This is a genomic window from Pseudomonas sp. TH39(2020), assembly GCF_016650715.1.
GTDB lineage: Bacteria > Pseudomonadota > Gammaproteobacteria > Pseudomonadales > Pseudomonadaceae > Aquipseudomonas > Aquipseudomonas mandelii_C.
Genome location: NZ_JAEKFF010000005.1, coordinates 1 through 57,671, shown reverse-complemented (window position 1 = coordinate 57,671; position 57,671 = coordinate 1). Strand labels below are relative to the sequence as shown.

Annotated in this window: 42 protein-coding genes and 8 pseudogenes (1 of these 50 running past the window's edge); 21 read left to right on the top strand and 29 right to left on the bottom strand. The window is 58.1% G+C overall.

The features are described from left to right. The 6 genes and pseudogenes from JFU47_RS05295 to JFU47_RS05270 all read right to left on the bottom strand — a co-directional run. Positions 1–6,639 carry the 5' portion of a GH36-type glycosyl hydrolase domain-containing protein gene (locus JFU47_RS05295; RefSeq protein ID WP_201181616.1) on the bottom strand. The gene continues 2,010 nt to the left of window position 1, outside the view, so the window shows 6,639 of its 8,649 coding nt (coding positions 1–6,639); its start codon is at positions 6,637–6,639; its stop codon lies beyond the left edge, outside the window. Between the two features lie 464 nt (positions 6,640–7,103). Further along, a pseudogene (locus JFU47_RS05290) lies at positions 7,104–8,135 on the bottom strand (IS110 family transposase). A gap of 255 nt (positions 8,136–8,390) precedes the next feature. Beyond that, positions 8,391–9,750: pseudogene (locus tag JFU47_RS05285) on the bottom strand (transposase). Positions 9,751–9,939: 189 nt separating this feature from the next. Further along, positions 9,940–10,545 carry a hypothetical protein gene (locus JFU47_RS05280; protein ID WP_201181614.1) on the bottom strand — a complete coding sequence of 202 codons (606 nt, stop codon included), beginning with the start codon at positions 10,543–10,545 and terminating at the stop codon, positions 9,940–9,942. Between the two features lie 744 nt (positions 10,546–11,289). Beyond that, the gene (locus JFU47_RS05275; protein WP_201181613.1) at positions 11,290–12,096 is read right to left on the bottom strand and encodes a lytic transglycosylase domain-containing protein; all 807 of its coding nucleotides are present in this window, start codon (positions 12,094–12,096) and stop codon (positions 11,290–11,292) included. 317 nt (positions 12,097–12,413) lie between these two features. Next, complete coding sequence (locus tag JFU47_RS05270) at positions 12,414–12,617, bottom strand: cupin domain-containing protein (protein ID WP_201181611.1); 204 nt, start codon at positions 12,615–12,617, stop codon at positions 12,414–12,416. Here JFU47_RS05270 and JFU47_RS33035 point away from each other — a divergent pair. Further along, positions 12,590–12,682, top strand: a pseudogene (locus tag JFU47_RS33035) (LysR family transcriptional regulator); the annotation flags it as partial. The gene JFU47_RS05270 and the pseudogene JFU47_RS33035 sit on opposite strands and share 28 nt — an antisense overlap. Before the next feature lie 353 nt (positions 12,683–13,035). On the opposite strand, the gene JFU47_RS05265 reads toward JFU47_RS33035, so the two are convergent. Further along, positions 13,036–14,198, bottom strand: a protein-coding gene (locus tag JFU47_RS05265) for an IS3 family transposase (protein ID WP_201181195.1) whose coding sequence is annotated in 2 segments (ribosomal slippage) — positions 13,036–13,943 and positions 13,943–14,198 — 1,164 coding nt in all. Because the reading frame shifts where the segments join, the coding sequence is not laid out codon by codon here. Positions 14,199–14,399: 201 nt separating this feature from the next. On the opposite strand from JFU47_RS05265, the pseudogene JFU47_RS05260 reads away from it, so the two are divergent. After that, positions 14,400–14,895: pseudogene (locus JFU47_RS05260) on the top strand (DUF1810 domain-containing protein). Between the two features lie 100 nt (positions 14,896–14,995). Here JFU47_RS05260 and JFU47_RS05255 read toward each other — a convergent pair. The 4 genes from JFU47_RS05255 to JFU47_RS05240 all read right to left on the bottom strand — a co-directional run bounded on the left by JFU47_RS05255 (position 14,996) and on the right by JFU47_RS05240 (position 18,866). Next, entirely contained in the window at positions 14,996–15,190 is a 195-nt protein-coding gene (locus JFU47_RS05255) for a hypothetical protein (RefSeq protein WP_201181609.1), read from the bottom strand. 431 nt (positions 15,191–15,621) lie between these two features. Next, the gene (locus JFU47_RS33495; RefSeq protein WP_446739629.1) at positions 15,622–15,963 is read right to left on the bottom strand and encodes a GlcG/HbpS family heme-binding protein; all 342 of its coding nucleotides are present in this window, start codon (positions 15,961–15,963) and stop codon (positions 15,622–15,624) included. Between the two features lie 180 nt (positions 15,964–16,143). Further along, complete coding sequence (locus tag JFU47_RS05245) at positions 16,144–16,824, bottom strand: type 1 glutamine amidotransferase domain-containing protein (protein WP_201181605.1); 681 nt, start codon at positions 16,822–16,824, stop codon at positions 16,144–16,146. Between the two features lie 1,088 nt (positions 16,825–17,912). After that, positions 17,913–18,866: an enoyl-CoA hydratase/isomerase family protein gene (locus JFU47_RS05240; RefSeq protein WP_201181603.1), complete on the bottom strand. Its 954-nt coding sequence runs from the start codon at positions 18,864–18,866 to the stop codon at positions 17,913–17,915. 758 nt (positions 18,867–19,624) lie between these two features. Here JFU47_RS05240 and JFU47_RS05235 point away from each other — a divergent pair. From JFU47_RS05235 to JFU47_RS05225, 3 genes are read left to right on the top strand one after another with little or no spacing between them, the layout of a single operon-like run. Beyond that, positions 19,625–19,840 (top strand): tautomerase family protein, encoded by a 216-nt coding sequence (locus tag JFU47_RS05235; protein ID WP_201181601.1) that lies wholly within the window; start codon positions 19,625–19,627, stop codon positions 19,838–19,840. Then, entirely contained in the window at positions 19,837–20,493 is a 657-nt protein-coding gene (locus JFU47_RS05230) for a DsbA family protein (protein WP_201181599.1), read from the top strand. Before JFU47_RS05235 ends, JFU47_RS05230 begins: the two co-directional genes overlap by 4 nt. A gap of 51 nt (positions 20,494–20,544) precedes the next feature. Beyond that, entirely contained in the window at positions 20,545–21,258 is a 714-nt protein-coding gene (locus JFU47_RS05225) for an SDR family NAD(P)-dependent oxidoreductase (protein ID WP_201181596.1), read from the top strand. Between the two features lie 131 nt (positions 21,259–21,389). On the opposite strand, the gene JFU47_RS05220 is transcribed toward JFU47_RS05225, so the two are convergent. The 4 genes from JFU47_RS05220 to mqo all read right to left on the bottom strand — a co-directional run bounded on the left by JFU47_RS05220 (position 21,390) and on the right by mqo (position 26,652). Then, positions 21,390–22,265 (bottom strand): alpha/beta fold hydrolase, encoded by an 876-nt coding sequence (locus JFU47_RS05220; protein ID WP_242485074.1) that lies wholly within the window; start codon positions 22,263–22,265, stop codon positions 21,390–21,392. 343 nt (positions 22,266–22,608) lie between these two features. Next, positions 22,609–24,093 carry a CoA-acylating methylmalonate-semialdehyde dehydrogenase gene (locus tag JFU47_RS05215; protein ID WP_207202868.1) on the bottom strand — a complete coding sequence of 495 codons (1,485 nt, stop codon included), beginning with the start codon at positions 24,091–24,093 and terminating at the stop codon, positions 22,609–22,611. 293 nt (positions 24,094–24,386) lie between these two features. After that, on the bottom strand, positions 24,387–24,977 hold the full coding sequence (locus JFU47_RS05210; protein ID WP_201181592.1) for a helix-turn-helix domain-containing protein: 591 nt from the start codon (positions 24,975–24,977) through the stop codon (positions 24,387–24,389). 31 nt (positions 24,978–25,008) lie between these two features. Then, positions 25,009–26,652, bottom strand: coding sequence for a malate dehydrogenase (quinone) (mqo, locus tag JFU47_RS05205; protein WP_201181590.1), 1,644 nt, complete (start codon positions 26,650–26,652; stop codon positions 25,009–25,011). Positions 26,653–26,857: 205 nt separating this feature from the next. Here mqo and JFU47_RS05200 point away from each other — a divergent pair, with 205 nt between their 5' ends. Together JFU47_RS05200 and JFU47_RS05195 are read left to right on the top strand one after the other, a co-directional pair. Beyond that, the gene (locus tag JFU47_RS05200) at positions 26,858–27,820 is read left to right on the top strand and encodes a mandelate racemase/muconate lactonizing enzyme family protein (protein ID WP_242485073.1); all 963 of its coding nucleotides are present in this window, start codon (positions 26,858–26,860) and stop codon (positions 27,818–27,820) included. A 74-nt stretch (positions 27,821–27,894) separates the two neighbouring features. Then, complete coding sequence (locus tag JFU47_RS05195; RefSeq protein ID WP_242485072.1) at positions 27,895–28,866, top strand: AEC family transporter; 972 nt, start codon at positions 27,895–27,897, stop codon at positions 28,864–28,866. 123 nt (positions 28,867–28,989) lie between these two features. Here the strand turns inward: JFU47_RS05195 and JFU47_RS05190 are convergent, their stop codons facing one another. Then, positions 28,990–29,400, bottom strand: coding sequence for a (R)-mandelonitrile lyase (locus JFU47_RS05190; RefSeq protein ID WP_201181588.1), 411 nt, complete (start codon positions 29,398–29,400; stop codon positions 28,990–28,992). Positions 29,401–29,610: 210 nt separating this feature from the next. Here JFU47_RS05190 and JFU47_RS05185 point away from each other — a divergent pair, with 210 nt between their 5' ends. The 3 genes from JFU47_RS05185 to JFU47_RS05175 all read left to right on the top strand — a co-directional run bounded on the left by JFU47_RS05185 (position 29,611) and on the right by JFU47_RS05175 (position 32,763). Then, positions 29,611–30,522 carry a LysR family transcriptional regulator gene (locus JFU47_RS05185; RefSeq protein WP_201181586.1) on the top strand — a complete coding sequence of 304 codons (912 nt, stop codon included), beginning with the start codon at positions 29,611–29,613 and terminating at the stop codon, positions 30,520–30,522. Positions 30,523–30,594: 72 nt separating this feature from the next. Next, positions 30,595–31,650 (top strand): LLM class oxidoreductase, encoded by a 1,056-nt coding sequence (locus JFU47_RS05180; RefSeq protein ID WP_201181584.1) that lies wholly within the window; start codon positions 30,595–30,597, stop codon positions 31,648–31,650. 21 nt (positions 31,651–31,671) lie between these two features. Continuing rightward, positions 31,672–32,763 carry an alkene reductase gene (locus tag JFU47_RS05175; RefSeq protein ID WP_201181582.1) on the top strand — a complete coding sequence of 364 codons (1,092 nt, stop codon included), beginning with the start codon at positions 31,672–31,674 and terminating at the stop codon, positions 32,761–32,763. Positions 32,764–32,785: 22 nt separating this feature from the next. Here JFU47_RS05175 and JFU47_RS05170 read toward each other — a convergent pair whose 3' ends face one another. The 3 genes from JFU47_RS05170 to JFU47_RS05160 form a co-directional block, all read right to left on the bottom strand. Then, complete coding sequence (locus JFU47_RS05170) at positions 32,786–33,280, bottom strand: cupin domain-containing protein (protein WP_201181574.1); 495 nt, start codon at positions 33,278–33,280, stop codon at positions 32,786–32,788. Positions 33,281–33,689: 409 nt separating this feature from the next. Further along, entirely contained in the window at positions 33,690–34,004 is a 315-nt protein-coding gene (locus JFU47_RS05165; protein WP_201181572.1) for an MFS transporter, read from the bottom strand. A gap of 259 nt (positions 34,005–34,263) precedes the next feature. Next, a complete protein-coding gene (locus tag JFU47_RS05160) occupies positions 34,264–35,370 on the bottom strand; it encodes an alkene reductase (protein ID WP_201181570.1) in 1,107 nt (368 codons plus the stop codon). 324 nt (positions 35,371–35,694) lie between these two features. Here JFU47_RS05160 and JFU47_RS05155 point away from each other — a divergent pair, with 324 nt between their 5' ends. Further along, positions 35,695–36,582, top strand: a complete 888-nt coding sequence (locus JFU47_RS05155; RefSeq protein WP_201182261.1) for a LysR family transcriptional regulator — start codon at positions 35,695–35,697, stop codon at positions 36,580–36,582. Position 36,583: 1 nt separating this feature from the next. On the opposite strand, the gene JFU47_RS05150 is transcribed toward JFU47_RS05155, so the two are convergent. Continuing rightward, positions 36,584–37,804, bottom strand: coding sequence for an MFS transporter (locus JFU47_RS05150; RefSeq protein WP_201181568.1), 1,221 nt, complete (start codon positions 37,802–37,804; stop codon positions 36,584–36,586). Positions 37,805–38,030: 226 nt separating this feature from the next. On the opposite strand from JFU47_RS05150, the gene JFU47_RS05145 reads away from it, so the two are divergent. Continuing rightward, complete coding sequence (locus tag JFU47_RS05145) at positions 38,031–39,125, top strand: Gfo/Idh/MocA family protein (RefSeq protein ID WP_201181567.1); 1,095 nt, start codon at positions 38,031–38,033, stop codon at positions 39,123–39,125. Between the two features lie 103 nt (positions 39,126–39,228). Here JFU47_RS05145 and JFU47_RS33490 read toward each other — a convergent pair whose 3' ends face one another. From JFU47_RS33490 to JFU47_RS05120, 5 genes are all read right to left on the bottom strand, one after another. After that, positions 39,229–39,561, bottom strand: coding sequence for a LysR family transcriptional regulator (locus JFU47_RS33490; protein WP_201181566.1), 333 nt, complete (start codon positions 39,559–39,561; stop codon positions 39,229–39,231). 154 nt (positions 39,562–39,715) lie between these two features. Further along, complete coding sequence (locus tag JFU47_RS05135) at positions 39,716–41,050, bottom strand: MFS transporter (protein ID WP_201181565.1); 1,335 nt, start codon at positions 41,048–41,050, stop codon at positions 39,716–39,718. A gap of 152 nt (positions 41,051–41,202) precedes the next feature. Beyond that, entirely contained in the window at positions 41,203–42,543 is a 1,341-nt protein-coding gene (locus JFU47_RS05130) for an amidase (RefSeq protein ID WP_201181563.1), read from the bottom strand. 7 nt (positions 42,544–42,550) lie between these two features. After that, on the bottom strand, positions 42,551–43,228 hold the full coding sequence (locus JFU47_RS05125; protein WP_201181562.1) for a DUF2848 domain-containing protein: 678 nt from the start codon (positions 43,226–43,228) through the stop codon (positions 42,551–42,553). A gap of 22 nt (positions 43,229–43,250) precedes the next feature. Further along, complete coding sequence (locus tag JFU47_RS05120) at positions 43,251–43,940, bottom strand: GntR family transcriptional regulator (protein ID WP_201181560.1); 690 nt, start codon at positions 43,938–43,940, stop codon at positions 43,251–43,253. 483 nt (positions 43,941–44,423) lie between these two features. Here JFU47_RS05120 and JFU47_RS05115 point away from each other — a divergent pair. From JFU47_RS05115 to JFU47_RS05085, 7 genes and pseudogenes are all read left to right on the top strand, one after another. Continuing rightward, a pseudogene (locus JFU47_RS05115) lies at positions 44,424–44,615 on the top strand (EAL domain-containing protein); the annotation flags it as partial. 163 nt (positions 44,616–44,778) lie between these two features. Next, positions 44,779–47,778: a xanthine dehydrogenase family protein molybdopterin-binding subunit gene (locus JFU47_RS05110; RefSeq protein WP_201181558.1), complete on the top strand. Its 3,000-nt coding sequence runs from the start codon at positions 44,779–44,781 to the stop codon at positions 47,776–47,778. Further along, positions 47,775–48,580 (top strand): annotated as a pseudogene (locus JFU47_RS05105) (FAD binding domain-containing protein). Before JFU47_RS05110 ends, JFU47_RS05105 begins: the two are co-directional and overlap by 4 nt. 2 nt (positions 48,581–48,582) lie before the next feature. After that, the gene (locus JFU47_RS05100) at positions 48,583–49,083 is read left to right on the top strand and encodes a (2Fe-2S)-binding protein (RefSeq protein WP_201181551.1); all 501 of its coding nucleotides are present in this window, start codon (positions 48,583–48,585) and stop codon (positions 49,081–49,083) included. A 5-nt stretch (positions 49,084–49,088) separates the two neighbouring features. Then, positions 49,089–50,627: an AMP-binding protein gene (locus JFU47_RS05095; protein ID WP_201181549.1), complete on the top strand. Its 1,539-nt coding sequence runs from the start codon at positions 49,089–49,091 to the stop codon at positions 50,625–50,627. A 19-nt stretch (positions 50,628–50,646) separates the two neighbouring features. Next, on the top strand, positions 50,647–51,450 hold the full coding sequence (locus JFU47_RS05090; RefSeq protein WP_201181548.1) for an enoyl-CoA hydratase/isomerase family protein: 804 nt from the start codon (positions 50,647–50,649) through the stop codon (positions 51,448–51,450). Positions 51,451–51,635: 185 nt separating this feature from the next. After that, positions 51,636–52,989: pseudogene (locus tag JFU47_RS05085) on the top strand (MFS transporter). Here the strand turns inward: JFU47_RS05085 and JFU47_RS05080 are convergent. Beyond that, positions 52,982–53,767: an alpha/beta fold hydrolase gene (locus JFU47_RS05080; RefSeq protein ID WP_201181547.1), complete on the bottom strand. Its 786-nt coding sequence runs from the start codon at positions 53,765–53,767 to the stop codon at positions 52,982–52,984. The pseudogene JFU47_RS05085 and the gene JFU47_RS05080 sit on opposite strands and share 8 nt — an antisense overlap. A gap of 90 nt (positions 53,768–53,857) precedes the next feature. Between JFU47_RS05080 and JFU47_RS05075 the strand changes: the two genes are divergently transcribed. Both JFU47_RS05075 and JFU47_RS05070 read left to right on the top strand, forming a co-directional pair. After that, positions 53,858–54,829 carry an XdhC family protein gene (locus tag JFU47_RS05075; RefSeq protein WP_201181546.1) on the top strand — a complete coding sequence of 324 codons (972 nt, stop codon included), beginning with the start codon at positions 53,858–53,860 and terminating at the stop codon, positions 54,827–54,829. A gap of 189 nt (positions 54,830–55,018) precedes the next feature. Further along, positions 55,019–55,873: a helix-turn-helix transcriptional regulator gene (locus tag JFU47_RS05070; RefSeq protein ID WP_201181545.1), complete on the top strand. Its 855-nt coding sequence runs from the start codon at positions 55,019–55,021 to the stop codon at positions 55,871–55,873. Positions 55,874–55,976: 103 nt separating this feature from the next. Here the strand turns inward: JFU47_RS05070 and JFU47_RS05065 are convergent, their stop codons facing one another. From JFU47_RS05065 to JFU47_RS05055, 3 genes and pseudogenes are all read right to left on the bottom strand, one after another. Next, on the bottom strand, positions 55,977–56,267 hold the full coding sequence (locus JFU47_RS05065) for a DUF6388 family protein (protein WP_201181544.1): 291 nt from the start codon (positions 56,265–56,267) through the stop codon (positions 55,977–55,979). Positions 56,268–56,336: 69 nt separating this feature from the next. Then, positions 56,337–57,236 carry an SPOR domain-containing protein gene (locus JFU47_RS05060; RefSeq protein ID WP_242485070.1) on the bottom strand — a complete coding sequence of 300 codons (900 nt, stop codon included), beginning with the start codon at positions 57,234–57,236 and terminating at the stop codon, positions 56,337–56,339. Positions 57,237–57,486: 250 nt separating this feature from the next. After that, positions 57,487–57,671: pseudogene (locus tag JFU47_RS05055) on the bottom strand (alginate export family protein); the annotation flags it as partial.

Below are 57,671 nucleotides of genomic sequence, written 5' to 3'. Positions count from 1 at the left end.
GTTGCTCAACACTAGCCTCGAGAATTTGATCGGCGCATCCAGTGCCACGTAGATCCACAGCTCGCTGTAAATGCCGTCTTCTTCATGTTCGAACACGCTGTAACCGAAACCGTGACGGGTCTGGTACGGGCCTTGTCCAGGGCAGGGTTGAGGCGCTGCAGACCAGAAGTGCCCGGTCTCTTCATCACGCAGGTAAATGGCTTCGCCGCTGCGATCGGTGACCGGATCGTTGTGCCAGGGCGTCAGGCGAAATTCATGGGCGTTTTCGGCCCAAGTATAGGCACTGCCGGCTTCCGAGACCACCGTGCCGAGATGTGCATTGGCGATCACGTTGACCCAGGGCGCGGGTGTCGGATCGGGCGCGAGCCCGGTGATGATGTACTCACCGCCATCGGCGCTGAAGCCGCCATATTCGTTGCTCAACAGCAGGAAGGGACGGTTCGGTCGTACCGATGCCGGCCGAGCCTGAAAATGCCGGGTCGCCACGAACGGCGCGTGCACCGGTGATACTTTGCGCCGATGAATCTGTTCGGCCAGGCTGCCCAGATCTTCGCTCAGCACCAGCCTGGCAACCGAGAGGAACAGCACGCGATCTTCATTCGACATCTGCTGCGCGGGGCGCACAAAAATCCCGCCCGGACGATCCAGCAGAGTGGCTTCACTGCCTGAGGTGATAAGGCCCAGGATCGCGTCGTGCAGTTGCTGGCGATAACCCGCCTGATCTTCGTTCCAGATCAACAAATCGACCACCAACCCTTTTTGCCGCCAGTAGGCGTGAGCCTGAATCAATTGCTGCACCAGGGCGATATTGTCCAGACTTTGGATTTGCAGCAAAACGATGGGCAGGTCGCCGGAGATGGCCTGACCCCAGAGTCCCGGCTGATTGCGGCGATTGGCGATCAGCACCGTATGGTTGGCGCGCATCGAGGCGTTCGCATAAAGCAGCGACGAGGCCATCTGCTCGAACAGACGGGCATCGGACAACGAGGCGTTGAGCTGACGCAGAAGCACCTGGCTATGGGTCCAGGACAGGTCGAACACGCGGTCGGCGAGGTGGCGGTCGCGGTATTTGTTGATGAGATAAAGGCAGTTATCACGGCTGTCGGCGACACCGGTGACCAGGTCGATGGTGGCCTGTTGGCCGGGTTGCAGGGTAATCCTGCAGCGAATCGCGATCACCGGATCGAGCACCGGGCCTGCACTGCCTGACAAGCGCTGGCAATCGGCATCAAGGGCGGCAGGTGACACAAGGCTGCGTCCTCGGCCGATGAACCGGGCGCGATCGGTTTCGTACGAGATCGCATCGATGTCCACCCCGTGTGCCGCCAGCAAATGGCACATCCACGGCGTCGATTCATCGCTGGCCCGGGGGCGGCGGCTACAGATAATGGCCTGAAGCGCAGGCAGTAATTCGGTCTGCACGAACAGCTTGCTGAACGCCGGGTGCATCGCGTCGTTGACCGGGGTTGTCAGCACGACTTCGGCGTAGGTGGTGATCTCCAGTGTCTTGGCCGAAGACGCTCGGTTGGTGACATGCAGGCGGCGCAGTTCGATGTCGTCCTCAGGCGAGACAACAATCTCCAGGTGCGTGTCGAAATCCAGGTTGCGCGCACGGAACTCTGCACGGGAATCGCAGAAGATCGCCTCGTGGCTCTCGGGTTGATGCATCGTCGGTTGATGCGCAGCCGACCAGACCGTGTTGCTCTGGACATCGCGCAGGTAGCAGAACATCCCCCAATTGTCCTGTGAGGTGTCCTCCTGCCAACGGGTGATCGCCATTTCATTACGACGGCTGTAACCACCGCCGCCGCTGGTCAGCATGACGTGGTAGCGACCGTTGGAAAGCAACTGCACGGCCGGACGCTTGCGTCCCGGATCGGAGAACACCCGAAGCCCCGTATCCTGGCCTTGACCGACATCGCCGAGTACCGGCGACTGTGCGGTTTGCAGGTACGGCGCGGCGGATTTCGGCACCCGCTCCTGTAGCAGCAGCAGGGCTGATCGCAGCGCCGGGTCGGCCTCGAAACGCTGTTGCATGGGTTGATCGAGCAGTCGGCTGGTCAAGGCCAGCAAGCTCATGCCCTGGTGGTGAGCCATGAACGACCGGACCACGACGAAGTGTTGGCCTCGGGGTAAGCGGGCCTCGGTGTAATCCACGGCCTCATACAGACCGAAACGTCCAGCGGAGCCTTGCAGGGCGAGGCGTTGCAGGTTCTTGCAGGCCGCATCGGCATCGACCATCAACGCCAGGGCGCTCGCGTAGGGCGTTATCACGACGTCATTGCTCAGCCCGCGCTGGAGCCCCAGGGCCTGAACGCCGAAGGCGCGGTATTGATAATTGAAGTGCGCGTCGACGGTGGAGTAACCCGACTCCGAAACGCCCCACGGAATGCCCAGCCTGTTGCCCTGTTCGATCTGCACTGACACGGCGGCGCGGCAAGTCTGGTCCAGCAGGCTGCCCTCGAAGTTGGGCATCACCAGCATGGGCATCAGGTATTCGAACATCGAGCCCGACCAGGACAGCAACGTCGGTACGCCCGCGTTTTCACTCAGCAGCCTTCCCAGGGTGAACCAGGCGCGTTGGGGGATTTGTCCCTGAGCGATGGCCACGTAATTGGTCAGCCGCACCTCGGACGCCAGCAGGTCGTAGTAACCCGTGTCGAGCCTGCGCTCCTCGGCGTTGTAACCGATGACAAACAGGTCACGCTGGTGGTCGTAAAGCAACGAGAAATCCATCTGCGCCAGAGACGTGGCCAATAACGCCAGACGCTTCAGGTTTTCCAGACGCTGCGCGGCGTCACTGCGGACCCGCTCGATTTCAGGGTGATGCTCGGCGGCCCAGTCGGCGGGGTTCAGGCCGGCCAGTTGACGCAAGGTGCGAGGCGATTCAATCGTGACCGAGGGGGCAGGGAGGCGATAACGCTGCAGTTCTTCTGTCCAGTCGATGCATTGACGGGTAAAGGCTTCCCGCCAGTAGAGGCTTTCCTCGTCGGTGTCCGCTGGCTGGCTGGTGACCATGATATGAGCCGTGTGCAGCAGGTCTGCCAGCGCCTCAGGGGTCGCAATTTGCGAGACCGGTTCAAGGCCTTTTCTTAGTGTCAGGGCGTATTCATCCGCCCCCGAAGCGCGTTGGGAATCTGCAAGGATATCCAGGGTATCGCGCAGACCCTTGATCACGGCGGGGCCGAACATCGGGGCGTCTGCCAGCTGCGCAATGCCGGTGCTCAAGGTCAACAGCAGACCCGCCAGGTTGCCGCTGTCGACGGTGGAGACGTAATGCGGACGCAGCGGCTCGAGGGTCTGCGTGTCGTACCAGTTATAGAAATGCTGCCGATAACGCTCCAGGCCGTCCATGCTGTCCAGCGACGCCGCAAGCCGGGACAGCAGCCGTTCAGTGCTCAAGTAAGCGAAATCGTGAGCGGCCAGGTGGGCGAGCAGCGACATGCCCATATTGGTCGGCGAGGTGCGATGGGCAATGGCATGCCTGGGGTCTTCCTGCACGTTGTCCGGTGGCAGCCAGTGATCCTCGGGCCCGACGTATTGATCGAAGAACGCCCAGGTCTTGCGCGCCAGCAACCGCAAGAAGCGCAAATCATCCGGCGACGGTGCGAACACCGACTGCTTGGGTGCCGAACTGAGCCACCAAGCGATCCAGGGGCCCACTAACCACGACAACAGCAGCGGACTGGCGATGGCCAGCGTCTGCGGATCCTTCACCAGCAGGGCCAGTGAGATCAGGGCCGACACCGGCTCGATCCACATCTGGCGATAGAGGCCGGGCAGCCGGTTTTCGGTGGTTCGCTCCACCTCGCGCGAGGGCTGCCATTGCAACAGCCGGCGTCTGCTGAAGCCGATTCGCCAGAGCGAGCGCAGGATGGCGTCGGCGCTGTAGAACATCTCGAAGGGCAGCCAGGCGAGCGTCAGACCAGCCCGGGCGAGGTCTTGTGCCAGATCACCCAGCAGCGCCCTGAGGTATTGCCCATAGGGCACATTAGCGGGGGGCTGCATCAGATCGGTCACCGCTCGCAGCAACGGTTGAATCGCCATCAACCCGATGACTGTCAGGGTCCAGTTCATTGGCTGACTGCTAGCAAACCAACCCCATGCGAACATCAGCAATAGCGCCAGCGGTTCCAGGCTGCGTCGTAGATTGTCCAGAATCTTCCAGCGTGCCATGACGCTCAGCCTGTTGCGCACCCACTTGCCGTCGGCGTTGCGCGCCCAAGGCAATGTCCATGGCAGCAGTTGCCAGTCGCCGCGAACCCAGCGATGCCGTCGTTTGACATCGGCACCGTAGCGCGAGGGGTATTGCTCGTAGACTTGCACGTCGCTGAGCAGGCCGGATCGTGCATAACAGCCTTCGATCAGGTCGTGGCTGAGAATCTGGTTATCCGGCAAGCAACCTTCCAGGGCGCAGGTGAACGCGTCCACGTCGTAGATGCCCTTGCCGATGAAGGAGCCTTGCTGGAACAGGTCCTGGTAAACGTCCGATACCGACCGAGTGTAGGGATCGACGCCTGCATCACTGCCAAACAGCCGGGCGTAGACTGAGCGCGAGGCGCTGGTCAGGCTGATGCCCACTCGCGGTTGCAACACCGCGTAGCCGGAAATGATCCGCTCGCCGTCACTGTCGAACAACGGACGATTCAACGGGTGCATCATGGCCGCCACGCATTGGCGAGCGACATCGCGCGGCAGCAGGGTGTCGGTGTCCAGCGTGATCACGTAACGCACCCCGCGCAATGGCGTGATGTCGCCGACGATAGCGTTGAAGCGTTCCTCTCCATGGCCACGCAACAGGGCGTTGAGTTCAATCAGCTTGCCGCGTTTGCGCTCGTGGCCCATCCACACGCGTTCGCTCGCGTTCCAGCGACGCGGCCGATGCAGCAGAAAGAATCGGTCGCTGAGTCCGTCCGCGTATTTTCGGTTGAGCAGGGTGATTGCACGGGAAGCCTGTGTGAGCAGCTCGGCGTCTTGCGGCTGAGCCTCTTCAGGCGCATCCAGAAAATCGCTGAGCAACGCGAAATACAGGTTGTTGTCGCGGTTGGCGAGAAACCGCACTTCAAGACCTTCCACCAGTTCGTCCACATCGGCCAGGCTGGCGATTAGCGTCGGGATCACCACCAGGCTTCGCGCGCAATCGGGAATACCGTTGGCGTAATCCATTTTAGGCAGCGTCGTCGGCAACAGACTGAACGTCACCAACCAGTTGATCAGGCTGATCGCCAGTCGGCTGGTCATGATCAGGCAGGGAATCGCCATCATCAGAAGCGCCGCATCGGGCATCCCGTCGCGCTGCGCGGAGGCCAGTAAAGGCCAGGCAAAGATGAGCGTCAGAAAAGCCACCGGCGCCAGATAAAACATCAGCGGCGACTGCTGCAACAACCGTTTCCAGCGCTCATGAAGCGGCACCCTGGCATTGAGTCGTCGCTCCAGCGTCGGCAGCCCTGCGCTGATCAGGTAATACCCGACATGGCGGGCCAGCAGTTCGCAGGGGACTGAGGCGGTTCCGGCTGCGGCGAGATTGATCGCGGCGCGGGCGATCTGAATTTCCGAGTGCTGGGGGCTTCTGCGGGCAAGGCGTTCTATGACATGCCGATAGCTGTCGCGGGTGCTGAAATCCATCGCCCGGTAAATTTCAGCCGGGTCTTCATTGAGAATCTGCTCGACATGACTCATCGACTCGACGAACTCGCGCCAGTCCGTAGCGGACAGGAGGCGCAAGCTGCCGATGCTGTTGCCAATCGACACCTGATCCGCTGCCTGTTGTTGCGCATCGAGCTGCACCTGGCGTTCGATACTGGAGCCTGTCTCACTCAGCGTCTGTTCCATCCAGTTCAGCGCCAGGGCCAGCGCTGCGCTCTGGCCCTGCAGGCTGCGGGTGAATTCGGCGACAAAAGCGGCGGTCATCGGCGGTGCGGAGCGGGCCATGTCGGCAACCGTCAGTACCACGCTTTTGATGTCTCGTTCCGAGGTTTCGATCAGGTGTTCGGCCCAGTCATCGGCCAGATTGCGCTCGTCGGCGTTGGCCATGACCCTGGAGGCCACTCGCCGCAGGTTTTCGATCAGCGCCAGACGCAGCATGATCGGTATCGCCCACAGTTCGCCCAGCGCAAGCGGCATCACGGTCTGATAGGAAAAAATGAAGCGGCTCAGGCTTTCCTCATCGACTCGACCGTCGCCATGGGAGATGGTCTCCAGCGCGATGTCATAGACGCGAGGCAGCCCCGCCGACGGGCCGTTGATCAGGCGTGGCAACTCACGGCTATAGCCTTTGGGCAGGTGCGTTCTGGCGGTGCGAATGTTTTCTTCGATCAGATAGTAATTGTCCAGCAGCCATTCCGCTGCCGGCGTCACTCGTCGGCTGGACCCTTGCGCGTTGGTCAGCGCCGCGCAGCTGCGTTTGAGCAACTCCTCGTTGTCATGGAGCCTGTGCAGCATCGAGTTCCGTGCGGACAGCGTGGTCAGGCGATGCTGCCCGGCTAGGGCGATGCCGTGGCTGGCCATCTGATCGGCGCTGAAAAGTTCCGAGCGCAAAATGGGCTCGTATTTGAATCGGGGTGGGGGAAACAGACGGATTCGCCATAAGGCGGACGAGCGGGAAAATACCTTCTGTAGGCGTGTCCATATGCTGTTCATAAGGTCCTGAGCCTGAAACGCATCATATAATTACGTACATTTTTATAGATGCGCCAACGCAGTGCGCCCGCACCGAGCAACGCTTGGTTGACGTAGTTTTACGCTTGATTGTGGTGACTTGGAGGGTTGCTCGTCTGTTCGCTGGCGAACATAGCCCGCGTTCTTTGGATGTTCGTAGCAATGTCAGGAATGACTGTATATGGACTCCTCCTCATTGCAAGCCCCTTTGCTTTGGCTCCCGCGCCGACTGCACACGTATATTCGGCCTCTAAATACAGCATCGTTTCGATGCAGGGCCATGATGGGCTATTCGCGCGCCGGCTCCCGATCGCTTTTTCGTGCTTTTCGCACTTGGACATTCGAGGGTTTTGCCGACGCCGGTTCGACCGGTTTGCCATCGTTCAGGTTGCTTCGCAATCGTGGTTAAGAGTTATTTCTCTCGTAGAACACGTCGGGTAAATAGATCAGGCCGCTGCCTGATTCGGTTGGTAATCAGTGCCGTGACGCAGCATCGCCCAAGCCATGCGTGCGGTTTTGTTGGCCAGCGCAATAGCGGCCACATTGGGATGCGATCGCTCGGCTAAACGAACGGCCCACTGGCTGAGTCGATCCTCTTTGGATTTGGCTGTGCGTAGCGCCGAGCGTGCGCCATGCACCATCAATGTTCGCAGATACGCATCACCGCGCTTGCTGATACCGAGCAGTCGATCCTTACCACCAGAACTGTGTTGCCTCGGTGTCAGTCCCAGCGAGGCGGCAAACTGTCGGCCATTGGCAAACTGACGGGCATCACCGAGAGCGACGACGAGCGCTGTGGCGATCATTGGGCCGACACCGCGCAGCTGTTGAAGGCGAACGGCGGACGGCTCGTTTGTCGCGATCGCAGTGATCTCGCCGTCGAGCTTGCATACGCGCCCATCCAGCGCACGAAGGTCGTCCCACAAACCATCCAGCAGACGACGAAAGCGTGCCGTCAAACCGTTATCCGCATCTTCTAGCCAGCACGGTATTGCGCGACGCAGCATCAGCAATTCCTTCGGTGCGATGAGACCGTACTCGGCGACCAGCCCACGGATCTGATTGGCTTTGGCCGTCCGCTGTTCGATTAAGCCGGCCCGGATGCGATGCGTCGCCTGGATATCCTGTTGTTCGATCGTCTTGATGGCGACGAATCGCATGGTGGGACGGCTCATCGCCTCACAGATCGCCTCGGCATCGTTCACGTCGTTCTTGTTGCTTTTGACATAAGGTTTAACGAACTGGGGTGCGATCAGCTTGACTCGAAATCCGCGAGCTTCGAGTTACCGCGCCCAATGATGGGCGCCACCGCAACTCTCCATGCCGATCTCGCAACCAGGTTCGATCTTCTCCAGCACTGTTTGAAGCCATTGATCACGAGGCAGACGCTGCCGCCAGACCGGCTTCTCATGGCGATCCACACCGTGGATCTGAAATACGTTCTTGGCCAGGTCGACCCCAATGCGCATAAGCTTCATGTGCGGACTCCTTCTCACTGTTGACTGTGGTTCGCACCTTCAGTCTGGCACTCAAGATGCCGAAGTGAGGAGGAGTCCATCCCATTGCTTTTGGCCGATTCTGTTGAAAAAGTCGGATTTTCAGCTCGCCTGAACTCAGGCGCGACCACCACCGGAGAACCTACTCACCACATTGAGTGGTTTCTCGGCCCTTCGTTGACCGTTGCTGCTCTGTTATTGGGTTAATTTGAGGTTTTTGGCTTCGTGCAGGCGCACCTATCCCGTAGAAGGTGGCCCTTGAAATGCAAGTTTGGCCAGACGTCGCAGGTTCTGCACCGCAGCGGCCAGCGTGAATTCATCGGTCGCGCCACTCATGCCACGTAGTCGCAGGCGATCCAATTTCAGGATGCGTTTGAGGTGGGCAAACAACATTTCGACCTTTTTACGTTCGTGACGGGAGCGCACGTACGCAGGTGTCGCTGCGATGCGTCGAGCCAAATCACGAGCGGCTTCATGGACGCTGCGGGCGATCTTGCGAATCGCAGTGTTCGGGCAGCACCTGGCTTTCATCGGACATGTCGCGCAGTCGGTCTGTCTGGATCGGAAGATGATGGTGTTGGCTTTTGTGACGTGCGAACGCTCGCCATTCGCTGCGTAATACGTTGCCGGCTGGGCAGCGGTATTCCTCAGCCTCTTCATTCCAGTGGAAATCGTTACTCGAAAAGCTGTCGTTCTTGCGCTCAGTTTTGTCCCACACCGGCACATGCGGTTCGATGTCTTTTTCCTCCACCATCCAGGCCAGCATCGGCGCTGTGCCGTAAGCGGTGTCGCCAATGAGGCGCTCTGGCTTGATGTCGAACTGCGCTTCGACCCGATTGATCATCGTCTTGGTGCTCTCGACTTCTGCGGTTCGATGAGCCTGGGTGGGTTCCACATCCATGATCACGCTGTGCTCGGTATCGATCAGATAATTCGTGGAGTAAGCGTAAAAAGCTGGGCCGCCTGGAGCAGCGGTCCAGCGGGCCTGAGGATCCGTCAGCGACAGGCGCTTCGGTAGCGTTTCGGCCAGAGCCTCTTCATCGAGTCCCTCAAGGTACTCACGCACGGCGCGGGTGCTCAGGGATGGATCGCTCCAGTTGACCGGTTCATCTCCCGGTACGCCGCGCTGCCGACTCGCATCCGCTTTGATGATGCTGGCGTCCACGGCAAAGCCTTCGCCCTTGACCAGACCGGCGTCCATGCAGCGACGCAGCACTTCATTGAACAACCAGCGAAACAGATCACTGTGCCGAAAACGGCCGTGTCGATTTTTGGAAAAGGTCGAGTGGTTGGGGATTTCGTCTTCAAGGCTCAACCGGCAGAACCAGCGATACGCCAGGTTCAAATGGGCCTCTTCGCACAACCGCCGCTCTGAGCGAATGCCGTAGCAATAGCCGACGATCAGCATGCGGATCATCAGTTCGGGATCAATCGACGGACGCCCAATCGGGCTATAGAAATCGGCGAGGTAATGGCGCAGGTCGCTCAGATCGAGACACCGATCAATGCTGCGCAGAAGGTGAGTGGCTGGAATGTGATCTTCAAGGTTGAACGAGTAAAACAACCGCTCCTGCCCACTCGATAACTGTCCCATCATGCTGCGTGCTTCCCTGCTGGCCAATGCAGATATTTTGCCGCAGGCCAGACAGGGGAGCTACTTTTTCAACAGAATCGGTCGGTTGCCGTCCTTCGCGACAGACAAAAAACGGCCAGAAGGGGACGGTTGGAGAAATAAATCTGTCCCCTTTTCGCCTTTTCGTTGTCCCCTTTTCGTTGAGGTCAGGACTTAGGATGCGGCTGAGCGATTTTTTCCCTGCGTACACGGATTAAAAATCTGGGGAATACTCTCGCTGGTTCCTACATAGGTTTTGGTACCTGGTACCGCGACAGCCGAGTAGTTCTTGCGATCGGTGAACTGAATAAAATTTCCTTGCGCAGCCGTGAAGCTCTCAGTGTTTGGAGGCACTAGCACGCTCAGGAACTGGGCTTTCTTATCGAGGGCCAAGGCACCTCCCACGGTAATTGGCGCCAGCATGGCGACCCAACGTTCATTGAATAGGTAGAAGGTATCGGCTGCGGCTCTGCCACTTTGCAGGTGGGCACACTGCACATCGCTGGCGTTGATGACTTCAGCTTGCTGGTAGATGCCGCCCTTATAGAAGGCCAGCACTAGCTTGCTCTTGGTCAGCACACCCAGGCCTTGCTTGGGTCTGCACACTTGCAAATCACCATAGGGAGATAAGCACCAGTTGGTTTCGGTGATAGTGACGATTTCGTCTGCGCTGAGCTTCAGATCGCGTTCAATATTGGCGCGGGCTTCCGGGGTTTCGTAAGGGATGGCGCATGCGCTCAATAGAGCTGCGAGGGTTAGGGCGAGTAGCGGGGTTCTCATCAAGCGTCCTTTGCTGCTGGAAGGTACATGTAAATGACGAATATTTTTTTGCAAATCTCTTTCTTCAAAACTCTACGAGTCAAGTATTCGCGAGAGCAGGAGAAAATAGCCGTCGTTGAGATTGGGTTCTGAGATAAGAACATCAAAGCGGACGATGAGATCGACAAACTCTGGCCGCTGATGACGGCTGAGCAAATCCTCCGCCGGTCTACGCACCGGGAAAATTACACAGATCGCGCTGAGTTTAAAGAGCTGTTGGAGAATCTGATAGAACTCGTCGTTTGAATTTCTCGACAGCTAGAGCGCGACTGAGATTCATTGGGTCAGACGCCGCATTGTGCGCTGGCGTCCAAAAAGCAGCTATCGTGAGAGCCCGCTTTTGGCCGTTTTCTGCCCCTCACGGAGGGCCGCTATGGGTCCAGGCTGTGTAAAAACGCAGGCACCGTTTTGAAGTCTGCGTTGCTACGTAAAATCTGCCAGTGCTTGGTTAATCAGCAGACCTGAAATTTGCGTAGGAACGCGATTTTCGTTCTTGTTTTGACCGTAAAACCTGCTCTAAAACATTTTCACACAGCCTGGGTCGATAGCTACCGGTGAGCGTGGAAGTTCGGTTGAGCCATTCCCCGCCCGGCGTATTGATCGAGCGCGGAACCTGATTGCTTTCGTAGGGCAGATAACGCGCCAGCGTTATCTGCCGTGGAGGGGCCGGCGTATTACCTATTCCGGGTTATGCGCCCTATGGTACTAGCGATGGTTGCGATAGCGTTCGGTCAAGGACTGCACGAGGGTGACGTAGGATTGCGTCTCGGCGTAGGGAGGCACCCCGTTGTACTCGACCACAGACGCTTCGCCGGCGTTGTAACCTGCCAACGCCAGCACCTGGTTGCCGTTGAAGCGCTTGAGCAGCCAGGCCAGGTAGCGCACACCGCCACGAATGTTCTGTCGTGCGTCGAACGGATCGTCCACGGCGAAGCGCTCGGCGGTGGCGGGCATCAACTGCATCAGCCCCTGGGCGCCGGCTTCGGAAATGGCGTTGGGGCGAAACGCCGATTCGGCATGTATCACTGCGCGGACCAGCGCCCTGTCGACACCATAATGACCCGAAGCGGCTTCGATCTCCCGCCGATAGGAATGGGTGTCCAGGCGCAGTGAGGCGACCTTGAAATCCTTCGGCGCCATGCACAGATAGCAGCCCTTGATGTAATAGAGCTCAAGGACATCGACCCGTGCGGAGATCCCGACGGGGCGCCGGCTCACATATTGACGAATACCCTTGTGGATGAAGGTGTACACCCGAATCCGCACCGCGCCTGAGTTGTCGTCCCGCACAAGCCGTGGCAGGGCCATTGCCTTGGCGCCGACACCGGCGCCCGCCATGTCATTCAGGCGAGTGCAGTGGGCGCTGGCGATGGCTTGGCTGGTGTAGCTGATGGCTCCGTCCCTGGTTTGGCACTTGAACATGGCGCTGGCGCACAGTGGAGCGACCAGCAAGGCCAGCTCGATGCAGCCATGAAGGCTCTTGCGAACCCATCGCCATGCTCTGGAATTCATCACATCGCTCCGCGCCGCAGGCGCCGATCAGGTCTGGGGCGCCTGGCCCGGGCTCTGCCTTTGGAGGGCCTATTCTGGGTGACCCGCCTTTTGTTCTAATAGTTATACCCCTTGTAACCGGCCTTGGAACTTGCGTTGACGTACGGGCTGCCGGCGTTCCTAGGCGAGGCGCAGGCCTGATTGCTCGCACGACGCGTCGTCCCGGTTTGCCAGGGCCGGGCGCAAGTCCGATCCGCGGGTGACGGACCCCGAGCCGGGGTGGGACAGGCCAAGGTAGGCGACGGCAAAGTTGTCATCGTTATCCGCCCGGGCCGAACTCATCCGAGAATGAAATACACCTTGCGCACCGGCGTGATGTTTTCCCAGGTTCCCTTGAACTCCGCCGCCACCACGAACGAATCCCCCGGCCCGAAGGTCTTCGCCACGCCGTCCGCATCGGTCAGGCGCACGGTGCCTTCGAGGATGTGGCACATCTCGTCGTAGTCGCACTCGCATCTCGGTCTATTCACTGACCGAAACACGGCTGCTTCCTGCGAAGACCCAGCGGTTCATCGAGTTCATACGCGACCATCTCAACAGTGCTTAATGCCTGACGACTGGATAGGGGGCATCCCGACGCAAACGAATCTCTCCTTCTGGCCCAGGCTGTGTAAAAACGCAGGCACCGTTTTAAAGTCTGCGCTGCTACGTAAAATCTGCCAGTCCTTGGTTAATCGGCAGACCTGAAATTTGCGTAGGAACGCGATTTTTGTTCTGGTTCTGCACGTCAACCCCTGCGCAAAAACGTTTTTACACAGCCTCGGCCGATAGCTGCCTGTCGCAGAGGGCTGCAATCGACCCGACGCAGACAGCCGAGGCTGCTTGGTCGTCTGATCCGCTTGGCCAGGTAGCACGCGCTTTACTGACTTCCTACTTCGGAAGAGTGTCGCAATGTAGTGGTCAACTAATCCCGGACACGACGTTAAGTTTTTCCTCGGCCCGAGCTGGCGCCAGCCCACCGTTGAATTGGTGAGGCCGAATCCGGTTGTACCGATGCATCAAAAAATGGCTGATGTCGCGCTGTGCTTCCTGCGCAGTTCTGTAGCCTAAGGTCGGTATCCATTCAGTTTTCAAACTCCGGAACACTCGCTCCATCGGTGCATTGTCCCAGCAATTTCCCCGGCGACTCATGCTCTGGCGTATGCGGTATCGCCACAACCGCTGGCGAAACAACCGGCTTGCATATTGGGACCCTTGATCCGAGTGGAACAGCAGATCCGAAGGCCTGCCACGCTGCTCGTAGGCCATATCCAGGGCTCGGATCACGAGTTCGGCGTCCGGTTTTTCCGACAGTGCCCAGCCCACTATCCGGCGCGTGCAGAGATCCAGAACGACAGCCAAGTAATGCCACTTTCCTTGTGCCCAAATATAGGTGATGTCACCGCACCAGACCTGATTGGGGGCTGGCACATCAAACTCACGGTTCAAGGTATTCGGGATATCAAGTCTTTCTACTGTCGCTCGTTTATAGGCATGTGAGCCGGGTTGTTTACTGACTAAATCAAGCTCACGCATCAAACTGCGCACTTTGAATCGACCGAGTTGCTCACCATCTTCACGCATCAGTGACAGGATGCTGCGACTGCCCGCAGCGCTGCGACTTTGCGAGAACAGCTCACTGACCCGGCTACGCAACCGAAGCCGTTCAACATCGGGAGTGCGGCGCCGCAGGCGCTGGGCGTAGTAGCACGAGCGGGTGACTTCAAACACCTTACACAGCCAATCAACCGGCTCATGGGCACTCAACTGATCAATCAGCGCAAACGCTCGTGATCTTCCGACATCAAGAGCGCGGTAGCCTTTTTTAGTATGGATTTTTCTCGCTCAAGCCGAGCGATCCGGGCTTCCAGTTCCTGAATTTTCTGCTGCTCTGGGGTCAGCGCCTTGCTCTGCGGAGTGACGCCTTGGTGCTCTTTCTGAACCTGGTCAACCCAGCGGCGCAGCGCTGACTCACCAATGCCGAGTGAGCGGCTGGCTTCGATGTAGCTGTAGTTTTGCTTGAGCACGAGGTCAGCAGCCTCGCGTTTGAATTCAGCAGTAAAGGAGCGGCGTTGTTTGGTCATCTGACACCTCGATCTGGCGAGTATTCTCGCCTAAATGGGTGTCCGGTTTCATTAGACCACTACACAATGCCCCTTCGGATACAGTGATGGGGGGAGGGCAAGACGCTGTATAGGGGTGCTGAATCCATAACGTCCGAGGTACATGACTGTCGAATGCTGTAATAGAGCACCTAGCCGCCTGCTAGTTGAGGAGAGCGAGTCGTGAGCGACATTTTTGATCTGGCCCGTTTCGTCGAAGCACAAAATCCGGTTTTCAGCCGAGTCTTGGATGAGTTGCGAGTTGGGCGCAAAACGAGTCACCATATGTGGTTCGGTTTCCGCAGTTGCACGGTCTCGGTCGCAGCGAAACGGCCGAGCGCTTCGCCATATCGGGTATGGCCGAGGCTCAAGCGTATCTTCAGCACCGTTTGCTTGGGCCACGGCTTGAGGATTGTGTCAAAACCCTTTGAGTCATTCTGGAAGGAGCGCTGAAAAGATCCTCGGTTCGCCCGATGATATGAAGCTCTGCTCCTGCCTAACGCTGTTCATCGCTGTCGGCCCCAAATCCACAGTGTTCCAGCAGGCGCTTGATCAATTTTATTCGGGAGAGGCAGATCGCAGAACACTGGCGCTACTTCAAGGTGATCCTGGTAAATTCATGCCGCCTTGCGCATGTCATGTCAGGCCTCACCACTCAGAAGTTCTCGTAATCTGGTGAGACGAGGTCCATAGGATCCTATCGATTGGTGCATGTGCCAATTATCAGCTGTAACCCTCCGTTTTCGATCCGTTGGCCGCCTCAGGACATTCCGGAGCTGTCAACGCTCTCGTTCAGGTAAGTCGTGCAGCTGCACCCGCGGATGCTCGTCCGCTTCACAGCCAGGCGCATGAGAAAACTGCTCTTCTGCTTCAGCAAGAGGCTGACGCTGCCTGCATTTGGCACAACAGATTTGTCCATCGACTAACACCCATGCTGCTGCGCAAGCGCTCAAAAGCTTCGCATCAGTGCCCATGGAAGATCCTCCTTGGATCCAGATCCTTTGCCTGAAAACTAGAGCATCTCAGACAAATTTCAAGCATGCCCTGCGGAATTCGGCGAGCGGTAAATACCTGTCGATGCGTATACAGGGAGATACCGGACGAGGCGCGGTCGGTACCTGTAAGGGCAGCGCGGACATTGCTCGCGATTCGGCTGAACCACCCTGTTCACCCATGTTTTAAACTTTCAAAACTGGGTGAGCAGGGTCAGGTCATTTTCAGTGATTTCGGAGAGCAGACAGGCGAGTAATTTTGCATCCAAAGTCGCGACCTCCCCCGAGAAAAGGCCAGCGTAGCCCGTGCATCAAGGTATTCGTAAGTCGCAACAGCGCTCGTGGTCAAAGTCGATGACGATTGCTTTTTTGTTGCTCAAGCGGACATGGGGCTTAATCAACACGGTGGACGTTTATAGGGGTAAGGCGACGGACGCGGTTTGCGCAATGTCCAAGTCTTGGGCAGGGTCGCCCCCAGATACGCCAAGTGCTCCGATGACCGTCCCCTTGCCAGCAAAAATAGGAACCCCGCCGGTAAATATTACGAGTCCGCCGTTCGTCAGATCCAGACCGGGAAATGTGCCGCCGGGTTTGCAGAACTCTCCTAGGACTTCGGTGTTCTTGCCAAACAGGGCCGCTGTCTTGGCCTTTCGGACTGCGATGTTTATCGTACCAAGTATGGCGCCGTCCATTCTGGAAAACGCCTTTAGATGGGCACCCGCGTCCATGATCGCGATGTTTGCTGCGACGCCCAGTTACCTGGAGCGCGCTTCTGCCGCATCCAAAATCGCGTATGCCTGACTTGACGAGATTTTCATAATTACACCTCCGCGCCGCGGTTTGATTCAATTTTTTAAGGACGTCAATCTCCGACCTATATGGCGTTTCGCGCGCGTGTCGCGTAAGCCCCTTGGTGAGGATCAAGGGGCTTTTTGTTACTTCCGCAACACCTCCAGTAATTTCTGCGCGCCTGCTGTAGACGATGCCGGGTTTTGCCCGGTGACGAGGTTGCCGTCAGCCAGCACATAGGACTGCCAGTCCGGGCCCTTGGAGTAAATACCGCCGTTCTCTTTCAGGGAGTCTTCAACCAGGAAGGGCACTATTTTGGTTAGCTGCACCGCCTCTTCCTCGGTGTTGGTGAAGCCCGTAACTTTCTTGCCTTTCACGAGAGGCTCGCCATCAGGACCTTTCACGTAGCGCAGTGCGCCGGGCGCATGGCAAACCATAGCGACGGGCTTGCCCGCCGCATACGTTCGTTCGATAAGACCAATGGAGTCCTTGTCGTTGGTCAGGTCCCACATGGGACCGTGCCCGCCCGGATAGAAAACCCCATCGAAATCCTTTTCGGACATTTCAGACAAGAGCCTGCTATTGGCAAGCACCTTTTGAGCAGCGGAATCGCTTTTGAAGCGATCACCGGGCGCAGTCTGAAATTCCGGTTGATCGCTTTTCGGATCGAGGGGCGGTTGGCCGCCTTTCGGCGATGCCACCGTAATATCCACACCTGCATCCTTGAACACGTAGTAAGGAGCGGCGAATTCCTCAAGCCAAAAGCCTGTTTTTTCGCCCGTGTTTCCCAGCTGATCATGGGAGGTCAGTACCATGAGTATTTTCATGACATCTCCTCTTGGTTGGCTTCGTCGGCGACGAAGTTTATTCAGGTTAGCATTTCGAAATGGGTTGGCAAGTTGCCCGGATCGAAAGCCATTGCATCAGACAAAGGTGAAATCATCGGGCTGGGTTCAGGTCGAGCATCAGGCAGCCGGGCTAACGAAAAAATGGCATTCGTCAGGGCCGGGACAGGTTCTCGGCCGGATGGATTGGGCAATAAAATGAGCCGAAAATTATGATGACCTCACTGAGTGCGAGATGACGAAGATCGGGTGAGATGAACACATCTTGCACGGTGAATACCCTCCCGCATGCCTGTATGCGGTGGGGCCTTACGACAGCTTCACCGTACCGTTTCTACGAGTGATTGTCCGACGCTTCATATTCTCTGACCTGGCCTATTGTGTACCGGCGTGTACGTTTCGGACTTTGCGCAACTAACAGATAGGGACCACGGTGTGAGCGAGTTCGAGTTCGATGCCGCACTTGAGTTGCGAATTCAAGACACCGCCGTCTGTTTGGTTGCTGCTCTGAGACGAATTGGTATGCCAACGCGGATCAATCCTTAGGCCGCTCGATAGAACGCATTTTCTGATTTCATCCTTGATCGGTCTGCAAGCGACGTTGCCGCAATGAAGGGCTAGGTGTCCGAAGGGCGGACCGCGCTGGATGAGTGGGCGGGAGATCACACAACCGCGAGTAGGTGGGTATTGACATCCACACCACCAATTGCATGTGTGGACATAAGATGAATGAGGGACGGTATTGGCGGTTTGGGTCGTTATTTAGGATTCGGGGCAGAGAGGTTGAATCAAAATGATCCCGTAGATTTCGAATTCAGCAAGGCTGAAATTTTCACTTCTTTTTTAATCAAATGGCCTTTGGAAGAGAACTGCTCTGAAGTCCTAGGTAAACTTGCCCCGATAGGAAAGAGGAGGGGCTTCATTGCCGCACGGTACTAATCGTACACAGAATTATTCACAACTTTGAGGCAAACCAAAATTTCGTCTGTCATAACAGATATCTTGCTGGAGTAAAGGGCTAAGCTTGGCCCAGCCCCGGTAAAATCCGCACTGTTGCAGTTTTCCGCGCCTCAGTTTTTCTCCGCACTGACCTGGCCGGTGTACTTGGGCAGGTTAATTTCCACATCGGCTTTTTGTTGCAGGCCTAGTTCCATGAGGCGGCCGATATGGTGTTGGGCGGCGGGGCGTCGAACCGAGTTGAGAAAACCTGTCCATTCCTTACCGATATCTTCGTTTGAGGGCAGGGAGGCTATGTTCACCAGCTCCTTGATCTCGCCTATAGACTGCTTGTCGAAGGTGGCGATGCGGCGGGCCAGAGCGTCGACGAAGCTGTTCAGCTCGTTTTCGGGGAAGCTGCGGTTAACGTAACCATAACGCTCGGCCAGCTTGCCGTCGATGTCGTTACCGCTCAGCAAGATCTCTAATGCACGGCCGCGGCCGATAAGGCGTGGCAGGCGCGCCATTGGGCCTCCGCCTGGGATAAAGCCGGCTCCAATTTCAAATTGGGACAGCACTGCCTTGTCGCTGGCAAAACGCATATCGCTGGCCAGGGCCAGTTCGCTGCCGACGCCGGAGGCGCGGCCGTTGATCATCGCGATGGAAACCACTGGGGACTTACTCAGGCGTACCAACATGTCCGGAAGGGGGGGCAAGCCGGTCTTCCCGTTGGACATTTCTAGGGTCCGCTCCAGAGGCTCCGCGAAGTCGTAGTGGGTTAGGAAAAAACCAGGCACCTTGCTTTCAAAGACCACCACCTTGAGTTTGGTGTCGCTTTCGATCGCGCTAATCACCTTCTCGAACTGGAAGGTAGAATCCGGGCCATATATGTTGAAAGGCGGGTTGTTGATCTGCACTCGCCAGTATTCGGGGCTGATCTTCTCAATGAGAAACTGGTTGGGGGAGGAGGTGGCGGATTTGGGGGGGCTGGCAGCAGTGTCGGCGGCAAGGGCTTGACCAGCCATGGTGGTGCCGCCCAGCAGCATGCTAAAGGCGAGAATGGCGCTTACGAAACGTCGTAGTTTCATGAGAGTGAACTCCAACTTAATGGAATTAACAGCGATGAATTGACCTGGATCCTGTTCAGGATCACAAGCACCTGTTGATGCACGAATTATTAGTATGATCGGCAGCAGCGTTTTGGCAAATTTAGGCGCGATTATTGTTGGGTGGGTCAGTTTTCAATCAGCGCCAACAGCTTCGATTCACCTCCAGCGAGATACGCACTGAATGCTGCTAGATCCCAAACGTTTGGGCGATCACCTGCCTTTGCCGCAGGGGCCTGGGATGAAGGAATGTCGGCGTTTACGGGATATCTTCCTTGCAACGGAAGGAAACTGTCACTCAATGCGAGCGATAGGTACGGGTCGAGGGGCTGTGGTCGCAGAAATTTGACATGCACGACGTAGCTCGACTGAATCGCGTCTCCATCCGGCCAATGGTGCCGGACGTTCGTGGTGAAGGGGCTGCAGTTGAACGAACAGACATTGTCTCAGCGCCTGGTCGCCCGGCAGGCTGGGTGCATCACAGAGCTGCTGGCTTGAGCCGGGTCTAGAGTTGGTGGGAAAGTCGCCGAGCGCCGATGAGGCCAGGCGAAGACGGGCGAGGAAGGTCCTAGGTTGCGCTCGACTTTGCGGGTGTTTATGCGTTATCCCCCGATGCAATTTATTACGCCGCATCACAAATGATGTTCCCGTCCCTGTATTTATTCATTCAAGACAACATTCTAAAGTCCACTCCACTTGCCGCCTATCACTTCGATGGGGGACGAACTGGAGACTTTTGCATGCCTTTCATCAGCGTTCGTATCACCCGCGATGGCGTTACCAAGGAACAGAAAGCTCAGGTAATCGCCGAAATCACCCAGACCATGCAGACCGTCCTCAACAAGGACCCGCATCTCACTCATATCGTGATCGAGGAGGTGGATACCGATAACTGGGGCTATGCTGGCATCACCACCACCGAGTACCGCAAAAATCTGGCGGAATCTAAATCGTGACTCAGCCCGTCAGAATCGACTTTGTGTCGGATGTCGTGTGCCCGTGGTGTGCGCTTGGCGCCACAGCGCTGGAGCAGGCCATAGCGAATCTCGCTGGCGAAGTCGCCGTCGAGCTGACGTTCAAACCCTTCGAATTGAACCCGGATATGTCGGTCGAGGGCGAGCACGCAGTCAAGCACATGATGCGCAAATATGGTCGCAGTGCTGAAGAGGTAGCCTCTCGCAATGAAATGGTGATCGCCCGTGGCGAAGCCATCGGCTTTCATTTCGATCTGGAAAAACGCAGTCATTTCTACAACACCTTCGACGCCCATCGCCTTCTGCTTTGGGCGGTAAAGGAAGGTCGCCAGATCGAGCTGAAGAAAATCCTGCTCAAGGCGTATTTCACCAACGGCCACAACCCCAGCAACCACGAAACCCTGGTACGTCTGGCCGGTGAAGCAGGACTTTCCACCACCCGCGCTCGCGAGGTGTTGGCAACCGGGATGTTCGCCATCGAAGTCCGTGAGCTCGAGAGCTTCTATCGCGAGGGCGGGATCAATTCGATCCCGGCCATGGTGCTGAACGGTCGTCAGTTGGTGGCTGGATCACAGTCAGTTGAACAATACGAAGCAGCCCTACGGCAGATGGCGCGAGAGCCGGCTACTGCCTGATGGCTTAGCTTATTCACTTAATTCGCATTCATTAATTATCAGGAAATTATCATGAGCAATTCAAAAAAAGTCGTTGTGGTGACTGGCGCATCCCAAGGTCTGGGCGCAGGCATCGTCGCGGGTTTCCGCAAACTGGGTTACCAGGTCATCGCGACGTCGCGCTCGATCAAGCCATCCACCGATCCGGACATCCTGACGGTAGTCGGTGACATTGCTGATCCCGCCACTGCCGAGCGCATCATCCGGGAAGGCGTGGCTCGCTTCGGCCGCATCGACACCTTGGTGAACAACGCCGGGATCTTCCTGGCTAAGCCTTTCACCCAATTCACCGGTGAAGATTATGCAAACAACGTTGCCACTAACATGGGCAGCTTCTTCTACATGTCGCAGCAGGCCATCGCCCAGATGGAAAAACAAGGCCAAGGTGGTCATGTGGTCAGCATCACCACCACGCTGGCCGACCACGCCATCGATGGCGTGCCTTCAGTACTGGCATCGCTGACCAAGGGCGGCATGAACGCAGCCACCAAATCCCTGGCAATCGAGTATGCCAAGCGCGGCATCCGCGTCAACGCCGTATCCCCAGGCATCATCAAGACCCCGATGCACGGTGAAGAAACCCACGCAGCGCTGGGCAGCCTGCACCCAGTCGGCCACATGGGCGAAATCGCCGACATCGTCGGGGCCGTTCTGTACCTGGACAGCGCCGCATTCGTGACCGGGGAAATCCTGCACGTCGACGGCGGCCAAAGCGCCGGTCACTGATAACGGAAGTTCGCTAGACCGCACAAAGCGGGCGACGGTTGGAAGCGATTCATTTGAACCGGATCCCCCGATGTCGCTTGCACATCAAGCCCACTGCCCGATGACTCGGGCAGTGGGCTTTCACATGGTGATTACTGAGACTTCAGCGTCTTGTTCAAAAACGTATCGATCAGGCTCGCGATTTCCTCGGGCTTCTCATCAAGGGCGAAGTGCCCGGCTTCCAGCACGTGAATCTCAGCTTTTGGCAGATCCCGGCGATACGCCTCGGCTTCGGCGACATCAAATGACGGATCGTACTTACCCCACACCACCAGAGTCGACGGCTGATGCTCGCGCATCCATGCCTGCCACTTCGGATAGCTGGCGACGTTGGTGCGATAGTCATAGAACAGATCGCTCTGGATATCGGCCTGGCCCGGCTGATTCAGGAAACCAAATTCATCGGTCCAGAGATCCGGATTGAAATTCTCGACGTTGGGGCTTGAGCCAACGTGCCGCTGCCTGGTTGTCGCCAGCGAGAAGAAGCTGGCACGCAAGCCCGCTTCATTGGCGGCGCGATTGGCCCAGAACTCGCGCCGTTTTTGCCACAACGGTCCCAAACCATCTTCGTGGGACACCGCATTCTGAACGATCAACGCCTGAAGTCGTTCAGGGTGAGCTAAAGCCATTCGAAAACCCACCGGCCCGCCATAGTCCTGCACCAACAGCGAATAGTGGTTCAGACCCAACGTCTGAGTGAAATCCTGCATCACACCGGCCAGGCGGTCGAAGGTGTAGGTGAAGGTTTTCGCGTCCGGCGCATCGCTATGACCAAAACCCGGATAATCCGGTGCCACCAGATGGTAATGCTGAGCCAGCCGCGCTAACAGCGGATCGTACATACGTGACGAACTTGGGAAACCGTGCAGCATCAGCAAGGTCGGCGCGTCTGCCGGTCCGGCTTCGCGATAGAAAATATTCAGCCCGTCGACCTTGATGCTGCGGTAGGCAATAGATGACTGTTCCATCGAATAGCCTCCCGAAGCGGCAGTTTGAGCAGCCCCCCACGCAGGCACACTCAGCGCGCACATCAGCGTAACAGTGGAAAACACTTTGAGCATAGACAGCCTCCAGCTCCAAGACAAAATCTGCATGCTCCATGGCGGCGGCAAAACGGACTTGCCGCTGTGAGTCAACCGGTAAGGCTCAAGTACGGTACAACTTATAGGCGCCATGATCGAAATGAAGTATTAAACATGGGCTGTACTGTCTGAATTTCGTCGGATGGCTGTGTATGCTGGGCTTGGGATACAGTCCTATACAAAATTGACGTTACCCTCGGCGTAGGTAAGCAATCGTGACAGCCTTTATTTATTGCAGACAGTCGGGCCAGTGCTCTATGACGCTCTTGTAGTTGGTGTAAAAGCGCACGGCTTCCTCGCCGTAGGTGTGATGATCACCGAACATCGATCGCTTCCAGCCCCCGAACGAATGCCACGCCGACGGCACCGGGCTGGGAATGTTGATGCCCACCATACCGACCTGAATCTGACGGGTGAATGCGCGCGCCGCGCCGCCGTCGGATGTGTAAAGCGATACGCAGTTCCCCAGTTCGTGGGCGTTGACGAGTGCAATGGCGCTCGCGAGATCGGGCACCCGGACAACCGACAGAACCGGGCCGAATATCTCTTTTCGATAGATGCTCATCTCCGGTGTCACTTGGTCAAACAGCGAGCCACCGAGAAAGAAACCCTTTTCGCGTCCTGCCACGGTATGGTCGCGACCGTCGACGACGAGCTTGGCGCCCGCCGTGATGCCCTCATCGATATATCTCAACACCCGGGTGCGATGCGCGGCGTTGATGAGTGGTCCCATGTCCAGGCCGGGCTCCATGCCGCCGCCCATCTTCAGCGAGCGCACGCGTGGCACGAGGTATTCGAGCAGCTCATCTCCAATCGTCCCTACCGCCACCACGACTGACGTCGCCATACAGCGCTCGCCGGCCGAGCCGTATGACGAGTTGATGATCGCATCGACCGTTTTATTGAGATTGGCATCGGGCAAAACCACGAGATGGTTCTTTGCACTGCCCAACGCTTGGACGCGCTTGCCGTATTTCGCGCTTTCTTTGTAAATGTATTCGGCAACCTTCGTCGAGGCGACGGCAGATACCGCGGCCACATCGGGATGCTGCATCAGTGCATCGACGACAGCCTTGCTGCCATGCACGACGTTGAACACTCCTTTAGGAAAGCCCGCTTCCATGAATAACTCGGCAAGCCGAATCGATGGCGACGCAGTACGCTCCGAAGGCTTGAGGATGAACGTGTTGCCGGTCGCGGCCGCCATCACAAACATCCAGCACGGCACCACCATCGGGAAATTGAATGGCGTGACGCCTACGGCTACGCCGACGGGTTGACGCAGGTTCCACGCGTCGATGCCGGGGGCGCTCTGATCAGTGAAATCGGTCTTGAGCAGGTTTGGAATGCCGCACGCAAATTCGACGATTTCGATCCCGCGTATCACCTCGCCCTTTGCATCCTCAAACAGCTTACCGTGGTCGCGGGTAATGAGCTCTGCGAGTTCGTCGCTATGCGTCTCGAGCAATTCCTTGAACTTGAACATCAAACGCGCACGCTTCAGTGGCGCGGTTTCGCTCCAGGCCGGGAACGCGGCTTTCGCAGCGGCGACGGCGGCGTCGACTTCAGCTGCGTTTGCGACCGGCAAGCGGGCCGTCACTCGACCTAGCGCTGGGTCCAACACGTCGGCGAACTGACCGCTCGTGCCTGCAGCGTGTTGACCGTCGATGAAATGACTCAGTTGGCGCACAGAGTCTTGATTTGCTTCGCTCATACGTTTCTCCTAAAAGTCAGGGTCCTGTACTAAGCAGCAACGTGCTGTGATCCATAATTCCACGCTCGACACTATGCGCTCGCCCCGGCGTTTATCAAGGTGGTTGTCGCGTCAACCGTCGAATTATGCCGCGTTTTTCTCGACCTGTTGTTCTCAATCCGGGTACAACAGCACTATGCCGATTGGCTCCCAATAACATGTTCCACCCGGTGTCTGACCAGTGCGATGTTTTTTCATTTGCAGACTGCGACGCAGTCGAAAAAAATTTGGCTATTTTCCACCAACGCACCTTCCTATTTTCCTTCCTGCCCCATCAACGTCTTGCGCAGCCTGCCTGGTGACATACCGAACGATGTTTGGAACTGCCATATGAAATGCGGCGCGTCTGCAAAGCCGCACTCAAAAGCGATTTCACCGATCTGTCGATCGGAGCTAATCAATAACCAGCGCCCAAACCTGAGTCGTACCTGTCGATAGAATTGCGTCGGGCTGGTGTCAGTCTCGGCGACGAACAGCTGCTCCTGCTGACGTTTGCTTGTGCCGACCAAATGGGCGATTGCGTCGATCTCCAGCGGTTCGGCCAGATGTGTCTCCATCAGCATCACTGCTTCGTGCAAACGTCGGTTGGAAGAGCTGGCATAGCCCAGCGCTTTACGACGATCTACGAAGCTGCCAGTGCTGCTCTTGGCCACGGTCATTTGATGCACGACTTTACCAGCGCGGTCTGGTCCGCAGTGCATACCAATCAAATGGATCGCTAGCTCGATGACTGAAACTCCTCCCGCACAAGTGATCCGGTCCTTGTCGACCAGGAAGTCGGTATTGGTGACTAAGCGCAATGTGGGAAATAGGCGTTTCCAATCGTTGGCATGATAGGCGTGCACGCAAGCTGTCCGGCTGTTCAGTACATCCCGATTACAGCGCCATGTCGGCAGCAGCCTTCTCTTTCACCGGCTTCTGCTCCTCGACAGCGGGCGCAGTCATTTGACCGATCGCGGGGGGAGCCAGTGTCAACTCTAGGATCTTGGCTGTATAAGCCCACTCCTCAGCCACCTTTGCCGGATTGTCGTTCAGCTGGGTTCCGTAGCTCGGCAGGATCTGGTGCAGCTTTTCCTGCCACGCTGGTGTCGCGACTTTGTCTTTGAAGACTTTCTGCAACAAGCTGACCATGATCGGCACCGCGGTCGACGCACCCGGCGAGGCGCCCAGCAGGCCGGCGATGGTGCCGTCTTTGGAGGTGACGATTTCGGTACCCAGCTTCAGCACGCCGCCAGCGGCCTCGTCACGCTTGATGATTTGCACACGCTGGCCCGCCTGAACCAGTCGCCAGTCCTCGGCCTTGGCGTTCGGGAAGTACTCCTTCAAGGCGGCGAGGCGATCGTTATCCGACAACATCAACTGGCCCGCGAGGTACTCGACCAGGGGGTATTCCTTGATACCGACCCGTGTCATTGGCCACACGTTAGCCGTGGTGGTGGTGCTCAACAGGTCCAGATAAGAACCCTCTTTGAGAAACTTGGTGCTGAACGTTGCGAATGGACCGAACAGGATCAGGCGCTTGCCGTCCAGCACACGGGTATCCAGATGCGGAACCGACATGGGTGGCGCCCCCACCGAAGCCTGGCCATAGGCCTTGGCCAGGTGCCGCTCGGTGATGGCCGGATTTTCGGTCACCAGGAATGAACCGCCCACCGGGAACCCTGCGTACTCCCTGGCCTCGGGAATGCCCGATTTCTGCAGCAGCTTCAGTGCGCCGCCACCGGCACCTATGAACAGGAATTTGGTGTCGGTGGCGGATTCGCTACCGTCTTTGAGGTTTTTGTAGCTGACACGCCAGCTGCCATTCCCATTTCGGGTGATGTCCTGCACTTCACTGGACAACTTCAGTTCGAATTTTGGCGTGGTTTGCAGGTATCCGACCAGTTGGCGAGTGACTTCCCCAAAATTCACATCGGTGCCGTTCGGGTTCCACGTAGCCGCGATTTTTTGATTCGGATCCCGTCCTTCCATCATAAGGGGAACCCACTTCTTGATCACGGCCGGGTCTTCGGAATACTGCATACCGGCAAACAGTGGGCTCGCCAACAAGGCTTCGTGGCGCTTCTTCAGGAATTTGATGTTGTCATCGCCCCACACGAAGCTCATGTGCGGTGTGGAGTTGATGAATGAATGGGGATTCTTCAGTACGCCTTGTCTGACTTGCCATGCCCAGAACTGCCGAGTGAGCTGGAACCCCTCGTTGACTTCAACGGCCTTCGAGATGGTGACTTTGCCGTACTCGTCCTGAGGCGTGTAATTCAACTCAGCCAGCGCGGAGTGACCGGTGCCGGCGTTGTTCCAGCCATTGGAGCTTTCCTCGGCAACGCCATCGAGACGCTCCACCATCTGCATCGACAGGCCCGGTTCAAGCTCATTGAGCCAGACACCCAGGGTTGCACTCATGATGCCGCCACCAATCAGCAGCACATCCACTTTCTTGATGTCTTCAGCCTGCACCTGCGAAACGCTGGATGACAGCGTTAACGCTGCAATGGCCCATTTCAATAACTTGGTATTCATCATATTTCGCTCCGGCGTATGTTAACGGCCGTTACAGCTACCGTGACCAGAATCTGAAAGTTCAGCTTTCCGAGTACCAGCACCACAACAATACCGCCGATTCAGGCAGCTATAAAGGAGTCTCGAATTACGGCTGGCAGGATGACGGTCAACGTCCAATATGGCCGTTGCTGCACTTCGTTGTTCAGAGGAGCACAGCGTAGCGATGTATGCGTCCGCCCAACTCACCTTGCGTAAGTTAGGCAGGCACCCACTGATGCGGCAGAACTGCTCGATCTCACTCGCGCGTTGCGTCGGCACCCGACGGGAGAAGTTACAGGGCGATCTGCAGAGGAAATTTCACGTTTTCGGTCGCAGCGGTGCGTTTATCTATGGCCTCTCGGCGATAGACATCGCGCTGTGGGATATCGCCGGCAAAGCCGCCGCAAAACCGATCTACCAGTTGCTGGGTGGCAGTGAGGCCACGTCTCTTGCGGCCTATGCAAGCCTGATCCGTTATGCCGACCCCGAACTCATCCGCGTCAATGTGCAGCGCGCGGTCAACAGTGGTTTCCGCCACCTCAAACTGCACGAGGTGGATGTCGAAGTCATCCGCGCTGCGTGCGAGGCCGCCGGCCCCGGCGTGGAAATCACCCTCGACGTCAACGCTCCGTGGACGGTGCGCGAAGCGCTGGACATGACCGAGAAACTTCGCCCGTTGAATCTGCGCTGGATCGAAGAACCAGTGTGGCCACCAGAAGATTATTCGGGGCTGGCAAGGGTGCGCGCGCAAGGCGGCATACCGGTTGCGGCCGGCGAGAATGCCTCGACGCTCATGGACTTCCAGCACCTGCTTGAGGCCGGCGCGGTGGATTTCGTGCAGCCGAGCCCCGCCAAAATGGGCGGTATCACCGAACTGCAAAAAGTGTATGCGCTGGCCAACGCCCATGGCGTCACCGTGATGGTCCACGCCTTTTATGACGGCCCCGGCCTGCTGGCGGCGGTGCATGGAAGTGCGGCTCTGGGTGGTGCGAAATCACTGGTCGAATGGCGCTATTTCGATCTCGAAGCACAACTCTATGGCGACGCCATCATTCCGCGTAACGGACGCATCGACGTACCGCAAGGACCGGGGCTCGGGATCGAGCCGGACCAGGACGTCATTCGGGACTACCGCTTCAAACCTTGACCCCATAAGCCGTTTGTTCATTGCAGCGTTGATCGAAGCCGAAGTGCCGGCCTCGATCAGCCACGACGACATTCTTGATAAAAACAAATACGAGGATTGATGAAATGTTAGACAGGATCGTAGGGCCGATTTTACCCGTCGCCTTTGTGATCGCGCTTGGCTACATCGCCGGCAAGCGCGGACGGCTTACCCATTCGGACAGCCTGCTGATCAGCCGGCTGGTGCTCGGCTGGATATTTCCGGCGTTGCTTTTTGTCGGGATGGCGAGCACGCCCCGTGAACAGCTCTTCGACTTCAAGTTCATCGTGGCGACTTTCATCGGCATCATGGGCATGTACACGATAGCGCTGGTGATCGGCTGGTTCAGCTCTCGCGATCTCAAGGTTGCAACGCTCAAGGGTTTCGTTAACGGTTATCCAGACGCCGCCTTCATGGGCATCCCTATCTTGGGCGCAATGTTTGGCGCGGGCAGCATCTACTCGGTGCTGGTGCTGAACCTGGTCGCGAGCCTGGTGATGATCCCGCTGACAACCATGTTGCTCACCATCGCCGATGGAAAGGCCAGTGGCGGCCAGGCGTTCGTGTCGAGCCTTTCAGGGGCGGTACGTCGTCCGCTGATGTGGGCGCCGGCCTTGGGTATTCTGCTCTCCGTGCTGCAGGTCAAGTTGCCTCCGCTCGCTGCGGAGTCTCTCACTCTTCTCGGCAAGGCTACACCCGGCGTATCCCTGCTGTGCCTGGGATTGATCATGTCGTCGGAGAAACTGAAAATGTCCGGTGAAGTCTTGGGCAATCTTGGGCTCAAGCTGTTCATTCACCCTGTGTTGATGTTCGGTGCCACGGTACTGCTGGGCACTCATGGGCTGTACGCACAACAGATGATCCTGCTTTGCGCGCTGCCGTCGGCGACGATCCCGGCGATGTTTGCGAACCAGACCGGCGCCTATCAAAGTGAAGCCGCGACCTCCATTCTGGTCAGCACCGTGCTGTCGATCGTGACGTTTTCTGCGGCCATCTACCTGATTGATGGAGGCCTTGCCGCAGCTTGACTGCTGGTTCCCGCACTGTAGGGATGGGATGGCGTGGAATGAGGCAAATGTGCCGAAATACCGCGCCTCGCTTATCCCAAAATCCATTCAGTTTCAATTTGCAGGTTCACTGGACGGGTCAAATCATTCGTCAGGCGGGCCGACGTTATATTCCTCGTCGGTAACCTTTTCCAACCAGACGACACTCACACCGTCCAGCGCTTCCTGGACCCCAATGTGGGTCATGGAGGTGGTGGCGCTTGCACCGTGCCAGTGTTTGTGGCCCGGTGGGCACCAGATGACATCTCCGGCACGAATTTCTACGATCGGTTCGCCTTCACACTGCGTCCAACCGCAGCCAGCGGTGACTATCAGCGTCTGACCCAGCGGATGGGTATGCCAGGCGCTACGAGCGCCGGGTTCAAAAGTGACGCTGACGATGGACGCTCGGGCCGGTTCAGGAGGGGAGTTGAGTGGGTCCATACGGACGGTGCCCGTGAAGTACGCTTCAGGGCCTTTTATCGATGGTTGCGAGCCTACGCGCTTGAGGATCATGGTCCAGTCCTATTGATAAATGAACAGGGATAGGGGGGCGCAAGTTAGTGCAAGGCAATACACCCAGGAGCAGCTTCCAGGCGCTTGCGTTTCTGTGACGCGACCTGCTGGACAGTCGATAATCTTTGCCCCAGGTTAACGGCAACTTCTAAACTCTGGGGGCTTCATGCTCCGCATACACTCTATGCATGCCCTGGAGTAAAGCTACCCATGGAAGCCAACCGATTTGGTGATATCGCTGCATTTGTCTGCGCCGTGAAGGCTGGAAGCTTTACCGCAGCGGCGGCCTCACTCGGTCTGACCCGATCGGCAGTGGGAAAAAGTATAGTTCGCCTGGAAAGCCGGATGGGCGCACGGCTTCTCAATCGCACGACGCGCAAACTGAGTCTGACTGACGAGGGGCAGGTGGCCTATGAGCGCTGGCGTCAGATTCTCGAAGATCTGGATGAAGTGGACGCGACCATGGCCTTGCGCCGTGGAAGGCCAACCGGGACCTTTAAACTCACTGCACCGCTGTCCTTTGGTCAGCGCCACATCCTGCCGATTCTGGATGCTTATCTGAAACAGTGGCCTGACCTACGGGCGGATGTCTGGTTTACCGATCGCTTTGTTGATCTGGTCGAAGAGGGCATCGACATCGCCATACGAATCGGTACGCCCAAAGATGACTCACAATTATTGACCCGTACCGTGGCTTGGCAGCAGTTCGCGACGTGTGCATCGCCTACTTATCTGGCCCAACGCGGAGTACCGCAAACGCCAGCTGACCTTGTCGGGCATGACACCATCGCTTTATTCAGTGGCGAGCGGCCTATCGTCTGGCGTTACCAGACACCTGCCGGCCTTCATCTATACGAACAGCCAGGGCGACTGAACATCGACAGTTCAGAAGCCACGCGAGAAGCGGCGCTGGCAGGCATCGGCCTGATTCACCTGCCGACCTACATTACGGGTAACGACCTGCGCGACGGCACGTTAGTGGAAGTACTGAAACCCTACCGCGCACCTCCCGACCCCATCAGAGTCATCTACACAAGCAAGCGTCACCTGTCTCCCCGCGTTCGCAGGTTTATTGATCTGCTGATTGAGCGTTGGGAAACGGGAGTGCCTTGGGAAAGATAACGATATTGGGGACTCAGTGGACCGTGTAATGGTCGCGAACTGCTGTTTATCCAGCCTGAGGATTCAATAAATATGTCAGTCATCGTCACTCACGGGACTGCCATCATGACCATCGCCACAGACTTCTCGCCGCAGGCTCAACCTGCCACTTTACCGACCGCCCATCCCTCGCTTGAGCGTCATCCCGGGTTTCAACGCTTGTTTCAACCGGAGGCGCTCACGATTGGCCTGATTTTACCCCTCGAAACCCACCCGGGCCGGCCGGCTCCGACCATGCGTGATCACGTGGAGATGGCGCAGCGCGCCGAAGCGCTTGGCGTTGGTGCCTTATGGATGCGCGACATACCTTTCTACGACCCGGATTATGGCGATGTGGCGCAGATCTTTGAGCCACTGGTCTACATCGGCTACCTGGCCGCCGCCACTCGCAGCATCGTTCTGGGCACCACGGGTATTGTTTTGCCGACCCGTGATCCGATGTACCTGGCCAAGCAAGCGACGTCCCTCGATCAACTCAGTGAAGGTCGCCTGGTGTTGGGACTTTCCTCCGGCGATCGGTACAGCGATTACCCGATGCTCGGCATCGATTATGAATCCCGTGGCGATCGCTACCGTGATGCCTTTTCGGTGTTTCGAACCCTGATTGAACAGAGCTTCCCCCGTTTCCGCTCCGAGCGATTCGGTGGCTCGCCAGGCAACCTCGATCTGGTGCCGAAAGCGCCGTATGGCCGCGTTCCCTCAATTGCTGTCGGCCAGGCGCAACAGAGCATTGAATGGTTGGCTCAGCACCTCGATGGCTATCTTGCCGGCGTCCAAAGCCCAGAGCGGTTGGCATCGTTGGGCGAGAGCTGGCACGCCACCGTGCAGGAGGCAGAGAACCGCAACGCCTTCAAACCGTTGGGCCTGGGTGGTTATTTGGACCTCAGCACCAACCCGGATCAGCCATTCCAGCGCATCCAGGGCGGCTTCCGGGCGGGGCGCAACGGCCTGCGCAATTACCTGGAGCAAGCGCAATCTGCCGGCGTCTCGCATATCGCGCTCAACCCCAAGGTCAGCCGTCAACCCTATGGCGAAATCCTCGACGAGCTCGGTGAGTACGTGCTGCCGTACTTTCCGTCACATTCCTGAGATCACGCGGAGGAATCACTCATGTCATCACTTTTCGAATCCTATGACCTCGCGGGTCAGTTACTGCCGAATCGCATCGTCATGGCGCCGATGACCCGCGCTCGCGTCGAGGGCACCGTGCCGTCTGAAGACATGGCTACCTACTACGCCCAGCGCGCCGGAGCCGGCCTGATCATCAGTGAAAGCGCTCAGGTTTCTCCACAGGGACGTGGCTACCTGTACACCCCAGGCATCCACAGCGCAGCGCAAATTGAAGGCTGGAAGCGCGTGACTGATGCGGTTCATCAAGCCGGGGGACGCATGTTCCTTCAGCTCTGGCATGTGGGCCGCGTCTCGCATTCTTCCGTGTTGGAGGGACGCTCACCTGTCGCGCCCGTGGCAATGCCCGCCGCTCAAACGTTGGTGCACGCCTACGACAGCGACGGCAAGCCAGCCCAGGTTCCTGTGAGTGCGCCCGTTGCTCTGGATGCCGAGGGTATTCGGCAGGTCATTGCAGACTTTCGCCTTGCCTCGGCCAATGCCATGTCGGCAGGTTTTGACGGCGTTGAAATTCATGCCGGCAACGGCTATCTGTTTGAACAGTTCATCAACGGCGGCTTCAACACCCGTGAAGACCGCTACGGTGGTGCACCGATTGCGAATCGCCTGCGATTGCTGCTTGAGACGGTCGATGCGGTGAGTGCGCAGATCGGCAGTTCGAAGGTGGGGGTGCGCGTGTCGCCTTTTGCCCACCTGGCGGATCTGCACCCGTTCGATGGCGAAGAGGCCACTTGGCTCGCTCTGGCCGGAGCACTGTCGCAACGCCAGATTGCCTACCTGCATGCCAGCCATCTTGGCACGCCAGACTTTCAAAAAGCCTTCCGTGCAGCTTACGACGGCACCTTGATGGTGTCGGGCGGGTTCACCCGTGAAACAGCGCAGCAGGCCATCGATGGAGGATTAAGTGACTTGGCGGTTTTTGGCCGGCCGTTTATAGCCAATCCCGATCTGGTCAATCGCTTGCGCCATGGCTGGCCACTGGCCGAAGCGGGACGGGAGGCTTACTACGGCGGGGGAGCACATGGCTACATCGATTATCCCGCGTACTCGTCGCAAGTCGCAGAGAGCGCATAGTGGACCCCGCCGTGCAGGTTCTTTATTTTGACGAATTACGAGGGTCGTCATGACTATCAATATACTCAAGACCTAACGGACCTGTTCCATACACTTGAGAGATGTACTCTCCTGACTTGGCCCAATGAAAGTGCGGAGTATTGGCGGGGAGTACTACAATACTGCCCGGGCCGTAAGCCACTAACTTGTCTGGATCAAATACAGACCCGAAACCAATATAAAACACACCGGACATTACGGTGTAGATACGGTCTTCAGGATGTGTATGGGGCATTAATTTTATGCCATTAGGTACTTTAACTCGCACAACGTACGGGCCTGGCTTGCTAGGGTCACCGACCAGAACCGCCAGCTTCACTTCTTTCGGGAACGCTGGAAAGTTACGCCACTCCACGTCTTCATTATACAAAGCCCCGGGTTTGCCGAGCGGCAATGGTTGCGCTTGAACGAGCGACATTGTTGCGCACGCGATAAGAAGGGTGGTCAGGCAAGCAGTTTTCATCATGCTCTGAATCATGAGAGACACCTTGGCTACGTCATAAATAAATTGGCATCGTCACCGGGTTCTCTAATAAACAAGTCAACGCGAGTCGCCGCTGAAGACAAAAAATTCCTGCCTAATCTATAGGTAGAGCACGCTTGTGATAATGCCGCTGATGCGCATTTCAGTTGATACGTAATGTAATCAATCGCTGATGTCCTGCCCACCTACGACCGGCGGTCTCGAACAGGGCCGGCAGGCCCTCGATCTGTCGGTTGACGGTAAGGGGGCGTCATGAACAACACGCTGCAAGGTTCGCTGATTTTTTGGGTCCAAGAAAGTACAAGATATTAGTCGTCGAGGCCATTCATGGGCATGCCCAGATGCCATAGAAGTGCTTGATTTTGAATCTGCCAATGCGCCCGCAGTAGTCCGCACTATCGTTCTACAAGGCGAACGGCGAATGCGGGCGTTCGTACGCTTCGTACGGCGTATCGATTTGCACGATTGCCATGGCACCGATCAGCAGCCTGCGCCGATTCAGATTCCCCGTCAGCGCAGCCAGCACCGGAGAGCTCAGTGCATAGGCCAGTGCAAATACAGTGACTAACTGGCCTGCCACGCCGACGCTGACGTCAAGATCCTTTGCCATACCGGGAAGCAGGCCTGCAATCATGAAGCTTTCGGTTCCGACGGCAAACGTGCCTAAGGCCAGCCAATACAGCGGCCGTTTGCCTTTGATGAATTGAGTCGAGTTCATGGTATTCCAGCTGGGCAAATGTGATGGAGCCCAGTGTAGGGATAGCGATGGTTGGGAAAAATGCGTTAGAGGTCCGAACATTTCGGACGTAGATGTCCGTAATCGGGTATCTCGGGGGCAGGCTTGAGGCGAGAGTTTTTCGTTGGCGCTCTCGTTCAACCGGGTGTAGTCCGTCGATTGCGTGTACAAACCAAGAAGCCCCCATGAGGGGGCTTCGTTTGGTCTCTCCGTTACAGCATTTCGCGCTCGGCGACAGACGTTACGCAGTCGCTTCTTCTTTATAGAACTCGTAGTCGGTGTAACCCACTTCGGTACCGCCAAAGAAGGTTGGACGGTCATAAGCGTTCAGCGGCAGATTGTGGCGCAGGCGTTCCGGCAAGTCCGGGTTGGCGATGAAGTGGCGACCGAAGGCCACCAGATCGGCGTCACCCGCTTGAAGAATGGCTTCTGCGTTTTCACCGTTGAAGCCACCGGCAGCGATGATCACGCCTTTGTAGTGTTTGCGCATCAACTGGGCAGCTACGGGGGCAGGGTTGGCATTTTCGTCCTCGATGTTGCCCAGGATGCGCGGCTCGATCAGGTGCAGGTAAGCAAGGTTCAGCGGCGCCAGTTGTTGCGCTACGTAGGTAAACAGGCCTTCTGGATCGCTGTCGCCCATGTCACCCCAGGTGCCACTCGGGCCGACACGTACCGCCACGCGATCACTGCCCCACACTGAAATCAGCGCGTTGGTCACTTCCAGCAGGAAGCGTGCGCGGTTTTCGAACGAGCCGCCGTAAATGTCGGTGCGCTTGTTGCTGTTGTCCTGCAGGAACTGGTCGACCAGATAACCGTTGGCGCCATGCAGTTCCACGCCGTCAAAACCGGCTTTCACGCCGCGTTCGGCAGCGGTGCGGAAGTTTTCTACCTGCTCTGCGATCTCTTCGATGGTCAGGGCGCGGTTCGGGGTATTGGGGACCCAACCTTCGGTGGTGTAAGCAACGCCGCCGTGCAGGACTTCCGATGGGCCGACTGGGATGCTGTCTTCAGGCTGCACGTCGACATTGGATTGGCGACCCGCATGATAAAGCTGCAGGAAAATCTTGCCGCCTTTGGCGTGCACGGTGTCAGTGACGTGTTTCCAACCAGCGATCTGGCTGTCGTCGAACAGGCCAGGTGCGCCGAGATAGCCGTTCCCGTTTGGCGCGGCGATGGTGGCCTCACCGATCAGGAAACCGCCTTCGGAAGTGCGCTGGGCGTAGTACTCGGCCATCAAAGTGCCAGGGCGAGCGCCATCTTCGGCACGCATGCGGGTCAGCGGTGCCAATACGACACGGTGGGCGAAGGTGAATGGGCCGACTTTAACTGGGGAGTGAAGTTTGGACATGATTGCCTCGATTTGAAGTGTAAAGGGAAGAACCATTGGATATCTGCCCGGGTCGATAGCCGTGTGGGCTTTCGGGGTTGGGGCGCTTGGCATTAGTAAATGCGATTTCCCCGGGTGGATAAATGGGCCGTGTTTCCCAACACTTCGGACTTTTCGGCTGTAATGCTGGCGATCATGAAGATCGAATTGGGGGATTGAGCTTGCTCGTGAAGGCGGTGACTCGGCCCTACTGACAAGCCAGGCCCGTTGATCCCCCCTTTGCAAATCCACCCCCCGTCTCTACTCTGCGTTAATCCTCCTTCAGCATCGAGCGCACCTCCCATGATGGACAACCTCAGCGGTATCACGGCCTTTATCCAGGTGGCCGAAACCCGCAGCTTCACCGAAGCAGGTCGCCTGCTGGAAATCTCTTCCTCGGCCGTTGGCAAAAGCGTGGCGCGCATGGAAGAGCGTCTCGGAGTGCGCTTGTTCCATCGCAGCACCCGCAGCGTCACGCTGACCACCGAAGGCGAGCTGTTTCTGGACCGTTGCAAACGCATCGTCAGTGAAGTGGAAGCGGCGGAAATGGAGCTGCTGGAGTTGTCCGCCACACCGCGTGGCAAGGTGCGGATCAGCGTGCCGATTCAGAACGTGCTGATCATGCCGGTGCTGGCCGGGTTCATGCGTGCCTATCCGGATATCGAGCTGGACGTGGACATGTCCGACCGCATGGTGGACGTGATCGAGGAGGGGTTCGATGCGGTGGTCCGCACGGGTGCGCCGCAGGATTCGCGGCTGATGGCGCGCAAGCTCGGTGGCTATCAGTTGCAGTTGGTGGCGTCGCCGGCGTACCTGGAACGCAATGGCGACCCTGCACATCCGGACGATTTGATCCGTCACACTTGCCTGCTGCACAAGTTTCCGGCCACTGGGATGATCGAGCGCTGGCCGTTGCGCGTTGGCGACACGCACATCGAGCCGAACCTGGCGCGTGCATTGACCTGCACCACGATGGATCCGCTGACGTACCTGGCGATCGATGGGGTGGGGATTGCCTGCCTGCCGGATTTTTCAATCCGTCAGCCATTGGCGGACGGCAGGCTGAAGGTGGTGCTGGAGGACTACACCGACCACACCGGCAACCTGTGGATGCTCTGGCCTGCGTCGAAGCAGGCGGCACCGAGGCTGCGAGTGTTGATCGATTTTTTCAAAGACAACATCTTGAAGGTTTGAATCAGCGTTGCAGGGCCTCGGCAATCGGGGCTTTGCTGACGCCGAAGCTGAGCATCACCGCCAGCCCGAGCAGACCGATGCCGGCCCCCAGCCACAGTGCCGAACCCACACCCGCGTGATCGACCATCAAACCGCCAAACAGCGAACCCGACGCAATCGCGACCTGAAAGGTGGTGACCAACATCGCAGAACTCGCCTCAGGTAATTGCGGTGAAGTCAGTTGCATCCAACTGCTGACACCGAGCGGAATGGCGCCGTAAGCAATGCCCCACACCAATACCGCCAAGGTCACTCCCCACCCCTGCAACTGCGGCAAGGCCAATTGCGCGATCACCATCAGCAACACCACCGCGCCCAGCGAGGCACGCAGATGTGTGGTGATGGTCCCGGCCATCGCGAAATTCGCCAGCATACCGACCAGGCCAAACCCGAGCAGAATCGCGGTGATTGCGCTCGGTGAGAAACCGGAGTCATGTCCCAGGAACGGCGCAATGTAGGTGTACGCCGTGAAGTGCGCCGCCACCACCGTGCCCAACAACAGCATGCTGCGTCGGGCGTTGCTGCGTGAGAGAAATGCCAACAACGCGCGCGTCTTCAAACCCTCTCTGGAGGGCAACGATGGCAAGGTCAATGCCTGCGCGGCCAACGCCACCAAAGCTAATCCTGCGGTCACCGCGAACGACATGCGCCATGAAAAAAGCGTGCTGACAAATGTCCCGAACGGCACACCGAACACCGTCGCCAAGGTGATCCCGGCGAAGATCAATGCCGTAGCTTTCGCTGCTTTCGATTCACTGACCAGGCGCCCGGCCGCGGCAATCGCCACTGCCCAGAAACCACCCAGCGCCACACCCAGCAACCCTCGGCCCAGCAGCATGATCGCCAGGGTGGGCGCCACGGCCGACACCAGATTGGAAACCACTAATAGCAGCGTCAACAACAGCAGCAGATGCCGCCGATTCATTCGTCCGGCGCCGAGCATGATCGCCGGCGCCGACACCGCCGCGACAACGCCCGGCACGGTCACCATCAATCCCGCTACGCCATCGGTAATGCTTAAGCTGCTGGCGATCTGCGGCAGGACGCCGACCGGCAAATATTCAGTGGTGACAAACGCAAAGGCGCCAAGCGCCACCGAGTACACCGACAGCCAGTCGCGCCAGGAAGAAGACGCCTCCCGCGCGAGCGCAGCAGTCGCCGGTAAAACATGTAAATCGTTCATGGGAAAGCTCCACAGTAAAGAGTGGAGCCATGCTAGGGATCTTCTCCCTCGGGAAAAACGGGGCGCGGGTCCGATCACTGCGGATCAATCACTCCACAATCAAACCGCTCAGGCTAGAGGATTAGCGCCGTCCGTGTCCGCAGTGTTCGGCCCTTTGGCCGGTTTTTCCTTAAGGTCGCGCTCCCTAGACTTGACCTCGTCGCCCATCATTTACGAGGACTCTCCCATGACAACCCCACACTCCCCGATTCGCGTCGGCATCATCGGCGTCGGCAACTGGGCCCGCCACGGTCACCTGCGCGTGCTTGATCTGCTGCCGCAATATCACTTGCAGGCGGTGTACAGCGACAGTCGCGATCGCGCCGAAGCGGCAGCCGGTGAATATGACATCACGCAAGTGGCGGACTCCGTCGACGCGCTGGTCTACAACCCCGAAGTTGACCTCGTCCTGGTCCTCAACACCGCGCCCCAACACGAAAAAACTGTGCGCGCCGCCATCGCCGCCGGCAAAGACGTCTATTGCGAATGGCCGCTGACCACCACCACCGCTGACTCCGAGAACTTGCTGCAACTGGCGAACGATGCCGGCGTGCGTCATATCGTCGGCTTGCAACGCCGCCATGCGCCGCACAACCGCTATCTGCAAGACCTGTTGCAACAAGGCTACGTCGGCAGAGTGCGCTCGGTGCGGATGCACGTCAGCATGAACTACTTTCAGGCCCTGCGCCCCAACGCCCTACGCTGGACCGCCCCCGAGGAAAACTTCTCCAGCGTGATCGCGATCTACGCCGGGCACTTCCTCGACATGCTCTTCACCGCCACCGATTGGCCGACCAGTGTCTCAGGGTTGATGGTCAATCAGTTCCCCAAGATCACCATCAAGGAGACCGGCGAAGTGCTGGAGAGCAGCGCTCCAGACCAACTGGTGCTCAGTGGCCTGCTGGAAGACGGCGCGGTCATTTCGATTCATATCGAAGGCGGGAAGCGCAACGGTTCGGGCGTGCAGATCGACATTACCGGCGATCAGGGTGACCTGAAAATCACCAACCGCTCAGCCTTTGGTGATGTCGGCGATGATTACGTGATTGAGGGTGCGCACGGCGACAATCTCGCGCTGCAATTGCTCCCGCTGCCTGAGTGTTACCAACGCCTGCCGGCCTCTTCATTGCCGTCAGCCGTACTGGAACTGGCGGAGCTGTATCACGTGTATGCGCAAGATGTGGCCGAAGGCACCCATGCGGCGGCGACATTCAAGGATGCGCTGCGCTTGCATCGGTTGCTGGATGCGGCAAAAAGTGGGGTTCAGTCGCCACTTGGCTGAGATCGTCGATGTGGCACTGGATCTATTGAAGAGGACTTGATAGATCGCAAGTTGTTGGAGGTTAAGGTGCGCCCATCCGCAATGGGTGGGTGCACATCGTCTATTAGATCTCGTCAATTGTTGCGCACTGGTCGTTTGCCAAAACAGGACTGCACGTTGAGCGAGGAAGAGTCTCCACGGTCTTACTCAAAGAAATCAGCATGGGTTGAACACACGCCAATAGCATTGTCCCTGCCTCGGTGAGCTTCAAGTCTGCGGAGCGCCGATCAAAGAGTTCAAGCTCCAGATTATTCTCAAGGTTCCTCACTTGCTTGCTGACAGCGCTTTGAGTGACGGATAACACTTGACTCGCCTTGGTGAAGCTTTTTAGGCGAGCCACTGCCTCGAAAAACCAAAGTGTATGGAGTGGCACAAGTGGTTTAGTGGTCAATGACATGTCCTTCTTTTTACTGTGATCTTCCACGCCCTCTACATTGAGCAGGGGAGTAGAGGGTCATATTTCAGTTCTTTATGGATACCCGGGATCAGGGAAAGAGAACGCCGATTCGATTGTCGACGTTGCCCTCCGATGGTCAGTTATTGATCGCGGCTCACGTCGACGACTTACTAACCTTGATCCCTTTGAATAACAGCAGCAGTAACAAGCCCGCCAGAATTTCAAAGCTTGCGACCATATACAGTCCAGTGGACAGGCTGCCGGTCTGGGTTTTCAGCCATCCGATCATGTAGGGCGCGACGAAGCCGGCGAGATTTCCGATGCAGTTGATCAAGGCGATGCCCCCAGCGGCGGCGGTGCCTGCCAGGAATGCGCCTGGAATCGACCAGAACACCGGAAAAGCGGCAAGAATGCCCATGGCGGCAATGGTCAGGGAGATCAATGCCAGAGTAGCGTTGCCGATAAACAGGCCGGTGCAGATTAATCCGAGGCCTGCGAGTAGGGCGGCCATAGCGCAGTGAACACGGCGTTCAGCGGTTTTGTCAGAGTGAAAGCCGTTCCACAGCATCGCCACGGTGCCCAATATAAAGGGGATTGAGGAGAGCAGCCCGATGCTCATGTTGTCATCAACGCCCAACGACTTGATGACTGAGGGGGTCCAGAACGCAATGGTCGCGTTGCCACTGACCAGGCAGAAATACACGAGCGCGCATAACCACAGCTTGGGATAACGAAGCAGGGAACGAAGGTCGCTGTGTTTTTCCGGCGCACTGTCTTCGCGGGCAATGGTATCGCTGACCATCTTGCGTTGTGCCGGGCTCAGCCAGTTGGCATTCACCGGTTTCTCCGGGAGGTAGCGCAGGACCAGGAAGCCGGCGAGTATCGAGGGAATACCTTCAATGATGAAAAGCCATTGCCAGTTCGCCAGGCTGCCGACCCCCACCATGTGACTCATTATGAAGCCGGCAATTGGACCACCGACTACGCCGGCAATGGCAAAGGACGTCATGAACATGCCGTTGATCTTTGCGCGCTGGGCAGCAGGGAACCAGTAGGTGAGGTACAACACGACTCCGGGGAAGAAGCCAGCTTCAAAGACCCCGAGCAGAAAACGCAGGGCATAGAACGACCAGGCGCTTTCGACGTACGCCATGCCGATGGAGGTCAGGCCCCAGAGAATGGTGATGCGCGCCAAGGTGCGGCGGGCGCCGATTTTTTCCAGCAGCAGATTACTGGGCACTTCGAAGATGAAGTAACCAATGAAAAATATCCCGGCGCCCAGACCATAAACGGCTTCGCTGAAGCCCAGGTCCTGCAGCATGGCAAGTTTGGCGAAGCCGACATTAACTCGGTCGATCCAGGCCAGTACGAACAGAAACACCAGAAACGGGAGGAGGCGCCAGGCGATCTTGCGATAGACGACAGCCACTTCATCCGCCAGCGGTTCGCGATCTATCTCCACGGTTGAACTTGCGTTACTTCTGTTCATAAGTTATCTCGTCAATTCGTTGCGCAGTGAGGCCCGCAACTCGATTAGCAGGCGAGTGATGGCGCACGGGGGGCCGCCGTGGAATGTTTGGTTGAAAATCAGTAAGTGAAAACAGGGCGGGTCGGGCCCGCCCTTAGTTCAACGACAGTGCATCAGACGTTCCCTTGCAACAGTGCCTCGATGGCGCGAGACACTTGTAGGACACGAGCGTCCTGCCCATGAAGACCAGCAATCGACAGCCCGACAGGCAGTTCGTCTGCGCGCTGACAAGGCAAGCTCATGGCACAACCGTCCAGGAAATTGATCACGCTGGTATTGCGCAATACGAGACCATTTGTGGCGAAAAAAGCATCGTCATCAGTAAGGTCTGCCAACTTCGGGGGGACCACGGCGACACTGGGCATTAACCAGGCGTCGGCGTCGCCCAGGCGCTCACCGGCTATGGTGATCAGGCGTCGGCGTTCGATTTGAATGTCCAGGTAATCTGCCGCGCTGATAGCCGCGCCGCGACGGATTCGTTGAGCTACGCGCGTGTCATAGCAGTGGGCGTTGTCGCCCTCGAGCCACTGGCGATGGCCGTGCCATGCTTCGGCGGCAGTCAGCCCGCCAGCCGCGTTGATACGGGGCAGCTCATGCAGTTCTGGAAAATCGAACCAACGTATGCAAACGCCTGCCTCGGCGAGTAGACCCAGGGCGCGCTCGAAGGCCGCTGCCACGCCGGCGTCGAGCTGGTCGAGTACGAAATCGCGGGTTACCGCCAGGCGAAGTCCCGCCAAGGGCGCGGCGCGGGTATCAAGGTGATCGCCCGTCAGAATCTGGTCGAGCAGGATGCAGTCGGCGACGCTACGTGACAATGCGCCGATAGAGTCCAGGCTGACGGCCAAGGGGAAGGTGCCGGTTAAAGGTACGCGGCTGGCGCTGGGTTTAAATCCGGTCAGGCCACAGAAGGCTGCTGGAATTCTGATTGAGCCGCCGGTGTCGGTGCCCAATCCGGCGACAGCCATGTCGAGTGCCACGCTAACCGCAGCACCGGAACTGGAGCCGCCAGCGATGCGCTGTACTGCACAGGGCGTGAGCGGAGTGCCGTAGTGTGGGTTCAGCCCCAGTCCGGAAAAGGCGAACTCACTCATGTTGGTTCGGCCCAGTAAAATCGCGCCAGCCGATCTCAGTCGTTCGACCACGAGCGCATCACGGCTTGCGGCCGGCGCATCGGCCAGTAGCCTGGATCCGGCCGCAGTGACTTGTCCGGCCACATCGAACAAGTCTTTGATAGAAACCGGGAGGCCGGCCAACGGCGACGGCACATAACCTGAGGCCCGTGCCAGATCGCTGGCCCGTGCAGACTGCAAGGCGCCTTCAGCATCGACGCTGATATAGGCAACCCCGCCCGCCGCGCGATGCGCCTCAATACGGACCAACGCTTCTTTGACCAAGGCTTCGCTGGTGGTACGGCCGTCAGCCAGCGCTTGGGCGAACTCTGCAATATCTTTCATCTTCAGTTCACTCGGCGACAGGCAGCGGCTCGACACCGTACTGGTGGCGCAGACTGCGGTTGAGTACGGGGTCGAACAGTTCCATTTCAAAGGCTTCGCCATAGCCGAGTTCGCCGATCACCGATTGCGTACCGCAGAACATTGCGGTGTCCGCTGGCAACAACGCTTCGCTGTTGAGTTTTGCCAGCAGAGTTTCCGGCGCTAACAGGTTGGTCACCGACCCCTGTTGGTACAGCGCACGCACGCCGTCGCGCACACGCCAGGTGCGCATTACCAATTGATCCCAATGTCCCTGAACCTCGGTGTAGCGCCAAACCTGCTGGGCAATGGGTTTGTCGCACATCTGCTTGGAAACCGTGACGTCATAGCTTTCAACCTTGCGATCTGTGTGATCCGAACCCAGACCGATCAATAACCCTTGCTCGCTGGGTATCAGAACGAACTCAGTCTCGCCGGATGAATCCTTGCCAGGGACCTGTATGCGCTCGGCGTTGTTCAGAAGGCTGGCGGATACCCGGTAGAAGCAGGGAATCTGAGTCGGCCGACGCACGCCCAGCGCTTCCAGTTCTGCAATGTGGTGCTCCACGGCTTCGCTGTTACGTCCCGCCCAGCCAGCGATAATCAGGTGCTGGATGCTGGCACGGTGTTCGCCTTGGCCTACGACGTGGAATGTCAATTGAGTCATAAAGGGCTCTCGTGATGAGTGATTAAAGTGTGCGCATGATGGCGCGACGGAAATCGTCGATGTGGTGATGGACAGCCGCGACGGCGGCGTCTCCGTCACGCTGTTCCAACGCCTCGAGGATTTGCAGATGCTCGTGGTAGATGCGTTCGCTATGGTGGTTTTCCGACAAGGTCAGGTACCAGAAGCGCGCCTGTTTTTCGTGAAGGTTGCGCAACAGCTCGGCCAGCACGCGATTGTGTGCGGCGGCAGAAATCGACATGTGGAACTGCAGGTCCAGCGCCATGAGCCCCGCTACGTCGTGTTTCGCCAGCAATGCGGGAGTGCGCTCGAGAATGTCGCGCATAGCCTGGATGTCAGAGTCGTGAGCCCGCTCCACCGCCAGCTTGATGCACAGCTGTTCGTTGCTCACGCGCACTTCGATCATGTCCAGCACATCGTTAAGTGACAGCGCGGTAACCATCACGCCCTTACGCGGCATGATCGTGACCATGCCTTCGACTTCCAGGCGGTGCAGCGCTTGATGGATCGGCGTTCGACCAAGCCCCAGTGCCGCAGTCAGTTGCGCCTCATTGATCGCATCACCAGGTCGAAACTCGCAGCTGATAATCCGCTGCTTGATTTGTGCATAGGCGAGCTCGCGCAGTTGTGCTGCGCTTTTCGTGGGGACAATCGCGGGCTGGCGATGGTTGGAAAAATCGGTAGGTTCGGGCATTTTCACTCCTGATATTCATCTGATATATCAGATGAATATCAGACAAAGCAAAGGCTATGCCAGTATTTATGGATTGGCTGAGAGCAGCTGCTCATAAGGGATGTACGAAATTAGCGATGCGCTGGGAGTACTTGGGAGGAGTGTTACTTGTTACCTTTGTGCCCGCTTTTGTACCCGCGTGTCCCGTTTTTGTGCGGGTAACGTGGCCACGATCGACGGCGCAGATAATGCCATCGCCTCGAAGACTTGCTTGGCCATATCTATCGCTGCAACACGGTGGGATTGGATGATCCAAGGGGCGTTCAGTTATTGAAACGCTTGCTGTCGCAAGTCCTACCAGGTTGTTTGGGCAGAGCCTGCCAAAAAGCCAACGGGCATTGTCCGTTAAATACGCTTTTTGAATCGTGCGTTTAGCGAGAGGCGCAGAATCCGGAAGCCGGCGCTTATTCGGATAGGGTCGTGAGTCTATCGGCGGCTTTCCCGATCACCCAAGGCATCATTTCCATGGCCCATCACCTCAGCCTGACGGTGGTCGCCGAAGGCGTGGAAACTGCGTCTCAGGTGGATTTCCTGAAGGGCAGTCGCTGCGATGTTTTTCAGGGGTATTACTTTGCCAAACCGATGCCCTATGCAGAAATCGAAGTTTTCCTGAGCCATCCCGCATCCCATCCCTGACCGGCAATTCTGTCTGGTCTCAGTCCTGAAAATCAGACGCTAAGGCAAATTTTCAGACCCCAGCGCAGAACTCCCTCTCCCCAGGCAAGGCGCTCCCTGCGCCTTTCTCACACACTCGGCTCTAACGCAATCGCGCTGCATAACAACAAGAGCCGCGAAAAAAATGACTAGTTTCCAACCTGCTACCGAAAGCCAGACCGGCCACATCGGCGCCCGTCAGACCCGTGTCGAGGATGCCGCATTGTTGCGCGGCCTCGGCTGCTATGCCGATGACGCTGCGATCCCTCCGGGTACGCTACATGCGGCGATCATCCGTTCACCCCACGCTCATGCGCGAATCACCTCGGTGGATTTTTCCAGAGCGCTGCTGATGAAAGGCGTGCACGGCGTGCTCGTCGGCGAAGACATCAAGCGTTGGGCGCTGCCGTTCCCGGTGGGTGTGCGTCAGCCGATGGAGCACTGGTGCGTCGCGGTGGACAAGGTGCGTTACGTCGGAGAGCCAGTGGCCGTGGTGATCGCTGAGAGCCGCTATCTGGCTGAGGACGCCATCGAAGGTGTGCGCGTTGAATACGAGCCGCTGCCACCGATCATCGATCCCGAACTGGCCACCGCCGAACAGGCACCGATCCTGCACGAAGCAGTCGGCAGCAACGTGGTCAACGAACGGCGCTTTCGTTATGGCGAGCCGGAGCAGGCGTTCGAGCAGGCGCCGCACAAGGTCTCGCTCAAAGTGAAGTTTCCGCGCAGTTCCTGCACACCCATTGAATGCTATGTGGTGCTGGCTCAGTACGAGCGCGCCACCGGCATTTATGACGTGCTGGCCAATTTCCAGGGCCCCTATGCGTTGCACACGGTCATGGCCCGTGCACTGAATGTGCCCGGCAACCGCTTGCGTTTGCGCACACCGAAAGATTCCGGCGGCAGCTTTGGCATCAAGCAAGGGGTTTTCCCTTACGTGGTGATGATGGGCTTGGCGTCACGCAAGGTCGGCGCACCAGTGAAGTGGGTCGAGGACCGTCTGGAGCATTTGCAGGGGGCTTCTTCGGCGACCAATCGGGTGACCGAAATCGAAGCGGCGGTAGAAGCAGACGGCCGCATCACCGCTTTGCGTTATGACCAGATCGACGATTGTGGTGCCTACCTGAGAGCGCCCGAACCGGCGACTTTCTACCGCATGCACGGTAACCTGACGGGTGCCTACGCAATCCGCAATTTGCAAGTGCGCAACCGAGTGGTGCTGACCAACAAAACCCCTTCCGGCCTGAACCGTGGTTTTGGTGGCCCGCAGGTGTATTTCGCCCTTGAGCGGCTGCTGCAACACATCGCCGTGCAACTGAAGCTTGATCCGTTGGACGTGATCCGCCGTAACCTGGTGCCGGCCGATGCCTTCCCTTATCGCGCGGCCGCCGGTGCGTTGCTCGATTCCGGCAATTACCAGGCCGGCATTGCCTTGGCGGCGGCTGATGGTGGTCTCGACGAGTTGCTCAAACGTCGTGATCAGGCGCGTGCCGAAGGCCGAATCTATGGCATCGGTTATGCCGCAGTCATCGAACCATCGATTTCCAACATGGGTTACATCACCACCGCAATGACGCCCGAAGAGCGGCGCAAGGCCGGTCCGAAAAACGGTGCTGTCGCAACCGCGACCATCAACGTCGGCCCGCTGGGTGACGTCAGTGTGCACGTGTCCTCGGCACCGCAAGGGCAGGGCCATCAAACCACCGTGGCGCAGGTCGTGGCCGAAGTGCTCGGGGTCGCGCTGGAATCCATCGTGGTCAACGTCGAACTGGATACCCAGAAGGACGCTTGGTCGATTGCCTCGGGCAACTATTCCAGCCGCTTCGCCGGTGCCGTGGCAGGCGCCGTCTACAAGGCAGCGCTGAAGATTCGCGATCGCCTCGCCGCGATTGCCGCCGAGCAATTGCAGGCCAGTCCCGAAGATATTCGTTTCGCGGGCGGCAAGATTTTTGTGGTCAATGGTGGGGCGGTGGCGCCATTCCATCGGATTGCCGGTGCGACCCACTGGTCGCCGGGCCTGCTGCCGGAAGGTGAAAGCGGCGGTCTGCGCGAAACCGCCTTCTGGAGCCCGCCGCAATTGGTGGCACCGGACGACCAGGATCAGGTCAATAGCTCGCTGTGCTATGGCTTTGTCTTCGACATCTGTGGTCTGGAAATCGACCGCATGACCGGCGAGATCCACATCGATCGCTACGTCACCTGCCATGACGCCGGTCGCCTGCTCAACCCAGCGCTGGTCGATGGCCAGATTCGTGGTGGCTTCACCCAAGGCCTCGGCGCGGCACTGATGGAAGAGTTCGCCTATGGCGAGGACGGTAGCTTTCTCTCCGGGACCTTCGCCGATTATCTGGTGCCGACCGCGCCGGAAGTGATCGAGCCGGTGATCCTGCACATGGAAACGCCATCGCCATTCACCCCACTGGGCGCCAAGGGTGTGGGCGAGGGCAACAATATGAGCACGCCGGTGTGCATCGCCAACGCGGTGGCCGACGCCCTCGGTCGCTCTGACATCCGTCTGCCACTGACGCCATCGAAAGTACGCACGCTAATCGGGATCGACGAGCCACCACGGCCCGCCGGTATGGAGCCCGATGAAAACCTGGAGGCAGCACCTGCCGGTGGACCGGCACTGCGGGCCAACGACTCGGTGGTGATTCCTGCCTCGCCGCAACAGGTCTTCGATACCTTGCTCGACCCGCAGACGCTGGCGGCGATCATTCCCGGTTGTCACGACCTCGTGCTTGAAGGCGAAAACCGTTACCGCGCAGACGTCACCGTGGGCGTCGGCATGATCCGTGCGCGCTTCGAGGCCAAGGTTGCCCTGAGTGATCTGGACCCTCCGCATTCATTGCGTCTGTCCGGTTCCGGCAGCAGCTCGATGGGCTCGGCCCAGGGTCAGGCCAAGGTGCGTTTCGTCGAACTGGAAAATGGCCACACACGCCTGGAATACCAATACCAAGTGGCGGTCAGCGGCAAAGTCGCCGCGGTCGGCGGCCGTATGTTGCAAGGGGCCTCGAAAGTGATCATCGGACAAATCTTTACTCGCCTGTCGCAACGGGTCAGCGGCCAAGCCATCTCCACCGGCTGGTGGGCGCGACTGCGTGCCTCGCTTGGCGCGCTGTTTGGCAAGGGAGGTGCGCAATGAAACCGGCTGCTTTCGATTACGTTCGGGCTGACACCCGTCGTCAGGTGGTTGAGTTGCTCGCCGAGTACGGCCAGGAAGCTCGCATCATCGCCGGTGGCCAATCGCTGATGGCGGTGCTGAACATGCGCCTGGCTCAACCCAAGTTGCTGATCGATATCAATCATGTGGCTGAGCTGGCCTATATCGAACTGCGCAAGGATTGCCTGGCGGTAGGTGCCGGGGTACGACAGGCGCAGTTGCTGGCGCGTTCGACCCTGATGGACGAGGTGCCTTTATTGGCACTGGCGATGCCCTGGATCGGTCACTTCCAGACGCGTAATCGCGGCACAGTCTGTGGTTCGGTGGCTCATGCCGACCCGAGCGCCGAGTTGCCGCTGTGCCTGGTGACGCTGGGCGGCGAGATCGTTCTCGAGTCGAAAAAGGCAAGCGCATCGTCGAGGCTGCCGACTTCTTCCAGGGCATTCTCACCACCGACAAGCGCGCGGATGAACTGGTCGTCGAGGTGCGTTTTCCGCTCAAGCGCGAAGGCATCACCTATCGCTTTCGCGAAATCGCCATGCGCCATGGCGACTTTGCAATTGTTTCCCTGGCCGCGGCCATCGGCCTGGACCAGGTCGAACTCGGCATCGGCGGGGTCGCCGACCGTCCGCAACGTCGCAGCCTTCCACGTGGTGCGGCGCTGCCAGATGCGCTCAATCAAACCGCCTGGTCGCTCGATGCACAAGACGACGTGCAGGCCAGCGCTGCCTATCGCCGCCAACTGATTCGCGAGCTGGGTCATCAGCTGATCGAAGGAGTCTGAACATGCGTGTAACTGCCGACCAAACCTTTCCGATTCGCCTGGAGCTCAATGGCCGCACCCGCGAAGCGCTGGCCGAACCGCGGACCCAACTCTGCGATTTCCTGCGCCACGACCTCGGTGCCACCGGTGTCCATGTCGGATGCGAACACGGAGTCTGCGGTGCCTGCACGGTGCTGGTGGACGGGGTCGCCATGCGTTCCTGCCTGATGCTCGCGGTACAGGGGCACGAGCGGCGTATCGAGACCGTCGAGTCCCTGGCCGACGACGACACACTGAGCGACCTGCAACAAGCCTTTCGCCGTCATCACGCCTTGCAGTGCGGCTTCTGCACTGCGGGCATTCTCATGTCCTGCGTGGATTTCCTCGAACGGGTACCCAACCCGGACGAGACCCAGGTACGCGACATGCTTTCGGGGCATTTATGTCGCTGCACGGGCTACACCGGCATCGTCCAGGCCGTGCTCGAAGTGGCTGCCCAGCGCCAAACGAACAAAGGGGTATAACAAAAATGTTCGATCTCGGACGCAGCTTTCTCGCTGCCGTTGAACGCCGACCGCACGCCGTGGCGGTCAGTGACGGTGCGTTGAAGAAAACCTATGAAGAATGGTTCGTTGATATCCAGAGCGCCGCTTGGGGTTTGCAATGCCTCGGGCTGCAACGCGGTGACCGACTGCTGGTAGCCATGCAAAACCGCTGGCAGATGGCGACCCTGCATTGGGCCTGTCAATTTGCGGGCATCGTCATGACCCCGTTGAACTGGCGTTCGACTGCCGATGAACTGGGCTACTGCATCGAAGATGCGCAAATCCGTGCACTGGCTTACGACGACGCTACCGTGACCGCAGTGGCCGGTTGCAGCGCCGCCGCAAGGCTGCCACGGATCGCCGCCGGTCTGCGTGCCGCCAACACCGACCTGAGTTTCGAGGAACTGTGTTCGCAGACCCCCTCCGGCATCATTTTGCAGGCCGACGCCGAAGACTTTTCACTGCTGCTGTACACCTCCGGAACCACCAGCAAGCCCAAGGGCGTGCCTCGTCGGCACCGTTCCGAACGCGCCGCGGCGGTTGCCCACGTAGCGCAAAACCTCTACCGCCAGAGTGAATGCACGCTGGGTGTCATGCCGCTTTACCACACCATGGGCGTGCGCTCGTTGCTGTCCATGGCGCTGATCGACGGGCATTTTGTCTGTGTGCCGAAGTTCGACGTGGAAGCCACGCTGCAGGCCATCGAACGGGAAAAGGTCACCAACCTATACCTGGTGCCGACGCTCTACCACATGCTCATCGAACACCCGGCCTTTGCCCGCGAGCGAGTCGCCAGTGTGGAGAAAATCGGCTTTGCCGGTGCACCGATGAGCGACGGCTTGATGCGTCGCGTCGAGCAAGCGTTCCAGCCGCAATTGTTCGTCAATCATTACGGCAGCTCGGAGATTTACACCTTCACCATCGACCAGCAAGCCAGCCGCAAACCCGGTTCGTCAGGGCGCAGCGCAATGAACCAGCGAGTGCGGGTGGTGCCGATCGATGCTGAAACGGTGGACGTGCAGGTCAACCCATTGGAGGAGGGCCAGATCATCGCCGACCTGGCGAGTGACGAGGCGTTCGAAGGCTACCTGAACCGCCCCGAAGCGACCGCCAAGGCGTTGCGTGACGGATGGTATTTCACCGGTGACATCGGCTACTTCGATCTGGAGGGCGATCTGTTCGTCACGGGACGCGTCGATGACTTGATCATCACCGGTGGCGAAAACGTCAGCCCGGCGGAAATCGAAAACATGCTCTCTCTGCACCCGGCAGTGGAAGAAGTGGTGGTGGTCGGTCTGCCGGACGAGCAGTGGGGCAAGATCATTGCTGCGTTTATCAAGCTGCGCGCCGAGGTCTCGGAATGCGACCTCGATGCCCATTGCATCGCTTCGGGCCTGGCCAAATTCAAGCGACCAAGGCGTTACCAGTTCGTCGATCAGATTCCCAAATCTCCAGTGGGCAAGGTGCTGCGGCGCGTGCTGCTGGCCCAATTTCAGGAACAGGCCTTGAAGGCCATCAGCTAATCATCCAGAGGACACTCACATGCAACAACAAGCGATCCAGCAATTTCTCGACACTCAGTTCGATGGCTTCCAGGTTGAAGTCGATGTGTCCCGCGAGCGCGCCGACATCATCCTCAACCGGGCACCGTTGAACGTCATTTCCATGGGGCAGCGCGATCAACTGCGCCTGGTCTTCGAAGCCCTCGATGCACACCAAGGCGTGCGCGTCATCGTGCTGCGCTCGGTGGGTGAACACTTCTCCAGCGGCGGCGACATCAAGGGCTTTCTCGAAGCATCGCCGGAGCACGTTTCGAAGCTGGCCTGGAATGTCGCGGCACCGGCACGTTGCGAAAAACCGGTGATCGTTGCCAACCGTGGTTACACCTTCGGCGTCGGTTTCGAACTGTCCCTGGCCTGCGATTTCCGCATTGCTTCACAAACCACTCGCTACGCCTTGCCTGAGCAGAACCTGGGTCAGATCCCGGGCTCGGGTGGCTCCGCACGCCTGCAGAAAATCATCGGCATCACCCGCACCAAACACATGGTGATGCGCGCCAAACGCATCACGGGCGACCAGGCCTATGCCTGGGGTATCGCAACCGAGGTCGTGCCGGATACCGAACTGGAAAGCACCGTCGATGCGTTGGTCGATGAACTGCGCCGCTTCTCGCCGCTGGCTCAGCGCACGGCGAAAAAACTGATCAACGACAACGAAGATGCGCCGCTGACCGTCGCGATCGAAATGGAAGGTCACTGCTACAGCCGTCTGCGTAGTTCCAAGGACTTCAAGGAAGGCGTCGAAGCGTTTCACAGCAAGCGTGCGGCAGTGTTCACCGGCGAGTAAATGCGTACCGGCGAGCAGGCCCGGGAGCATGTCGGCAACGGTGTGCGCCCCTACGGAGCAGGGCCTGCCGCCCCTTCACTGAAACTGAAAGGGCACATCAAGGTATCACCGCTGACCTGCTGATTACCCGCAACCCGCGCACCGGGATGCAGAACGTTTCGATTCACCGTTTGTGTGAGGCAACCATGACCACGACAACAACAATAACTGCATCACCCACCAGCGCCGCTATCGATACACCGCAGATTCCACCGGGCAAGGCCTTGCTTGCGGCATTTGCCTCGACATTCGGCTGGGCGCTGGATTTGTTTGACCTGTTCATTCTGCTCTACGTGGCGCCGATCATCGGCCGCATGTTCTTCCCCTCGGACACCCCGACACTGTCGCTGGCCGCGGTGTATGCCTCGTTCGCCGTGGCTTTGCTGGTGCGTCCGCTGGGCTCGGCGATCTTCGGCGCGTATGCCGACAAACACGGCCGCAAGCGGGCGTTGATGGTGTCGATGGTCGGCGTCGGTATTTCCACGGCACTGTTTGGCGCGTTGCCGACCATTCACCAGGTCGGGGTGTTGGCCCCGATATTGTTTTTGGTATTGCGGGTGATTCAGGGCGTTTTCGTTGGCGGCATCGTCGCCTCCACTCACACCATCGGCACCGAATCCATCTCGCCGCGCTATCGCGGCTTGATGTCCGGGTTGATCGGTGGCGCCGGTGCCGGCATGGGCGCGCTGTTGGCGTCAGTCACTTATCTGGTGTTGTCGGAGATCTTTCCCGGGGAGGAATTTGACGTCTGGGGCTGGCGCTTCATGTTCTTCTGCGGCCTGCTCAGCACGTTTTTCGGTCTGGTGATGTTCCGTTACCTGGAAGAAACCCCGGTCTGGCAGCAACTGCAACAAGCCCGCAAAACCAAGGGTCCGGCGGTAGTGGTCGTGTCGCCACTCACGCGTCTGTTCGGTCGCGAGTACCGCGGCGTGATGCTGGTCAATCTACTGATTACGTTCGGCGGCGGTGCCACGTATTACCTGGCCTGCGGTTATCTGCCGACATTGCTCAACGTGGTCGCCAACGTGCCCCATACGCAGACTTCGCAGATGCTCATGTACGGGTCGGTGGCGACAATTGTCGGAGCACTGGCCTTCGGCTACCTGAGTGACCTGATCGGTCGCAAGAAGACCTTTATGCTGCTGGGTGTGATCAACCTGGTGAGCCTGCCCATGATGTTCCTTGGCGTCGCCGAACCGGGTTCGCTGATTCGCACCGCGCTGTACTGCGTGGGCATCGGCTTTATGGGCGGGGCGATCATCGCGCCGATTCTGATCTTCCTCAACGAACGCTTTACCACCGAAGCTGCGAGCCAGCGGCACCGGGTTGTCCTGGAACATCGGTTTCGCCCTCGGCGGAACCATGCCGACCTTTGTGTCCCTGGTCAGCAGCAGCCCGGCGCAGATCCCCATGGTGCTGGCGATTTTCGCTGCCGGGCTGTCGGTGATCTACCTGATTGGCAGCGTGGTGATTCCAGAAACCCAAGGCAATTTCAAATAAAGGCGGGGAGGAGCTCCAGGAATTCGCAGATCAGTTGCAAGGTTCGCTCGGTCGCTTCGGTCTGGGGAAAGTGCCGGCAGTTATCCAGCAACACACAGCGGCACGGCCCAGGCACCTCTCGCTGGATGACCACCAGTTGCTCGGACGTGGCGTAATGGTCTTCGCGACCCTGAATCACCAGCAGCGGTTTTTCGATATAAGCCAGCTGCGCTTCGAGATCGTCCAAGGAAAAGTCCGGGTGCAACCAGCTGTCGCTCCAACCGTGAAAAGCGCCGTCGACATTGGTCCCATGGTGGCGTGCCAGGCGTTCGCGCAATCCGCCCTGATGCCAAACTTCAGTGGTATGGCGAATGCCATCGAGGCTCTCGGTCTCGACAATCACGTGAGGCGCCAGTGCAATGCTGCCCAACACGCGTGGATCGTTGGCGGCGGCATAGGCGAGGACGATGGATGCACCGTCACTGTGACCGAGCAAGACCACTTGCGGCAGTTGCAAGGCATCGAGCAATTGCCGCAGTTCACGAGGGCCGTCGCTGCTCAGGTAGTTCAGCGGACGCGGCAGGCTTACCGGGCTCGATTGCCCATAACCCTGACGGCTGTAAATGACCACACCGCAACCGCTGGCCTGGGCCAGGCGCAGGGGGAAGTCTTTCCATTGGTCGGCGCTGCCGAGGCCTTCGTGCAACAGCACCAGCGTCGGTCGCGACGGGTCAGCCGGAGGCCGTTGGCGATATTCCAGGCGCAGCGGCCCAAGTTGCAAAAACTGTTGTGGCGACATGTTAAATCAACGATTGAACAAGATTGCTCGAAGGTTACCGTAAACGTAACCCCGCATGCAGCACCACGCTTTGCTTGAGGTACAGAAAACATGCGTCATCTTGATGTTCAGGTGATCGACCAGGCCCTGCAATGGGCTCGCGCCGGGCAGGCCCAGTGGCTGTGCACGGTGCTCTTCACCTATGGCTCGGCGCCGCGTGCGCCGGGTGCGATGCTGGTGACCAATGGCACGGGCGAACACGTCGGCTCGCTGTCGGGTGGCTGCGTCGAAGAGGAGTTTCTCGACAGCCTGGCGCGCGGTGAATTACGCGAACCGGCGCAGATCGTCAGTTATGGCGACAGCGTCGAGCAACGCCACCGTCTACGATTGCCCTGTGGCGGAGTGCTGATCGTGCTGGTCGAGCACCGCGCTGCCAGTCTCGAATGGACTGCGCACCTGGAGAGTCTGCAAGCGGCGTTACTCGGCCAGCGCCGTCTGCTGCGTCACGTCGACCTGAGTAGCGGTGCCTTGCGCCTGGACGCAGACACCGGACACGGCAGCGAGCGGGTGCAAGTCGTCGACGAGACGGTGCGCATCAGTGTTGGCCCGGCGTTACGACTGATTCTGGCCGGGCTGTCGCCGGTCGCGGAAGTCTGCGCCAGTTTCGCCCGCGCCATCGGCTGCGAAGTCATCGCCTGCGACCCCCGGGAAGAGATGCTGCATATCCAGCTCGAAGGCGTGGAGATGCAACGCGTGCTGCCCTCGATGTTCATCGCCGCCGGTGGTTGCCATGCGGCGACCGCGGTGGTGGCACTGACTCACGATCCGCGAATCGATGATCTGGCGCTGATGGAAGCGGTGCACACTCCAGCGTTTTACATCGGCGCCATGGGGTCTCAGGCAACCTCGGCTAAACGCGCCGAGCGGCTCAAACGCATCGGTGGTCTGACGGATGAACAGATTGCCCGTTTGCACATGCCCATCGGCCTCGATCTGGGCAGCAAGGCCCCGGCGGAAATCGCTCTGGCGGTGGTGGCCGATATCCTGCGCGTTTATCACGGGAAAGAACGCGATGCCTTGTAAGGCGGTTTATCCGATGAGCGTGGGGGCTGCGAAAGTCGAGGTAGACCCTCAATCCTTCGCGCGCGATAGTAGCCAGCCACGTGTTGCTGAACCATTGAGTGACCGTCGGGGTCCAGAAACACATAGACGCCGCGATAATCCTGCATTGTGGCCGAAAACAATATCGCTTCTAGCGAGCGGAGGAATCTGATGTCGATTGCCCAACGGGTTTTCCACGGCAGGTTTGGCCGGGTCGCCTTGCTGAATATGGATCGTTCGCTGGTCACCCACACCCATTCCGAATGCCATGTGCTGGTCAAAGTGTCTGGCGAAGACACTTACTTCAACGTCAACGGTCGGCGGGTTCCGCTCAGTGATCGCACGGCGGTGCTGGTCAACGCCTGGGAGCCGCATTTCTACGATCCGCAGCCGGGTGCCGGTGCCACCGTCATCCTGGCGCTCTACATCGAGCCCGCCTGGCTGGCTACTGCCCAGCAGTCGCTGGCGCTCAGCGGTCGGCCGGACTTTTTTGCCCAGTCGTGCATCGAGTTGTCGAGTCGTAATCGCACCTTGGCCGACATCCTGGTCGCCGAAGCGCATGGCTGCGGGATCGTGCCGAAAGAACGCATGGAATTCATGCTGTTCGACTTCCTGATCGAACTGATCGAGGACTTTTCCAGCTGGCGGCATTTGTCGCTACTGGGTGCGCCGAACTCAGCTGAGTTCCGTGACGCACGCGTGCGCCGTGGCACCGCCTGGTTGCTTGAGCACCTCGATGATCCGAACCCGATCGACAATGCCGCGCGGGCTTGTGGTCTGTCTCGGGCGCACTTCTTTGCGCTATTCAAGAAAGATACCGGCATGACGCCGACCCTGTTGCTTAACGACGCGCGCATGCGCCGGGCTTTTGCCTGGCTGGAGCGAGAGCGCAGTGGGACGTTGGGCCTGTTGTCGGAGAACCTCGGGTTCTCCGAGCAAGGTCATTTCACACGGTTTTTCCGTCAACATATCGGAGCTTCTCCCAGCCAATATCGGCGTGTAGTGGATTGTTATGCGACGGTTTGAGCCGAGAGGAGGGCGGGGGGATTGGGCAACCCTCCCGCCTATGAAGTTAGTCTTTCATCTTGAAACTGGCGGCTTGTATAGGCTGCGAAAGTTGTAGGGTCTACTAATCGTCCAGAAAGTCATAAATCTCTTTCATGCGTTCTTCACGCATCAACTCCAGCTCTTCCTTAGTGTCGGCCACCCACTGCAGAATGAAGTCCCAGCAATCGCAGTCGTGAGCGTCTGCTTCTGCTTCAAATGCTTCTTGCAGAAATTTCAGGCGATATTCTTCTGGCGAAAGCCCGCAGTTTTCAGCGAGGCTGTAGTTCAGCTCGCTGAGTTCAAGTTGGATCCATAAGTTGGCGGCCAGGAATTTCTTCAGGGCGAGTTCGGCCCTAAGTTCTTTTGCGATCATGAATGCGCTCTTGTGTCATAAATAAGTAGCCGTTTGTTCGAGGTCGGCCCAGTGCAAAATCGGGCTATGTCAATTTCCCGCCATCATCCATCCTCTAACGCCATGACTTTCACTCAACTCTTTCACGACTCGAGCCGCGTCCTGCTTCTGTTTATACGGGCCGATGACGACAAAGTTGTTTTCTTTACGTGCTACCGGCAACTCCAGCTGCTTGATGGCTTTTGTGGCGCGATGACGGTTGGGTGTGTTCAACGCTATTTCGATCACCCACAAGCCGGATGACGGCGTGGCTGAAGCGGGTTTTGCAGTGTGGGAAATGAAGCCGCCGCACGTCAAACACTGGCGTTCCAGCGTGATTAGCGAGCCTGGCACGGTGCGAAAGACGTGCCATTGCGGATCAATGGTTTTTTTGCGGGCGAATACGGCCAAGAGCAGGCCGGTAAAAGTGATCAGACCGCTGAGAATAATCGTCCATTTGTGTGCCTGTACGGGCAATGAAGGCAGCGTAAGTACTGGAGTTTCGTCTGGCTTTTCGAGCAAAAACTGTACGGCGTCAGCCTCCGTTGAATCGGGTATGTGGGATCCGTTTTTCGCAAGGGGCGTGAGCCCGTCGGAATGTGTTGTACTGAGCTCTGTCACAACTTTATTAGCGGTGTCATCGATGAGTTGTTCGAACTTTGTCACTTTTTGCTGGATGTATGAATTGTCGACGTTATTTTGACAAATGGGTCCTGTGGACATGTAGGTCCATAGTAGTGCTGATAGTTGCCCCAAAATGCCAGTTACCAGGAAGCCCAAGCCAAGCTTTCGCACAGCGGCCATCTCCATATCATTTGAATAGTTATTTGTCCCATTTTTTCTGATAAGCAGGGTTCTATTGTTGATCCTGGGATGGTCTAAATTCTTGAGCGCGTCAGTGTGCCAAAGAGCCAAAGCTAGTTGGCTGCTTTTTGTTGTTTGAAAGAACATCGGGCATGCACTTTATAGACTGTTGGTTGACGAAAAAGACTCAGGTGATCGAAAAAAAACCGTATCAGATGGATTTGAGGGTGATCCATTAAAACGCTTGTATTCAAGGTGAACATCGAGGCCAAAGCACCTTACTGTCGGAAAGCCTCGATGATTCACCGATATCAATCTGGTGCGCGCAGTCAACGTCTTTGTCGACGGCAAATTTAATGAATTGCCGAGCGGCGTTCCTGCCGGATGTTCTTGATGCCTAAAAGCGAAACGTGGAGCGCAGCACCAGTATTTGCGAGTTGTTGCCGCCGGCGCTTTTGATCGCCGAACCGATGTCGTAGAACAAATAGTCGAGGTCAACGGAAACGTTAGCGGTCGGCGTCCAATTGGCGTTGGCCTGATACAGGGTGCCCAAGCGTTTTCCGCTGCTGGTGGTTGTTCCGG

Excerpts from the sequence above, each read along its gene's own strand:
- JFU47_RS05280 (WP_201181614.1), bottom strand. The coding sequence starts at position 10,545 with ATGAGAACCCCGCTACTCGCCCTAACCCTCGCAGCTCTATTGAGCGCA.
- JFU47_RS05275 (WP_201181613.1), bottom strand. The coding sequence starts at position 12,096 with ATGAATTCCAGAGCATGGCGATGGGTTCGCAAGAGCCTTCATGGCTGC.
- JFU47_RS05255 (WP_201181609.1), bottom strand. The coding sequence starts at position 15,190 with ATGGGCACTGATGCGAAGCTTTTGAGCGCTTGCGCAGCAGCATGGGTG.
- JFU47_RS05245 (WP_201181605.1), bottom strand. The coding sequence starts at position 16,824 with ATGAAAATACTCATGGTACTGACCTCCCATGATCAGCTGGGAAACACG.
- JFU47_RS05240 (WP_201181603.1), bottom strand. The coding sequence starts at position 18,866 with ATGAAACTACGACGTTTCGTAAGCGCCATTCTCGCCTTTAGCATGCTG.
- JFU47_RS05235 (WP_201181601.1), top strand. The coding sequence starts at position 19,625 with ATGCCTTTCATCAGCGTTCGTATCACCCGCGATGGCGTTACCAAGGAA.
- JFU47_RS05225 (WP_201181596.1), top strand. The coding sequence starts at position 20,545 with ATGAGCAATTCAAAAAAAGTCGTTGTGGTGACTGGCGCATCCCAAGGT.
- JFU47_RS05220 (WP_242485074.1), bottom strand. The coding sequence starts at position 22,265 with ATGGAACAGTCATCTATTGCCTACCGCAGCATCAAGGTCGACGGGCTG.
- JFU47_RS05215 (WP_207202868.1), bottom strand. The coding sequence starts at position 24,093 with ATGAGCGAAGCAAATCAAGACTCTGTGCGCCAACTGAGTCATTTCATC.
- mqo (WP_201181590.1), bottom strand. The coding sequence starts at position 26,652 with ATGAATACCAAGTTATTGAAATGGGCCATTGCAGCGTTAACGCTGTCA.
- JFU47_RS05200 (WP_242485073.1), top strand. The coding sequence starts at position 26,858 with ATGTATGCGTCCGCCCAACTCACCTTGCGTAAGTTAGGCAGGCACCCA.
- JFU47_RS05190 (WP_201181588.1), bottom strand. The coding sequence starts at position 29,400 with ATGATCCTCAAGCGCGTAGGCTCGCAACCATCGATAAAAGGCCCTGAA.
- JFU47_RS05185 (WP_201181586.1), top strand. The coding sequence starts at position 29,611 with ATGGAAGCCAACCGATTTGGTGATATCGCTGCATTTGTCTGCGCCGTG.
- JFU47_RS05180 (WP_201181584.1), top strand. The coding sequence starts at position 30,595 with ATGTCAGTCATCGTCACTCACGGGACTGCCATCATGACCATCGCCACA.
- JFU47_RS05175 (WP_201181582.1), top strand. The coding sequence starts at position 31,672 with ATGTCATCACTTTTCGAATCCTATGACCTCGCGGGTCAGTTACTGCCG.
- JFU47_RS05170 (WP_201181574.1), bottom strand. The coding sequence starts at position 33,280 with ATGATTCAGAGCATGATGAAAACTGCTTGCCTGACCACCCTTCTTATC.
- JFU47_RS05165 (WP_201181572.1), bottom strand. The coding sequence starts at position 34,004 with ATGAACTCGACTCAATTCATCAAAGGCAAACGGCCGCTGTATTGGCTG.
- JFU47_RS05160 (WP_201181570.1), bottom strand. The coding sequence starts at position 35,370 with ATGTCCAAACTTCACTCCCCAGTTAAAGTCGGCCCATTCACCTTCGCC.
- JFU47_RS05155 (WP_201182261.1), top strand. The coding sequence starts at position 35,695 with ATGGACAACCTCAGCGGTATCACGGCCTTTATCCAGGTGGCCGAAACC.
- JFU47_RS05150 (WP_201181568.1), bottom strand. The coding sequence starts at position 37,804 with ATGAACGATTTACATGTTTTACCGGCGACTGCTGCGCTCGCGCGGGAG.
- JFU47_RS05145 (WP_201181567.1), top strand. The coding sequence starts at position 38,031 with ATGACAACCCCACACTCCCCGATTCGCGTCGGCATCATCGGCGTCGGC.
- JFU47_RS33490 (WP_201181566.1), bottom strand. The coding sequence starts at position 39,561 with ATGTCATTGACCACTAAACCACTTGTGCCACTCCATACACTTTGGTTT.
- JFU47_RS05135 (WP_201181565.1), bottom strand. The coding sequence starts at position 41,050 with ATGAACAGAAGTAACGCAAGTTCAACCGTGGAGATAGATCGCGAACCG.
- JFU47_RS05130 (WP_201181563.1), bottom strand. The coding sequence starts at position 42,543 with ATGAAAGATATTGCAGAGTTCGCCCAAGCGCTGGCTGACGGCCGTACC.
- JFU47_RS05125 (WP_201181562.1), bottom strand. The coding sequence starts at position 43,228 with ATGACTCAATTGACATTCCACGTCGTAGGCCAAGGCGAACACCGTGCC.
- JFU47_RS05120 (WP_201181560.1), bottom strand. The coding sequence starts at position 43,940 with ATGCCCGAACCTACCGATTTTTCCAACCATCGCCAGCCCGCGATTGTC.
- JFU47_RS05110 (WP_201181558.1), top strand. The coding sequence starts at position 44,779 with ATGACTAGTTTCCAACCTGCTACCGAAAGCCAGACCGGCCACATCGGC.
- JFU47_RS05100 (WP_201181551.1), top strand. The coding sequence starts at position 48,583 with ATGCGTGTAACTGCCGACCAAACCTTTCCGATTCGCCTGGAGCTCAAT.
- JFU47_RS05095 (WP_201181549.1), top strand. The coding sequence starts at position 49,089 with ATGTTCGATCTCGGACGCAGCTTTCTCGCTGCCGTTGAACGCCGACCG.
- JFU47_RS05090 (WP_201181548.1), top strand. The coding sequence starts at position 50,647 with ATGCAACAACAAGCGATCCAGCAATTTCTCGACACTCAGTTCGATGGC.
- JFU47_RS05080 (WP_201181547.1), bottom strand. The coding sequence starts at position 53,767 with ATGTCGCCACAACAGTTTTTGCAACTTGGGCCGCTGCGCCTGGAATAT.
- JFU47_RS05075 (WP_201181546.1), top strand. The coding sequence starts at position 53,858 with ATGCGTCATCTTGATGTTCAGGTGATCGACCAGGCCCTGCAATGGGCT.
- JFU47_RS05070 (WP_201181545.1), top strand. The coding sequence starts at position 55,019 with ATGTCGATTGCCCAACGGGTTTTCCACGGCAGGTTTGGCCGGGTCGCC.
- JFU47_RS05065 (WP_201181544.1), bottom strand. The coding sequence starts at position 56,267 with ATGATCGCAAAAGAACTTAGGGCCGAACTCGCCCTGAAGAAATTCCTG.
- JFU47_RS05060 (WP_242485070.1), bottom strand. The coding sequence starts at position 57,236 with ATGTTCTTTCAAACAACAAAAAGCAGCCAACTAGCTTTGGCTCTTTGG.